Below are 57,671 nucleotides of genomic sequence, written 5' to 3' on the forward strand. Positions count from 1 at the left end.
GCACCAGCCTCTGCAGCGACTCCCGGTCGCCCTCGCGTAACAGCAGCGGGGCCGCAGGATGATTTGCCATCATCCATGATCCCACCGCGCCAACTGATGAGGAACCTGCCCCCCTCGGCACTAGGACCTTCCCTTTTGGTGCTTGGCGGCAATCAGCCAGAAGCTCCTCTTGGCCTTCCCAACTGCCCGCTTAGCATAAGATGGTTTGCTCCAGCGATCATAAGCCGCAATAAGGGGAATCATTCCCTTCAAGTAATGCTCCAAATTGCCCGCCTCTTTCGCAGTCTGGAACAGGCCAAAGCTCGCCGCCGAAAGCTGCCGACGCTGACGAATTACCCCCAGCCGCTGACGAGTGATGCCGGCATACCCTGGTATAACTCTTTTTCGAGGGACCCACCGACCAGACTTGATGTCGTCCATCAATCGCGCACGGAGTCCAAGACGTCGGTGACGATAATTGCCTGCCTGTGCCTTCGCAACTGCGTCAACCTCGAGCGGTTCAACCTCCAATAACCCCGAAGTAAAACCGTTCGAAATTATTTCGTCAATGACTTCGTTGCGCGTCACTACGATGTTATGACCGCGCCAGTCTGCCTCATACTTAGGCAACCAAGCATCCGCGAAAACCACGTCCGCCGTCTCTGCATAGATGTCGTCACAGAAGTTACAGGCATTAGGCTGAAACACCGAATGGCCCCAGCTACCGCCGACCAGTTCCATGGGGGACGAAGTCTTGTAGTTGTCTTCTCCAATGGCTCGAACACCGAACTGGTAGCCTCTCGAACCGGCTTTCGGATTCTTGATCCGGAAGTCGACCTGACCAATGGCATCCGGCTCAACACCCAATTGCCAAGCCATGGATTCAGCATATGCGGAGGACTTCAAGTGCCCGCAGACCAGGCCTAGGTAGTAGATGATCTGCTCTTGCAAAGTGGCATCTATTTCGGCCAGCGAACGAACGGCCTTGACGAAACACGGAATGCCGACGAAAGCGTAGCGGCGCCCGTCCCCACGTATACTTTCCAGAACCTCCGCAAAAGAGACAGAATAGTACATGGACTTCCGGTGGGTGATAATTTCATCGACCGTGGTAGAGACGCGGTACTCGAAAAGCTTGTCGCCCGCGGCGCCACCCACGTGGATGACACCGTCCACGAGGCCTTCTTCGAGAAGTCGTTGCGCAACCCAACTCGTCATGCCGCCGGAGCTGCTTCCCTCAACTCTCTCCTGTTCGACGACCCTCGCTGCCATAGTGCTCCTGTACATACCGATTCGCTCGTCCTTAGCCAGCGCAGGGTCGAAAAGTCGTGCCGCCATGGCCGTCTCGTCTTCCGATTCATCAGCCCAAGGGCAAACTTGACTGGCGATGGCCAAGGAGTCAGGTTCCATGCCGTGGACGTCGGCCTGAAACAGACCAATCTCATTGAAAAATACCTTCGCGCCTCCACCTGTGGAAACGCCGCAACCGCCGCATCCGATGCAGCAGTCATTCGCAACGACCTTTGATATCGACTCAGTCATCGTCAAAACCTCTCTATTCTTTTTCGTTTTTCCGTGACGGTATGCGTACCCAAAACACCGTCAGCACCGTCAATTGAAAAATGATGCCGATAACGTATCCCGCGGCACCCGACTCCAGCCCACCGTACGCGCTCCCAAACCATAGGCCGGCCAGCGAGATTAAGGAGCCGGTCATCGAAATACGAGAAACAAGGGCGTGCCGGCGCAGTCCCTGCATCGCGGCGTTTACCATATAAATCATAGACAGCCCCACAAAACCGAAAAAGTAAATGAGGGTGACCGGGACAGCTGAGCTGAACTCCTCGCCGAGAACCAAGGCGATAAGCGGTTCGATAAATATTGCTATTACAAGCAAAATGGTAGCGATAAAAGCCGTTACAAAACCGGCACCCAGTATAAACTTGCGCTTAGGAAACGTTCGGGCCGCCGACGTCTTCGGGAGCACCAACGTTGCCAATGACGTCGGAATCATCATGATCGGTGACCCGATTTTTGACGGCACGGCCAGGAGACCGGAGGCGGTCGGCCCGAGTACGAAGCCCACTACCACAACGTCCAATAGGCGCACCTGGCCACTTATCGTGTCCCACCAATAGTGCTTCGACTCCCGGAGGATCTTCCGCACGTCAACAGATGGCTTGCTTGCCGGTGCGAAATCAATCCTGCGCCGCAACCGCCAGTTGCATACGGCTTCGGAAACCGCGATCGATAATGAAAAAGCAAATGCAACCGGCAGGGAGAACAATACTCCGGCAACAAATATTGCCAACGCAAGGATGCGCCGAAGTGCCAGATTGCTCGAGAACAGTCCGGTTTGACCATCGGCAACGGCAATGCTGTTCAGAACGGCGGCGTCTCGCTGAAATCCGAGGGCGAGGACAAAAGGAAGGAACCACCAGGCGCGACTGTCCCAGAGCATCGTCATCAGGACGATCACGCACAGCAGAGCCACGAGGGCAGAATTGACAAATCTGTTGAGTCGGTAAATCCCCTGGACGTCCCTGTGGTTTTTGTCCCTCGCTCGTACCACGCTCATATATGGCCCAAGACCCAGCCCAAGCATCCAGGCCATGGCCGTGACGCCTGCTTGGACAGCGATGACAAGTCCGAAGTCGCCCGTACTCGACCAACGAGCTAGTAGCACTAATGAACAAGTTTGGGCGACTGCAGCCACGACCCTGCCTGATAGGAGACCGGCGACCTGCCGACCGAGGTTCCTACCTTTGAACAAAGTTTGGGTCTTTCCGGGCTGCTTGAGAAGGCACGGCGATGATCTGAGATTCGATGGTCTTGAGTTGCTCGTGAGCAGCCGTAACTCCGGCCCGAATTTCTTCACGACGATTGAGCACGGAATGGAGGAATTTGAGCATTTCGGTACTCGATGCATTCTCAGCGTCCTGGGTGATACCCAAGATTCCCGCAGCCTGGAAATGAGTCCTGACTTTACTGCTGGGCGTCGGGACAACTTCACAGGGAAGGCACCCTCCGAGAGCTGCCAGGATCAGCACGTGCAGCCGATCGCTGATGACCATAGTCGCCTCGGCGTACATCCCGCGGAGCAATTGCTCCTGCTCAATGTCATCTCTATTGCCGAAATCAACGCACTCACCACCCAAGGCGGTAGCGAGTTCCGCGGTCCGGATTTCGTCCTGACGAACCTGAGCGACACAGGTAATCGACAGTCCTTGCTCGTGTGCGAGTCGTCGTACGGCTTCTTCCCAAGCAGCCGACGGCCGAGGACGTAACCCGCGCAGGCTAATCAGCAGCCGGTGACGGGAGGGAGACTTGTCTCCGTAGGGTGACTCACTGAAAGCAATGTCGGGCACCACACGTCCCATGCCCACCAGTCTCCGGCTATCGGACTCCCGCCAGAGGTTCACAGTAGACAGCTGTAATCCCAACTTATGCAAGAAGGTCAGAGCCCGGGAGGGGTGACTTAACGAACGAGGCGGTCGGATTACTCGTCCGCCTTTGAAGCGGGTCATGATGACGAACAAGAGCACCATGACTTCCCACTTGTACTGGTTCAGCCTCAAGTCCACCTCACCCGGCTCAAGGACAAGGGTGTACCCGCGCGGCGCCCGTAGCATCGCTACAAGCCACGCTCTGATGTTGGCCTGCTGATAGACGTCATCTCGGGATGTCAGACCAATTTGTCGACACCACATGTCCGGCGCCCGGCCGATGAAGGCAGCCACCGGCTGTCCGCACAAGCGGGCCCAGGCAAGCGATCGGCGGCGGATCAAGGCGTCACCGATATTTGGGTAGTCGCCGGTGAGGGTGACAAACACCCGATTTTCGGACTGGTTGCCAGTCATTGCATTAGTCATGTCAGTTCGTTCCTCCTGGTCGCACGGAACCCCATTTCTTGGCGTGATGACGTCGGTAGATCGTGCCGTAAATTTGCGGCGACCACCTAAGCGCCGCCGCTTTGAGTGTTATGGCCAGATGACCCCGACGCCAGGAAGAGTAGATCATTGGCGGGGTGATGTTGGCGCGGTAAGGAATTTTGGACACGTCGCGATTGGCCCCGGACAGCACACTATTCGCAGCGGGGATCATAACGTGAGACCAGGTGAAAAGCCGTAGGTCGTCGTTGAGTCGTGACCCGAGGTCGTTTTTTTCCACAACCTCCTCGGCCGTTTCTGCGCACTGGATGAGGTTTTCCCACTTGTAATCGGCGGACTGCAATATGGAACCGTCGTGGACGTCGTAGAAGTACTTTTCCCCCGGAACAGCGGCGACCCTGCGTGACGCCACGACCAGGCGTATGATTCCGGCGAGATCTGAGTGGGCTCTCATCGCCGGAAAAGGGTACTTCTCCAGCCTTGCTCTCCGAATTAACTTGTTCCACAAGTGGCCCTGGAGCTCGCCGCGCAGGATGCGCTGCAACGCGTCTTCACCGGCGATGATCTCGCGCACCGGTGCGTCTTGGATCGAGGAGGTGTGGCCAGTCTTGGCCACTACTCGCCGGGCGTCGCAAACTACCATGTCCACCTCCGAGCACGACACTCCGCTCCATAGGTGAAAAAGGATGTCGGAAGACCACGAGTCGTCACCATCGACGAACCAGACAAACTCGCCCGACGCCTCGGCGACCGCCGCATTCCGCGCTATAGCCACCCCGCACGTTGCGGCATTTTCAATGATCAGATGCGGGATCGAAGCAGATCGGCTCCAGTCCCGCAGAACGTCCGCTGTTCCATCGGTGGACCCATCATCGACGATAATCAGTTCCCACGAGTCAAATTCCAAGCTCTCGATGCCAGTTAGGGCGTTTTCCAGGTATTTGAGCCCATTTCGGACAGGCATAATCACGGATATTTTGGGACCCGTCATCGGACTGGCTCCAACTGGGCTCCGGCTTCCTGACCCTCTCGAAGAACGTCCCGGTACAGGGTGTCAAGATCGGCACCTATGCGGCGAAGGTCGAATTGCCGCTCCACCAGCCCTCTGGCGGCAGCCCCCATCTTCGAGCGTAAAGGCCCGTTATTGACAAGCTCACGAATCGACTCAGCGAGAGCCGATCCGCTGCCATCAACCACAAACCCCGCGTCAGCGGCAACGATCTGCTCGCTCAAGCCGCAAGTGTCGGTGATAACAACCGGCTTGCCTGCCGCCATCGCCTCTATGACCGACATCGGAAATGGCTCATCGACGGAGGGCAACACGTAGATGTCGCACTCTTTCAACCGAGCCTGGGTTTCACCCGGGCCCAGAAAGCCCTCATAAGTGATGTGGTCCGAAAATCCGGACTCCTCGATCGTGTGCTGCACCTCGGAAGCTTCCCCTTCGTCCGGGCCCACGAGTTTGAACGACGCCGAGATCCCACTGTTCAACAGCACCTTGGCCGCTTCGACGAAAGCCTTTGGCCGCTTGCGACTGTGCAACCGTGCGAGGTATAGGACCTCGGCGACTGTTCCCGTATCGACCGCCCGCTCGGCCACGTCGTCAGCCGAGAGGTCCACTCCGTTAGGAAGATGCCTCAACACAAGATGCTGCCCAGCGACATCCCTGAGATCCTGCCGCTCTCGTTCCGTCAGGTACAGGACCGTCCGTGCGGTTCCTAGGACACGGCGTGTGAGAAACCAATCCAGTGGCACGGCCAGCGGGTTGTCGGTCCGGTCGATCATGCCGTGCGTCTGGACGACGAGCGGTTTGTTCGCCAGCAGCGTGAGGAGGGCCGAGGGCAGCGTGACCAAGTCCCGTGCCAGGTGGACGTGGACCACGTCCGCGCCGCGCATGGCCCGCGAGAGCCAATGGAGCAGGCCAGGCGATGTAAGACCGGCAAATCCGGAATTCGGGATCACCTTACGGGCGGGGAAGAGTCGAACCGGGAAGCCGTCGAATTCGGTCGGCAGCGGACCCTTGAAGCCGCCTGATGCGGCCGCGACCAACACGTCGTGGCCGAGTTCAGTGAGCGCCTTCGCCTGATTGATGGCCACCCTCACAGGACCGCCATAGGCGCCATCCGGGCTGATGTAGGTGACGACCTGCAGTATCTTCACGGCTGTTCCGCCCTCGCCCCGACCGCAAAGCGCCGGCCCTTGGTATCCGCCTTCGGAGGCCCAAGAACCACGTTCGGCCCGACGTCCCGGTTCACCAATGTCAGCGGCTGCACGAGCGCCGAGCGCCCCACCGTCACTCCCCCGGTGACTACGCAGCGGGAGGTGACCCATGCCCCGTCTTCAATGGTCACCGGGCGGGTGATGAGGCCCATGTCCTTACGGTGCGCATGGCTACCGGTGGTGATGAAGGTTTCCTGCGACACGACCGCATCGTGGCCGATCGTGACCTGGTCCTGGTTGTGGATCCACACGCCCTCGCCGATCCACGAGCGGTCGCCGACTTCCAGGTTCCATGGGAACTTGATGCGCGTGCGGGGCCGGATGATGACACCGTCGCCGATCTTGGCACCGAAGGCGCGGAGTGCCTTTGTCCGCAGGCCGGAGCTGATCTGCCACGGGTTGGTGACGAGGACGAGCTCGGTGGCTGACCACAGGTAGATCATCCACTTAGGCCTGTTCCAGGCCTCGCCCTCACCGGGCGCCTGGGAGAGGTCAATGACAGGAACGTCGGAGTCGGCAGGGTTGCGCTCAGCGGCGGTGGCCATGAATACCTCTGCTTGTGGGGGGCGGGGAGGTTATGTGAGCTGAACCACGGGCCGACGTGGGGCGTCGTCCCAGAGCTGAATGCGCTCACATGTATCGTCTGATTTATACCCCATCCCCTCCGGTGGGCCGCTGATCCCCGTCGGCGTTGCTCCCAGTGTGACGAAAGCATCTCCATGCCCCCTCGTTTGACGATCATCGGCATCAACTACGCTCCAGAGTCCAGCGGCAATGCTCCCTACACCACGGCCCTGGCCGAAGGAATGGCTGAGCTCGGGTGGGACGTCCGGGTCATCACCGGGTTCCCGCACTACCCGCAGTGGCAGGTTTATGACGGCTACGACGGCCGGACGCTGGAAGAGGCTCACGGCGGGGTCCACATCCTGCGCCTGCGCCACTACGTACCCGCGGAACCGAAGCTGCTCAATCGGCTGCTGATGGAAGTCCACTTCGGCGTCCGCGCCGCAGCGGCGAACTGGGGCCGCCCGGATGTGGTGCTCTTCGTGAACCCCGGGCTTTTCTCCTCGGGCGTTGCAGCTCTCCGCGCCAAGCTCGGCCGGCGCCGTCCCGGGACAGCGATCTGGATTCAAGACCTGTACTCCCGCGGACTCGAGGAGGTGCACACCTCGGCTGTCGCGCTGGCCCCCGTCATGCGGCAGGTCGAGGGCCTGGTGCTGCGCGCCATGGACCGCGTGATCGTGATCCACGACCGGTTCCGCCGCCACGCGGTCAACGAACTCGGTGTGGCGCCGGAGCGGGCACTCATCCACCGGAACTGGTCCCACATCACTCCTCAGCACGAGATTGACACCGCGGCGGTCCGCGCTCGTCGGGGCTGGTCCGAGGAAGAGGTGGTCGTTCTGCACGCCGGCAACATGGGCGTGAAGCAGTACCTCGAGAACGTGGTGGAGGCCGCCCGGCTCGCCGATGAGCGGAACTCCCGTGTCCGGTTCGTCCTGCTCGGTGCGGGCAGCCAGTTGCCGCGACTCAAAGAGCTGGCGGCGGGTGTGGAGAGTCTGGAGTTCGTCGACCCCCTGCCCGACGAGGAGTACACCGCGGCTCTTGCGGCCGCAGACGTCCTGCTCGTCAACGAGAAGCCCGAGCTCCGGGAGATGTGCGTGCCGAGCAAGCTCACGTCCTACTTCGCCACCGGGCGCCCTGTCCTGGCTGCGGTGGACGACGAGAGTTCGTCCGCCGGCGAGATCGAGTCCTCCGGGGCTGGGCGCGTTGTCCCCTCCGGCGATCCCGCAGGCTTGCTGCGGGCCGCTGAGGAGCTCGGCGGCGACCGGGCTCTGGCCTCGGAGATCGGCAGGCGCGGTCCCGGATACGTCGCCGAGCACCTCGCCGCGGACGCCGCGATGCGCCGGTGGGACGAGGTGCTCCGATCTTTGACGCAACATGTCCGGCTCTGATCACCGGCTTCGTCCATTCATTCACTAGCATAAAGCTGTCCCCTCAACGGCCCACGCCTCATCCCCCCGAAGGACGATCATGCACGCCACCCCCAAGAAGGCTTTCATCACCGGGATCACCGGTCAGGACGGCTCCTACCTGGCGGAGCTGCTGCTCGCCAAGGGCTACGAGGTGCACGGGCTGATCCGTCGCGCCTCGACCTTCAACACCCACCGGATCGACCACCTCTACACGGACCCGCACGAGGCCGACGCGAAGCTGTTCCTGCACTACGGCGACCTCAGTGATGGCAGCCGTTTGGTGACGTTGATGGCGCAGATCCGCCCGGACGAGGTCTACAACCTCGCCGCCCAGTCCCATGTGAAGGTCTCCTTCGAAGAGCCCGAGCACACCGGGGACACCACCGGCCTCGGCACCGTCCGCCTGCTCGAGGCCATGCGCCTGGCCAACGTGGACGCCCGCTACTACCAGGCCTCCACGTCCGAGCTGTACGGCGCCACCCCGCCGCCGCAGCACGAGGACACCCCGTTCTACCCCCGCTCCCCCTACGGGGCGGCGAAGATCTACTCCTACTGGATCACCAAGAACTACCGCGAGGCCTACGACATGTACGCGGTCAACGGGATCCTCTTCAACCACGAGTCCCCCCGCCGAGGGGAGACCTTCGTGACGAGGAAGATCACCCGCGCGGTGGCCGCGATCAAGGCCGGCACCCAGGAGAAGCTCTACATGGGCAACCTCCAGGCCATCCGCGACTGGGGCTACGCCGCGGAGTACGTCGAGGGCATGTGGCGGATGCTCCAAGCCGACGAGCCCGAGGACTTCGTGCTCGCCACCGGCCACCCGTGCACGGTGCGGGAGTTCCTGGAGATCTCTTTCGACCACGCCGGGCTGGACTGGCGCGAGCACGTCGAGTTCGACGAGCGCTACCTGCGTCCCACCGAGGTCGACGCCCTCATCGGTGACCCCGCCAAGGCCAAGGACAAGCTCGGCTGGGAAGCCACCGTCAAGGCCCCCGAACTGGCCCGCCTCATGGTCGACGCCGACATCGCCCTGCTCGAGAACGACGCCTGGATCGACACCGTCGACCTCGCCTCCTGGGCCAAGTGAGACAGGGCGCAACGATGACAGCAGAGACCACCGAGAAGACCGCTGACGCGACGACGTCGTTCACGCCCGGCCCGCTGGATCGCACCGCCCCGTTCTACGTGGCCGGTCACCGGGGCCTGGTCGGCTCCGCCATCTGGCGCAGACTCCAGGCCGAGGGCTTCACCGACCTCATCGGCCGCACCTCGGCCGAGCTGGACCTCAAGGACCGCGACGCGGTCTTCGCCTTCTTCGCCCGCACCAAGCCGCGCTACGTGGTACTGGCCGCGGCAAAGGTCGGCGGCATCCTCGCCAACAATACCTACCCGGTCGACTTTCTGAGCGAGAACCTGCGGATCCAGGTCAACGTCCTCGACGCCGCCCTGGAGCACGGCGTGGAGCGGGTCCTGTTCCTGGGGTCCTCCTGCATCTACCCGAAGCTGGCGCCTCAGCCGCTGAAGGAGGAGTACCTGCTCACCGGGCACCTGGAGCCCACCAACGACGCCTACGCGATCGCCAAGATCGCCGGGATCCTCCAGATCCAGGCCGTCCGCCGCCAGTACGGGCTGCCCTGGATCTCGGCGATGCCCACCAACCTCTACGGGCCCGGGGACAACTTCTCCCCCACCGGCTCCCACGTGCTCCCGGCGATGATCCGCCGCTACGAAGAAGCCCGCATCAGTGGCGCCGAGTCGGTGACCAACTGGGGCACCGGCTCCCCACTGCGGGAGTTCCTGCACGTCGACGACATGGCCGAGGCCTGCCTGCACCTGCTCGAGCACTACGACGGCCCCGAGCACGTCAACGTGGGCACCGGCACCGACGTCACCATCAAGGACCTCGCCGGTCTCGTGGCCGAGGCCGTGGGCTACGAGGGCCGCATCGAGTGGGACACATCGAAGCCCGACGGCACCCCCCGCAAGCTCATGGACGTCACCAAGCTGGCCGAGGCCGGCTGGACCGCCCGCATCCCCCTGCACGAGGGCCTGCGGTCCACCGTCGAGTGGTTCCGCGAGCACCAGGACGGCATCCGCGAGTGACTTCTACCCCTCCCCCCACCCCCGAGCCGATCCCGAGGAGAACCATGGAGCACCTTGACGCAGAGCGGGAAGCCCCCGCTCTCGATGCACGGGACCTCCTCCGGCTCGTGCGCACGCACTGGCGGGCCATCACGCTGATCACGCTGCTGTGCACCCTCCTGGCGCTCGGCTGGACGCTGATCCAGCCGAAGATCTACTCGGCCACGGCGTCCGGCCTGGTCGTCGCCACCGGTGAGCAGGACCTGGCCAGCGCGCTGGCGGGCAACAACCTGGCGCAGTCCAAGGCGGTCTCCTACGAGTCGCTGGCGACATCGAAGCCAGTGGCCGAAGGCGTGATCGACGAGCTCGACCTCGACGCCACGCCGGAGGAGCTGCTGCAGCGCATTGCCACGGACGTTCCCGTGGACACCCCGGAGCTGCGCATCACCGCCGACGCCGAGGACCCGACCGAGGCAGCCGATCTGGCCAACGCCTGGGTCGTGGCGCTGGCCGGTCAGGTGCAGGAGCTCGAGAGCCAGGGCGACGAGGACGCCATCAATCGCGTGGCCGTCCAGCCGCTGAGCAACGCCTCGCTGCCGCTGGCGCCGTCCTCGCCGAACCTCAAGCTGAACCTGGCCCTCGGCTTCGTGGGCGGTCTCGGTCTGGGCATGCTCTACGCCTTCGCCCGGTACAAGATGGACCGCCGCATCAAGTCCGTCGAGGAGATCCGCGACGGCTTCGGTGTTGCGGTCCTCGGTGTCATCCCCACGGACGACCGGCTGGCCGACCACCGCGAAATCGTCGAGACCGGCTTCTCCTCCGGGCGCGGGCATCACGAGTTCTCCGAGGCTCTGCGCGAGCTGCGCACCAACCTCAGCTTCGTCTCCGTGGACAACCCCCCGAAGATGATCGTGGTCACCTCCGCCCTGCCGGGTGAGGGCAAGTCCTCGATCACGGCGAACCTGGCGGTGGCCATCGCCTCGACCGGGCGCAACGTCGTCGTCGTGGACGGGGACCTCCGCCGGCCGGTGATCACCGACCTGTTCGGGCTCGTGCCCGGCGTGGGTGTCACCGACGTGCTGACCGGGCAGGTGCAGGTGGACGAGGTCCTCCAGACCTACGACAAGTTCCCGAACCTGCAGGTGCTCGGCGCCGGCCGCACGGCGCCGAACCCCACGGAGCTGCTGTCCTCGAAGGCCATGCACGCCATGCTCGAGACCCTCGCCGAGGACGCCCTGGTCCTGGTGGACGCTCCCCCGCTGCTGCCGGTCACCGACGCCGCGCTGCTCACGGCCTCCGCCGACGGCGCGATCATCGTGGCCACCGCGCAGCGGACCACCACGGACGAGCTGTCCAAGGCCCTGGAGAACCTGCACCAGGTCCACGGCAACGTGCTCGGCGTGGTGCTCAACCGCGTGCCCACCACCGGTGCGGACGCCGGGTACTACGGATACTATGGCAAATCCTATTACGCGAACTCGGACGAGCAGGCGGCGCCGAAGACCGGCGCTCAGCCGGTGGTCGCTGCACCGGCTGCCCAGCAGCCGTGGGGCACGGCACCGCGCGCGGAGGGCTCCGAGGCCCAGCATGCGGGTTCACCCCGTACTCGGCAGGAGCCCACGGCTCCCGCGGCCGAGGACGCGGCACCCGCTTCGCGGCCTCAGCAGTCCAACGGTCAGGGTTCTCCCGAGCACGAGACCTTCGGCCTCGAGGCCTGGGGCCAGTCGGGCTCGCACAGCGGGTCCACCGCCACGGGGCACTGATCCCGGCCGGTGTCCGGCTCAACCGTTCACGGGGCGTCTTCCTGCGGGAAGGCGCCCCGAACGCGTTGCAGGACCTCCGCAGGGCTCACTGCCCGGCGGCCTCCGGATCGGTCATTCCGACGATCATGACCAGGTGGCCGCACGTGTCGTCGAGCACCGCGGTGATGACCGGACCCGTCGGGACACCAGCGGCCGCCTCAGCAGGGGGTCTGCTGGTGCACGACCAGCTTCCAGCCCCGCTCCCGGCGGGCGTAGGTGCTGCTGACGAGCGCCTCGTACGGAGCGGATTCTCCCCGGCGGGCCTGCACGCGGTAGAAGACCACCGCGGTGTCGGACGTCGGATACAGCACCCGGAGGTCGGACAGCTCGTAGGAGGACCACGGGATGCCGGACAGGGAGGCCACGATCGCCGCGCGGTCGTCCAGGAGCAGGCCGCCGGGCAGCAGCATCAGCGGCTCCTGGTCCAGGACGTCGTCGTAGAAGGCCGCGGCCTGCTCGCCGGTCGAGGACAGGGCCTGCCAGCCCTGCTGCTCCAGACTGCTCGGATCGGTGCTCTCCATGGGCCCATGATGGCACCGGCCGGCCGCGTTCGACACGGATGACGACGACGCCTCCCCGTCCCGAGGGGCGTCCACCTGCCCACGGCGCAGGGCCGGACGTATGCTCAAAATCGGTCGGATCGATCCGGGCAGCGCAGTCGGGAACCCGACGGCAACGACGCCCGCGGAGGAGACACGATGAGCACACCCCCCAGCCAGGACCCGCACTCCCCCGCCCGGCACGTGGCCGACAGCCACGACCTGATCCGCGTCCAGGGCGCGCGGGAGAACAATCTCCAGGACATCAGCGTGGAGCTCCCCAAGCGCCGGCTGACGGTGTTCACCGGCATCTCCGGCTCCGGCAAGAGCTCCCTGGTGTTCGGCACGATCGCCGCGGAGTCCCAGCGGCTGATCAACGAGACCTACAGCACCTTCGTGCAGGGCTTCATGCCCGTGCAGGCCCGGCCCGACGTCGACGTCCTGGACGGCCTCACCACCGCGATCATCGTGGACCAGGAGCGGATGGGCGCCAACGCCCGCTCCACCGTGGGCACCGCCACCGACGCGGACGCGATGCTGCGGATCCTCTTCAGCCGCCTGGGGACGCCGCACATCGGCACGGCCAAGGCGTTCTCCTTCAACGTCGCCTCGATCAGCGGCGCGGGCGCGGTCACCATGGAGCGCGGCGGCAAGACCGTCAAGGAGCGGCGCAGCTTTTCCATCACCGGCGGGATGTGCCCCCGGTGCGAGGGCATGGGCTCCGTCAACGACTTCGACCTGACCCAGCTCTACGACGCCTCCAAGTCCCTCAACGAGGGAGCGCTGACGATCCCCGGTTACAGCGCGGACGGCTGGTACGGCCGGATCTTCAGTGGTTGCGGCTTCTTCGACCCGGACAAGCCGATCCGCGACTTCACCGAGAAGGAACTGGAGGACCTGCTCCACAAGGAGCCGACCAAGATCAAGGTCGACAACATCAACCTCACCTACGAGGGGCTCATCCCCCGGATCCAGAAGTCGTTCCTGTCCAAGGACGTGAGCGCGCTGCAGCCGCACATCCGGGCTTTCGTGGAGCGGGCGGTGACGTTCACCGCCTGCCCCGAGTGCGGCGGCACCCGGCTCAGCGAGGCCGCCCGGTCCTCGAAGATCCGGGGCATCAACATCGCCGAGGCCTGCGCGATGCAGATCAGCGACCTCGCCGCCTGGGTGCGCGAGCTGGATGAACCGTCCGTGGCGCCGCTGCTCACCGCGCTGGGCGAGACCCTCGACTCCTTCGTGGAGATCGGCCTGGGCTACCTCTCGCTCAGCCGGTCCTCGGGCACGCTCTCGGGCGGCGAGGCCCAGCGCACCAAGATGATCCGCCACCTGGGCTCCTCGCTCACCGACGTCACCTACGTCTTCGACGAGCCGACCATCGGTCTGCACCCGCACGACATCGAGCGGATGAACAACCTCCTGCTCCTGCTGCGGGACAAGGGCAACACCGTGCTGGTCGTGGAGCACAAGCCGGAGACCATCGCGATCGCCGACCACGTGGTCGACCTCGGCCCCGGCGCCGGCACCGCCGGCGGCACCGTCTGCTACGAGGGCACCGTTGACGGTCTGCGCACCGCGGGCACCCTCACCGGGCGGCACCTGGACGACCGTGCCGCCCTGAAGCCGTCGGTCCGCGAGCCCTCCGGTGTCCTGGAGGTGCGCGGCGCCGACACCCACAACCTGCGCTCCGTGGACGTCGACATCCCCCTCGGCGTGCTGACGGTGGTGACCGGTGTGGCCGGCTCGGGCAAGAGCTCGCTGATCACCGGCTCGGTGGTGGGCCGGGAGGACGTGGTCTCGATCGACCAGGGCGCCATCCGCGGCTCCCGCCGCAGCAACCCGGCCACGTACACGGGTTTGCTGGACCCGATCCGCAAGGCCTTCGCCAAGGCCAACGGCGTGAAGCCGGCGCTGTTCAGCGCCAACTCGGAAGGCGCCTGTCCCGTCTGCAACGGCAACGGCGTCATCTACACCGACCTGGCGATGATGGCCGGCGTGGCCACCACGTGCGAGGAGTGCGGCGGCCGGCGGTTCCAGGCCTCAGTGCTCGAGTACACCCTGGGCGGCCGCAACATCGCCGAGGTGCTCGCCATGCCGGTCGAGGAGGCCGAGGAGTTCTTCGGCAACGGCGACGCCCGCACCCCTGCCGCGCACGCCATCCTGGACCGGCTCGCCGACGTGGGGCTGGGCTACCTCAGCCTCGGCCAGCCGCTCACCACGCTCTCCGGCGGCGAGCGGCAGCGGCTCAAGCTGGCCACCCACCTGGGCAAGAAGGGCGGCGTCTACGTCCTCGACGAGCCGACCACCGGCCTGCACCTCGCCGACGTGCAGCAGCTGCTGGGCCTGCTCGACCGGCTGGTGGACTCCGGGAAGTCGGTCATCGTCATCGAGCACCACCAGGCGGTCATGGCCCACGCGGACCGGATCATCGACCTCGGCCCGGGCGCCGGGCACGACGGCGGCCGGATCGTCTTCGAGGGCACTCCCGCCGAACTCGTCGCCGCCCGCTCGACCCTCACCGGCGAGCACCTCGCGGCGTACGTGGGCGCCTGAGCGCACCACCCGTCCTCAGCACCGCCCCGGAAGAGCCGGGTCGCAGCGAGATCAGCCCGCCGGCCCCCGCTCCGCGTAGCGGCGCTCGAAGGCGAGGATCGCGTCCGTGGCCTCGAACAGCTCGTCCGCCATCTGCTGGAGCACCGCGTCCTCCTGGCGGTAGGGGTCGACCACGTCGTTGCGCTCCGGGTGGCGCACCGGCACCCGCTGACGCAGCCGCGGCGCCTGCTGCACCAGCCACGCCCAGCGCTCGGCGCGGTCCGCCGGCACCGCGTGGTCGAGCTCCGGGTCGGTGGAGAGGTACTGCAGGATCCGGGCGAACTCCCGCAGGGTGAAGACCTTCTTCAGCAGCCGCGGGGACTGCTGGAGCACCGGCTGGGTGTGCTCCCGGGCCATCACGAGCACCAGGTCCACGTCCCGCAGCACGTCCGGGGTGACCTGCCGGGCCCGGTGCGCGGCGGCGGCCTCCAGGCCGCGGTCCCGGGCCAGCTTGCCCACCCGCTGCTCGAAGCCCTCGTCCACCAGCGCGTGCATCCCGGCGCTCGTCACCTCGAAGCCGCCGGGCGAGATCTCGTTGAGGCCGTGGTCGAGCTCGACCGCCGCCATGGGCGAACGGCAGATGTTGCCCGTGCAGACCGTCAGGATGCGCGTGGGGGCCATGGTTCTCCTCTGGGGGTCGAGTCCGGTTCATCGTATCCGGGCGACAGCCCTGAGCAGGGCGTTCACCGGCTCACCGGGAGCGCGCCGCGGACGGGAGCGGGAAGGCGGCAGGTCCGTCGTCGTCGTTCCCCGAGCCGGATCACCGGACCCAATCACTACGCGCAGAGATGTACGGGTGCGTAACACGGCCCATCGTTATTGATTATTTATGCAAACGCGCCTTTATACTCGTCGTGGCTCCTGAGGATCTTCCCCCCATCCCGATGGCCTTGCACGAGTCGTTCCCCCAACGATCCATGCGAGATAGGCGTTCCAGCGTGAAAGCACCCCCCCGACTGACGCTGCCCGCTGCCCTCACGGCGGCGGTGCTGGCCATCACCACACTGACCCCGGTCGCGGCCCTGGAAGAGGCCGCCACCACCCGATCGACCACCCTCTCCGAGGAGCGCCAGGGCAACCTGGTCTCCAAGGTCGTGGAGTCCGGAGGCGAGGTCGTCTCCACCCTCGTGGACGGGACCACCGGCGAGGCCGTCCTCCCCGACCCGGACCGCGCCGGCACGCAGCCGACCCCCGGCGACCCCCACGGCGGCGCCGTGATGGGCCAGTGGGCCAAGTCCGAGAACCACTTCGAGCGGCTCGCCGCGTCCTCCGCCCGCACCGCCGAGGAGCTCACCGGGACCGACGACGGCGCTGCTGCCGGCGCCGGCGACACCGCGGAGGAGGCGGGCGCGGGGGTCGCGTCCGCCGAGTCCCTCGGTGCCGCCGCCTCCTGGGCCCCCAGCGGCATCAAGGGCACGGACGTCTCCAACTGGCAGCCGTCCCTGAACTGGACCAGCCTGTGGAACCAGGGCTCGCGCTTCGCCTACGTGAAGTCCTCCGAGGGCGACAGCATCCGCAACAGCCTCTTTCCCCAGCAGTACGCCGGCGCGGGGGCCGTGGGCATGTACCGCGGCGGCTACCACTTCGCGATCCCCACCCGGGACTCCTCCGGCGCCAAGCAGGCCGACTACTTCCTCGCCAACGGCGGCGGCTGGTCCGCGGACGGCAGGACCCTGCCCGGTCTGCTGGACATCGAGAACAACCCGTACCCCTCCCTGTACGGCAACGCCTGCTACGGCTTCTCGCCGTCCGAGATGGTCGGCTGGATCCGCGACTTCTCCAACCGGTACAAGTCCCGCACCGGGCGGCTGCCGGCCATCTACACGAACTACTACTGGTGGCGGGACTGCACCGGCAACTCCAGTGCGTTCAACGACCACCCCATGCACATCGCCGCGTACGAGACCGCGGCCCCCATCGTCCCCAGCGCGTGGTCCACCTACGACTTCTGGCAGTACACCGACGAGGGCTTCACCGAGCAGATCGACGCCAACGTCTACCGCGGCAGCTCCACGCAGCTGCGGGACATGGCGCGCAACGCCTACTACAAGCCCCTCGGCGGGCGGGCCCCCTCCGGGACCCCCACCCAGGTGGCCCCCGCCGGATACGTGGTCAAGGGCGCCATCGGCAACCAGTACCGCGCCCTCGGCGGGTCCTCGGTCTTCGGCACCCCCACCGGCAACGAGCGCGGCGGGCTCCTCCACGGCGGCGCCCTCCAGGGCTTCGCCAAGAAGCAGACCTTCTACTGGACGCCCTCCACCGGGGCGTGGCCGGTGAACTTCAACGGGGCCATCGGCCGCAAGTTCGCCGCCAACCGCTGGGAGAACGGCTACGGCTACCCCACCACCCGCGAGGCCGGCGGGCTCGTCAACGGCGGCGCCTACCAGGTCTTCCGCAAGGGCAGCGCCGTGACCAAGGTGCTGTGGAGCCCGACCACCGGCGCCGTGCCGGTCCGGGAGACCACCGGCATCGGCGCGGCGTGGAAGCGCGGCGGCCACGAGCGCGGCTACGGCTACCCCGTCATCACCGAGCGCGGCGGGCTGCTCCACGGCGGCGCCTACCAGGTGTTCCGCAACGGCAGCAAGGTCCACCGGATCCTCTGGAGCTCCGGCTCCGGCGCCCACGCGGTGCAGGAGAACGGCGCGATCGGCCGCGAGTGGATCGCCGCCGGCTCCGAGCGCGGCTACGGCTACCCCACCACCAACGAGTACCGGTACGGCACCGAGATCCGCCAGCGGTTCTCCAAGAACTTCACCGTGCACTACTCGACCACCACGAAAAGGACCTGGGTGACCCGATGAGCCACGCCAAGCACCGCGCCACGGCGCGCACCCGCACCCCCGGCCCGCTGACGCTGACCGCCGCCGCCCTCGCCCTGGCGGTCCCCGCCACCGGGATGCTCACCGCGGCCCCCGCCGCCGCGGCGAGCTCGGACATCGTCACGGTCTCCTCGAGCACCCGCTCGGCCGACGCCCAGCAGCTGCTGGAGCTGATCAACGCCCACCGCAAGGCCAAGGGCCTCGCCCCCGTGAAGTACTCCGCGAGCGTGTCCGGCATCGCCCAGGGCGAGTCCGACCGCCTGGTCCGCCAGGAGGTCATCAACCACACGAACACCTTCATGACGGACCCCCGGGCCGCCGGCTGGCACCACGTCGGCGAGATCCACGCGGTCTCCTACCAGGGCCGGGTGGCGGACCTGATGACCTGGTGGAAGGGCTCGAAGGACCACAACAAGGTGCTCACCGAACCGGACATGACCGTCATCGGCATCGGCCTGACCTACGCGGACGGCTCGCTGGCCGAAACCAAGCAGGGCTGGCGGCTGGTCGGCACGGTCACGTCCTACGGCTACCCGGACGGCAAGGGGCCCACGGACGTCCGCACCACGGTGGGCACGGCCCCGGCGCCGGCGCCGGCGCCGAAGCCCACTCCCCCGCCCACCACCGCGCCGATCACCTCCGCCGGCTACGAGGTGCGCGGCGGGATCGGCCGCCAGTACCACGCCCTGGGCGGGGCGTCCGTGTTCGGGGCCCCCACCGGCAACGAGCGCGGAGGGCTCCTCTACGGCGGCGTGCTCCAGGGCTTCGCGAAGAAGCACACCTTCTACTGGAGCGCCGGCACCGGGGCGTGGCCCGTGAACTTCAACGGCGCCATCGGCCGCAAGTTCGCCGCCCACCGCTGGGAGAACGGCTTCGGCTACCCCACCACCCGCGAGATCACCGGGCTGACCGGCGGCGGCGCCTACCAGGTCTTCCGCAAGGGCAACGCCGTGCACAAGGTCCTGTGGAGCCCCCGGACCGGGGCGAAGGTCGTGAAGGAGTCCGGCGCGATCGGCCAGCGCTGGAAGTCCGCCGGGGCCGAGCGCGGCTACGGCTACCCGGTCACGGACGAGTACCGGTACGGCTCGGAGGTCCGCCAGCGGTTCTCCAACGGCTACACCGTCCACTGGTCCTCGATCACGAAGCGCAACTGGGTCACCCGCTGACCCTTTCCCACCAGCAGAACGCCCAGCCGGGCTTCCCGGCCGGGCGTTCTGCTGTCCGCAGGTGCATTGCTGTCCGCGGGTCCTTCCCCGTCCCCCGGCACGTCGCTGTCCGGGGGCACCTTGCTGTCCGCGAGGCCCGCCCGGCCCCGGTCCTGCCCTCGCTGTCCCCCGACCGGCGGAACCGCCCGGCGGCTCGCGCCGCGTGTCCCCCGCACGGGGTGACGGCCCGAAACAGCACGTCAGAATGTGGTCCAGTTCACGTCCATGACGGACTTTGACGGTCTTTTCTGTCGCGAATCTGTGAGTGCGTGGAGTGGTGTGTCGCCACATCGGGGGACGGATCCGGCCACTGCCGTCCCCAGGTCCGGTGACCTTCCCGAAGATTAAGTACCACGCCGTAACTGCACGTCCCGCCGTGGCAAGGGTTTGCATCCGCACTTCCATGCGCGGCGATGCAATAGCGAACCTGTGCGCGGCGTTTGCGCTTGTGACAACCGGGGTGCCGGCTTGGCAGGCTGACCCGGTCGGCTCATCCGGGGGGATGCGCCGGCCGGTCCGCCGAGGGGGCGGACCGCCGACCGGGGGAACGAGCGTGCCGTGGCCAGACACTCTGACGACCGACCAGCACCGCTCCGCGGGGGCGCCGATCGGACCGGCAGCACGGCCGTGCCGCCGGTGTTCTTCGACCCCAGCGGCAAGCGCTGGTATCGCATCCTCGCGACGCTCGTCGTGCTGCTGGCCATCGCGGCCGGGGCCGCGTCCTGGATCGTCCCGCAAGCCCTCGCCCAGCCCTGGGAGCGGCCTCTGAACCAGGACCGCGACTATCCGCGGGAGCTGATCAGCACCGGGGACCAGGAGAACATCCCGCTGCTCGGGGACTCGGCCAACCCCTTCAGCCGGATCGGGCTCGTCGAGGAGACGGACGACGGGACGGTCCTGCGCAGCCCGTTCAGCGAGGAGGTTCTCCGGGTGCTCACCGAGGAGGAGCGGGAGCTCGTCGGGGACAGCCCCTATGCCATGGAGCGCTTCGGGGAGCTGCCGGAGAAGCAGCTCATGCTGACCTTCGACGACGGCCCCGACGCCACCTACACCGGGGAGATCCTCGACGTGCTCTCGGCCGAGGGCGTGCCCGCCACGTTCTTCGGGGTCGGCACCAACGTCGTCGAGCACCCGGATCTCTTCCGCCGGATCATCCGGGAGGGGCACATGGTGGGCAACCACACCATGAGCCACACCACGGCCTGGGACGACGACCTGCGAAACCGGGAGGAGATGATCGGCACCGACCGGGTCATGCGCTCGGTCGGCGGCTACGCGACCCACCTGTTCCGCCTGCCCACCGGCGACCCCGACAACAAGGCGCTTCCCATCCTCGAGGCCCAGCAGCTGGGCTACTTGCACGTGGACTTCGACTACGACACCCTCGACTGGCAGGCCGCGCCCGGGGAGCGCGTGGACCTGCCCGCGCTCGACGGCGAGGGCCGTATCGTGCTCATGCACGACGGCGGCGGGAACCGCACCGCCACCGTGGCCGCGCTCAAGGAGCTGATCACCGAGGCCAAGGCCCAGGGGTACACGTTCTCCACGCTCGCACCGATCGTTCCCGAGGACTACCGGCCGGTGGCGAACACCGAACCGGTGCTGGCGGACGACGCCACCGCCCTGGCCGTGGCCGGGCTGACCGTGGCCCCGGACGTGGTGATGAACTGGCTGTTCTGGTTCGGCATCGGCTCCCTGACCCTGATGTCCGCCCTGTACGTGGTGCTGGCGCTGATCGGCCACCGCCGCCAGGCCCGCCGGAAGTGGCCCGAGCTGTCCGAGGAGGACTGGCCCCTGGTCTCCGTGATTCTGCCGGTGTTCAACGAGGAGCCCGTCGTCGCCCGCACCCTCGCCGCCCTGCGGGCCAGCGACTACCCGAACCTGGAGGTCGTCGCGGTCGACGACGGCTCCACCGACGACACCCTGGCCATCATGCGCCGGGTCGCCCAGCAGTGGCCCGCCCTGCGGGTGCTCACCCAGCCCAACGCCGGGAAGTCCATCGCCTCCAACCACGGGATCATGGCCGCCCGCGGGGAGATCGTGGTGACCCTCGACGGGGACACGCTTTTCGAGCCGCAGACCGTGCGGATGTTCGCGCGCCACTTCATCGCTCCCCCGGGCCGGCGTCCCGTGGGGGCCGTGGCCGGGCACGTGAAGGTCGGCAACCGCCGCGGGCTGCTCACCATGTGGCAGTCCCTGGAGTACATCTCCGGGATCTGCGTGACCCGCATGGCCGAGGGCGTGGCCGGGGCCATCTCCATCGTTCCCGGCGCGTGCGCGGCCTGGCGCAGAGAGGCCCTGCAGGCCGCCGGCGGCTACTCCCACGACACGCTCGCCGAGGACGCCGACCTCACCATGACCCTGCAGAAGCTGGGCTGGGCCGTGGTCCAGGAGAACCGCGCCGTGGCCTGGACCGAGGCCCCCATGACCGTGCGCGGGCTGGCCAAGCAACGGCTGCGCTGGACCTACGGCAACCTCCAGGCCCTGTGGAAGCACGCCGGGATGCTCTTCCGTCCCCGCTACGGCGCCCTGGGCCTGATCGCCCTGCCCTACACCCTGCTCGCCACGCTGATCCCGCTGGTCTTCCTGCCCCTGACCGTGCTCATGGCCGTGCTCAACCTCGCCGCCGGCAACTGGCAGCCCATCGCCGCCTTCGCCGCCTTGGTGCTGGCCATCCACGCCGTGATCTGCGTGATCGCCATCCGCATGGTCGGCGAGTCCTGGACCCACCTGCTGGTCGTGCCCGTCTACCGGATCGTCTACGAGCCCCTGCGCGCCTATCTTCTCTACGCCTCGCTGCTCCAAGCGCTCAAGGGCCGGATGATCGGCTGGTACAAGCCCGAGCGCACCAACAGCGTGCTCGACCTGCCCGCCGCGGCAGCACCGGACACCCGCACCGCGCCCTGGGAGCAGGCGGACCGCGCCGGATGGGCCTGAGCCGGCCGTCTCGGCGCGTCAGGACCGGCGCGTGCGGGTCCCGGTGCGTCCAGGCCCGCACGCGCACACCCGGTGTCTCGGCGGCCAGGACACCCGCGGAACAGCCCGGGGACAGCCCCGGGGTCAGCGCGCCCGGGCCCGGCGCTTCAGGCGCCGAAGCCCTCGCCGAGGACCCGGGTGAACTCCCCGGCCTTCTCCTCGAGGCCGCTGCAGAAGTCGTTGGCCTCGGCCGGGTCCCCGTCAGCCGGGGTGCACGGCCGGTCCCGGTTCAGCGACCAGTAGGAGAGCCGCCCCACGCCCTGCTGCCGAGCGAACCCGGCGAGCTCGGCGGCCGCGTCCAGGTCCAGGACCTCCCCGGGGACATCGTTGACCCCGATCATCGGGGTGAGCCCGATCCGGTTCCACACCTCCTCGGCGGAGAGGTCCTGGCCCGCCGCCTCCCACAGCGCGGTGAGCTGGCCGTGCGCCGAGCGGGCCGCCTCCTCCGAGGCCGCCACCACGGACTGCTCGGCGGGCTTGCTCTCGCTGTAGTTCATGGTCATGAGGTTCACCCCCGCCACGTCCACCCCGGCGGACAGCATCCGGGCCACCGCGTCCACCGAGTCCTCGTCCAGCCCCTGCGGGGCCACCGGCAGCGTGACCCACACGTCCAGCGGCTCGTCCCGCTCCCCCTGCAGCCGTGCCAGGGCCTCGGCGCGCCGTTCGTGGGCCTGCCGGTCGCCGAGGTCGTCGTTCTCGATGTCGAAGTCCGCCGTGGTCACCCCGTAGCGGTCGAGCACCGTGGCGTAGGCCTCCCGCAGCCGCTCCGGATCGGTGCACACGGTGGCGAGCTCGTCCCGGGCGGCGCCGCCGAAGGAGATCACCGCCTCCCCGCCCTGCTCCCGCAGGGCCGCGATCTGCTCCTCCATCCGCAGCGTGGTCTCCGCCTCCTCGAGCCCGTAGTAGCCGCCCCACGAGGGCGTGCAGGGATCTTCGGGATCGGCCACCACGAAGCCGAGCACCGTGTGCGACTGCCCCGCGGCCTCCGTGCCGAAGTCGAAGTACGGGTAGGACGTGGCGTTGACGTAGCCGCCGAACCACGGGGTGCGCAGGTCGGGGCCGCAGCCCGTGAGCAGCAGCCCGGCGGCGCAGCCCAGCAGCAGCGGCGGCAGGAGGCGGTGTCGTCGTCCGGTCATGGTGTGCGGGCTGTCCCCTTCGGCACGGAGTTCCCCGGGACGGTGGGTCCCGGGGCGGCTGTTCCTGCGGCGGCGGGCCCCGCGGTGGCGGGTCCCAACATGGAGGGCGTTGCGGCGGAGCAGCCCCCCGCCGGGTGGCGAGGGGCTGCGTCGTCGTCGGCCGTGGCTCGGGTCCGGGTCAGGACCTGCCGTCGAAGAGGCTGGTCACGGAGCCGTCCTCGAAGACCTCCTGGATGGCGCGGGCGATGAGCGGGGCGATCGAGAGAACCGTGAGGTTCTCGAACTGGTGCTCCGGCGGCACGGGCAGGGTGTCCGTGACGACCACCTCGAGGGCGCCGCACGTGGACAGCCGCTCCACGGCCGGATCCGAGAACACCGCGTGGGTCGCGGCGATGATGACGTCCTTGGCGCCCTTCTCGCGCAGCACCTTCACAGCGCCGGAGATGGTCCCGCCGGTGTCGATCATGTCGTCGATCAGCACGCAGGTGCGGCCCTCGATCTGGCCCACGACCTCCTTCGAGGTGGCCTGGTTGGGCCGGGTGATGTCCCGGGTCTTGTGCACGAACGCGAGCGGGCACCCGCCCAGCAGCTCGGTCCACTGCTCGGCGACGCGCACGCGTCCGGTGTCCGGGGAGACCACGGTGACGTTGTCGACGTCGACGACGGAGCGCACGTGGTCGGCCAGCAGCGGGATGGCCATGAGGTGGTCGACGGGACCGTCGAAGAAGCCCTGGATCTGCGCGGTGTGCAGGTCCACGGACATCAGCCGGTCCGCGCCGGCGGTCTTGTAGAGGTCGGCGATGAGCCGGGCCGAGATGGGCTCGCGGCCGCGGTGCTTCTTGTCCTGGCGGGCGTAGGGGTAGAACGGGGACACCACGGTGATCGACTTCGCGGAGGCCCGCTTCAGGGAGTCGATCATGAGCAGCTGCTCCATGATCCACTGGTTGATCGGGGCCGGGTGGGACTGGATGAGGAAGGCGTCCGTGCCGCGCACCGACTCCCCGAACCGCACGTAGGTCTCGCCGTTGGCGAAGTCGTAGGCGTCCGTGGGGATCAGCTCCGTGCCCAGCTCCGAGGCGATGCGCTCGGCGAGCTGCGGGTGGGCCCGTCCCGAGACCAGGACCAGCTGTTTGGCACCTGCGTTGGTGATTGCGGTCATTGTTACTCGCTTTCCTCAGTGGTGTCCCCGGCCGTGGCGTGCGCCGTGGTGTCCGCGCCGGTTCCTGCGCTGGAGTGCTCGGGAGTCCCGGGGGCGGCCGTGGCCGCGCCGTTGCCCAGGGCGCGCTGAGCTGCCTCGGCCGCGGCGGTGCCGGCACGGTGCTCCACGACCCAGTTCTCGACGACCCGCTGCGCGCCCTCGGTCAGGGCCAGTGCCCCGGGCGGCACGTCCTTGCGGATCGTGGTGCCCGCCCCGGAGTACGCGCCGTCGCCGACGTGCACGGGCGCCACGTACATGTTGTCGGAGCCCATCCGGACGTGGTCGCCGATCACGGTGCGCTGCTTGCGCACGCCGTCGTAGTTGACGAAGACCGATGCCGCCCCGATGTTGGAGTGCTCGCCGATCGTGGCGTCCCCCACGTAGGACAGGTGCGGGACCTTCGAGCCGGTGCCGATCCGGGAGTTCTTGGTCTCCACGAACGTGCCGATCTTGCCCTCGTCCCCGAGCACCGTGCCCGGGCGCACGTAGGCGAAGGGACCCACGCTCGCGCGCGGCCCGATCACGGAGCCGGAGCCGTGCGTGCGCACCACGTGGGCGCCGGGGCCGACCTCCACGTCCGTGAGGGTGGTGTCCGGGCCGACGACGGCGTCCTCGGCCACCCGGGTGCCCCCGTGCAGCTGCGTCCCGGGCAGGATCGTGGCGTCCGCGGCGATGCGCACCTGCACGTCGATCCAGGTGGTGGCCGGGTCCACGACCGTCACGCCGTTGCGCATGTGCGCCTCGAGGATCCGGCGGTTGAGGTGGGCGCCGAGCTGGGCGAGCTGCACGCGGTCGTTGGCGCCCTCGATCTCCCAGCGGTCCTCGATCTTCAGCGCGTCCACGGCGTGGCCGGCCTCGCGGGCCAGCAGCGGGACGTCGGTCAGGTACATCTCGCCCTGGGCGTTGTCCGAGGTGACCTTCGCGAGGCTGTCGCGCAGGACGTCGGCGTCGAAGGCGAAGATGCCGGAGTTGATCTCGGCGACGGCGAGCTCGGCCTCGGTGGCGTCCTTGGCCTCCTTGATCTCACGGAACGAGCCGTCGGCGTCCCGCAGGATCCGGCCGTAGCCGCCGGGCTGCTCGTGGTCCGCGGTCAGCACGGTCACGGCGTTGGCCCGCTCCTCGTGGTGGGCGACCAGCTTCTGCAGCACCTCCGGGGTCAGCAGGGGGACGTCCCCGTAGGTGACCACCACGGTGCCGGCCAGCCGCTCCTGGGCGTCGAGGGCCTCCACGGCCGCCTGGACCGCGCGGCCCGTGCCGGGGACCTCGTCCTGGTCCACGATCAGCGCCTCGGGGTCCTGCTCGAGGACGTGCGGGGCCACCAGGTCCCGCTCGAAGCGCACCACGGCGGCCAGCCGCCGGGGCTGCAGGCTGCGCGCGGCCACCAGGCAGTGCCCGACCATGGAACGACCCCCGATCCGGTGCAGGATCTTGGGGGTCTTGGACTTCATGCGCGTGCCCTTGCCGGCGGCCAGGACGATGACGGCAGCGGGCCCGACGGCCGCCCCCGGAGGATTCGCAGGGGTCTGGGGGGTGCTCACGGCGGGATGCAGCTCCTCGGTCGTCGATCGTCAGAGAGGAGCCGGTGGGCTCACCGGCTCCGAACTCTGTTCCGTCTCACTAGCTTGTGGGCTCGTCAGCTCCGTGGCGTTCGGGCTTCCGGGCCTCCTGGCGGGATGCGGACGTTCCGCCTCTAGGACTCGAACCTAGACTCCACGGCTCCAAAGGCCGGGGTGCTGCCGATTACACCAAGGCGGAGCACCGCCGTGGAACGGCAGTGGTGCACGCAGTGCACAGGCAGTCACCCTACCACTCGGGCGTCAGGCCCCGGCCGCTCCCGGGCGCCCCAGGATCACGATGATCCGGGCCGTGGCGGCGGCCTCCCGCAGCTCCGGGACGGCGGCGAACAGCTCCTCGACCGTGTCCTCGTCCACCCCGGAGACGATCAGCGGAGCGAGGTCGAGCAGGGGCCGCATCCGCTCGAACGCGGCCGCCGGCCCCTCCCCCGCCTCGGAGGACGCGGCCACGTTCCAGGCCACGGACGCCAGGTAGTGCGGGTCCACGTCCAGGGCCCCCGCCTCCCGGGCGCGCTCCAGGTACTGGACCAGCTCCACCTCGTCCGCGGTGGCGCCCTCCGTCTCGAGCAACAGGTGCACCTGGTGGGCCGAGGCGGCCTCCGCGAGCGCAGCGAGCATCGAGTAGATCCGGTCCTCGCTGCGCCCGCGCCCGCTGACACCGGCCCGCGGCACCACGAGGTACTCGGCGCCCACGCCCGAGGCCAGCGAGAGGTGGTCGTCGAGGACCGCGATGACGCCCTCGTCCGGGATGTCCTCGTCGAGGGAGATGTCCGCCCGGATCATCAGGGGGTCGGCGCCCGCTCCGCGCAGCGCCTCCCCGACCTGGCGCTGCGGCACCGAGCCGAGGTGGCGTCCGACCAGCCGGCCGGGTCCCGCTGGGATCTCCACCGGACCGGGGTGCTCCGTCACGGCGCGGACGGCGGTCTCCAGGTCCGGAATGCCGTCCAGCCTGGTGCCCAGGGGACGCGTGCTCGGGGTCGAGGAGGATCGCTCCGTCGGGTTGTGCTCCATGCCCCCATGCTCTCACCCGCGCATGAGTCGACGCTGAGAAATTTCTGTTCGCACACCAACCCGCCCCGCCGCCGAGCCCCCACCTTCTGCGTCCCCCGCGCGCCGAGCCCCCACCTTCCAATGCCCCCGCTCCGCCGAACCCCCACCATCTGTGTCCCCCGTGCGTCGAGCCCCCAGGTTCCTGGTTCTGCGCCGCTGAGTCCCCAGCTCTCCGGGGCCCGACGCGCCGAGTTCCCAGTCCTGTCGCGTTTCCCCAGGAATGCTCATGGGGAAACGCGACAGGACTGGGGACTCAACGGGCTACGAACCCCAGAGGTGGGAAGTCGGCGGACGCGCTCCCGGTGGAGGCGGTGTCCCGCCAGTGCGCGAGCACCACCGCCACCGCTGCGCCGCAGCCGTCACGCCGCTGACCCGAGAACCGCGCTCCTCCTGACCGACTCGCAGTTGAGCACGGTGTCACCGCCGTCGGCCTGGCACTTGTCCACGCCCTTCTCACCGTTCAGGTAGTCGTTGAAGGCCACTCCGTCCACACCGTCCAGGTAGTCGTTGCCGGTGCCGCCGAAGTGCTTGTCCTCCCCCGCCTGCCCGTAGAGCTTGTCGCTCCCGGCCTCGCCGTACAGGGTGTCGTTCCCGGTGCCGCCGTAGAGGGTGTCGTCGCCGTCCTGACCGCGCAGGATGTCGTTGCCGTCCTGGCCCAGCAGGCGGTCGTTGCCCAGACCGCCCAGCAGGTAGTCGTTGCCCGATCCGCCGTACAGGGAGTCATTGCCGGCCTGACCGGCGAGGACGTCGTTCCCGGGACCACCGAGCAGGTAGTCGTTGCCCGTTCCGCCGTCCAGGTGGTCGTTGCCCGCCTGGCCGAACAAGTAGTCGTTGCCGCTCTGCCCGTAGACGATGTCCCTGGCGGTCCCGCCGTAGACCACGTCGTTGCCCGCCCCGGTGTCGACACGCGACGGCCTGGTCACGGACGTCAGGTTCACCCGGTCGTTGCCGCTCCCGGAGTCCACCCGGACGGACGAGACGCCCGCCGCGGCACACCGGATGGTGGAGGTGTTCAACCTGACGCACTGGTTGCCGGCGACCACGGAGTCCCCGCTGTCCGTGACCCTGTAGTAGGCCTTGCCGCCCTGGACATAGGGGGTCACGGTGATGTTGTTGTTCTTCCCCGGGCTGGCTGCGATCTTCAGGATGCCGTTGTCCACCGCCACGCCTGTGCTCACGGCCTGGGCCGGTGTGAATCCCACGAAGAGCGTGGATCCGGCCAGGACCCCGGCGGCCAGGACTCCGGCGAGCCGCTTGCGCGGTGCTGTCCGTCCTCCCGTGCCGTCGGGACACGAACGGGATGCATCGGAATTCTGTGTTGTTTCCATGGTGGTGCCTCCGCAATTGCTGGATTTCCCCGCGGCGCCTCGTGACGCCACCTACAGCATGCGGAGTCATGCATTCACAACGCGTCCACCCCCGGCATGAGGAATCGACTACACCCGGGGATGCCTCGCCGGATAGTGACTGGCCTCGGCTCTCCCGCCCGGCCCACTCCGCCGAGCTCCCAGTCGTGTCGCATTTCCCCACGAACATTCCTGGGGAAATGCGACTGGATTGGGGGCTCGGCGCGAGGGAGATCGAGATGCTGGGGGCTCGGCGCACCCAGGGGCCCCAAAGGGGCGGCGTCGGGGCAGCGGGTGAGCGGGGGCGGGCACGCGAGTACCCTTGACGGGTGGCACATCTACTCGGCGGCGAGAACCTGCACCTGGAATTCCCCACCAAGACGGTCTTCGACGCCGTCAGTCTCGGCATCGACGAGGGCGACCGGATCGGCATCGTGGGCCGCAACGGCGACGGCAAGTCCACGCTCATGAAGCTCCTCGCCGGACGGCTGAAGCCGGATGGGGGCCGCGTGACCGTGCGCTCGGGGGTGCAGGTCGGCATGCTCGACCAGGCCGACGTGCTGGACCCGGAGCTGACCGTGGGGCACGCCGTCGTCGGCGACCGCGAGGAGCACGAGTGGGCCGGGGACGCGAAGGTGCGGGACGTGATCTCGGGGCTGGTGAAGGATCTCGACTGGGACGCGAAGCTCGGCGAGCTCTCCGGCGGGCAGAAGCGCCGTGTGGCGCTCGCCGCCCTGCTGGCCGGGGACTGGGACGTGATCTTCCTCGACGAGCCCACCAACCACCTGGACGTGGACGGCATCACCTGGCTGGCCCGCCACCTCAACAACCGCTGGCCCAGGAACCAGGGCGGCCTGGCCGTGGTCACCCACGACCGGTGGTTCCTGGACGCGGTGTGCACCGACACCTGGGAGGTGCACGACCGGATGGTGGAGCCCTTCGAGGGCGGCTACGCGGCGTACGTCCTGCAGCGCGTGGAGCGGGACCGGCAGGCCTCCACCATCGAGTCGAAGCGGCAGAACCTCATGAAGAAGGAGCTGGCGTGGCTGCGCCGCGGCGCGCCCGCCCGCACGGCCAAGCCCAAGTTCCGGATCGAGGCCGCCAACCAGCTGATCAACGACGTCCCGCCGCCGCGCGACACCGTGGCCCTGTCCCAGCTGGCGGTCTCCCGGCTGGGCAAGGACGTGGTGGACCTCGAGAAGGTCTCCGTCTCCTACCCCACCGAGGACAACGGGCCCCGGGAGGTGCTCCGGGACGTCACGTGGCTGATCGCCCCCGGCGAGCGCACCGGCATCCTGGGCGTCAACGGTGCGGGCAAGTCCACGCTGCTGGGCCTGGTCACCGGCGAGGTGCAGCCCACGAGCGGGCGGGTCAAGCGCGGGAAGACCGTGAAGATCGCGACCCTGACCCAGCAGCTGTCCGAGCTGGAGGACGTGGCCGAGGACCGGGTCTCGGACGTGGTCGCCTCGAAGCGGAGCACCTATCTGGCGGACGGCAAGGAGATGACGCCGGGCCAGCTGCTGGAGCGGCTCGGCTTCACCAACGAGCAGCTCGCCACCCCGGTCAAGGACCTCTCCGGCGGGCAGAAGCGCCGCCTGCAGCTGCTGATGATCCTGCTCGACGAGCCGAACGTGCTGATCCTCGACGAGCCCTCCAACGACCTCGACACCGACATGCTCACCGCCATGGAGGACCTGCTGGACACCTGGCCGGGCACCCTGCTGGTGGTCTCCCACGACCGCTACCTCCTGGAGCGGGTCACCGACCAGCAGTACGCCGTGATCGACGGCCGCTTCCGGCACCTGCCCCGGGGCGTGGAGCAGTACCTGGAGCTGGCCTCCCAGTCCCGCACCGGCACCGCCGCCGGCTCCGCGAACGCCTCGAACCCGCTGGCGGCCACGGGGGCGGCGTCCCCGAACGGGACGACGACGGCGGACGGCGGGCCCCGGCTCTCCGGCGCCCAGGCCCGTGTCGCGCAGAAGGAGGTGGGCGCGATCGAGCGGAAGCTGGAGAAGCTCTCCACCCAGGTCGACACCCTGCACGCGGAGATGGCGGCGCACGACCAGTCCGACTACACCGGTCTGGGCGAGATCACGGCCCGGCTGACCGCGGTCCAGGACGAGATCGAGGAGCTCGAGCTGCGCTGGCTCGAGCTGTCCGAGGACCTGGTCTAGCCCCGTGGCCGGCCCGGAGCAGGCGGTCGCCCTGCTCTCGGGCTCCCGCGTGGGCCCGGTGCTGGAGGCTGCGCTGGCCCCGGCCGGGCTGTCCGTGCAGCGCTGGACCCGGCGGCGCGTCCACCACCGCCCGGGCGCGGGAGTCACCGGGATCTACGACGTCGTGGCCCTGGACGGCGTGCGGCGGACCGCCGAGGTGGTGTGCGTGAGCACCGCGTCCCCGCCCGCCGGCACGTCACCGGGCTCGGTGCGGAGCCGGTACGCGGGCACGGAGCTCGTCGCGTGGCGGCACCCGCACGACCCGTGGCTGCCCGGCCTGCCCTGGGCGTCCTCGCCCGCGGACGTGGGGCGGGAGGTCTTCTCCTCCGCCGTGCCCGCCGAGCTCACGGAGGTCTCCTACCGGCCCACCCGGCGGGCGGTGCTGCGGGCGAGCCACGGCGCGCAGGTGCGCTATCTCAAGGTGCTGCGGGAGGGGAGGGCAGCGGCCCTGCACGCCCGGCACCGGATGCTCCTCGAGGCGGGGCTGCCCGTGCCGGCGCCGGACGGCGACCCGGTCCAGGACGTCGTGGTGCTCCGGCAGCTGCCCGGCGCGCCGCTGGCCGCGTCCGTGCGGGACGACGGCGCCGCCGCGCTGCACCCCGAGCACGTGCTCGCCCTGCTCGACGCCCTGCCCGCCGCCGCGCTCGAGCTGCCCGCCCGCCCGTCCTGGACGGACCGGGTCCTGGCCTACGGGCACGCGGCCGCGGTGGCCCTGCCCGAGGAGCGCGCGCGGATCGAACGGCTCGCCGTAGCGATCGACCGCGCCCGCCGGGACACGGACCCCGGCCCCACGGTGCCCGCGCACGGGGACCTCTACGAGGCCAACCTGCTCGTGGGCCCGGACGGCTGCGGGGAGTTCGGGCCGGTGACGGGACTGCTGGACGTCGACGCCGTGGGCCCGGGCCACCGCGTGGACGACCTCGCGTGCCTGGTCGCCCACCTCGCGGTGCTGCCCACGGTCCACGACCGCTACGCACACGCGCCGGCGGCCGTGGAGCGCCTGCTCGCCGGCTTCGACGACGTCGTGGATCCCGCCGCACTGCGGGTGCGCTGCGCCGGGGTGGCCCTGTCCCTGGTGGCGGGCGCCCGCCGCTCCGGCGGCCCGCCGCACCGGGCCCGGCGGCGCCTGGCGGTCGCGGAGCGGTTCCGCACGGACATCCGCTGATCTTCCGGCATCTCCCCGCCGCGGACGGACCGGCGTGCTCGTAAGCTGGGTCACATGCACCCGACCCCGCCCCGACGTGCTCCTTTGCTCCTGGGATCAGCCGCTGTGACCCTTCTGGTCCTGAGCGGATGCTCCGCCCCCGGCGGCTCCACCGGTGGAACAGCCGACAGCCCCTCGGCCTCGCCGACCGACGAGCCCGTCGCGCAGTCCCCCGTCTTCGACGGGGCCTACGACGACTACCGGACCAGGCCGGACCTGGAGGAGTTCGGGGCCGAGATCAGCCCGGGGCCGGCCGCTGAGGAAGCCTACGACGGCGTCGTCGTGCTCTCACCGAGGAACACGGAGGCCGATGAGCAGTCCATCGCCAATGCCGTCCTGGACGAGAACGGCGATCCGCTGTGGTTGCAGGGCTTCGACGACATCGACGACGCCCACGACACCGTCCACAACGCCCTGGTGCAGACCTACGAGGACGAGCCGGTGCTGACCTGGTGGGAGGGCAGCAGCGAGGGGGGCTACGGGTACGGCGAGGTCGTGCTGGTCGACTCGTCCTACCAGGAGATCCGCCGGGTGTCGGCCGCCGGTGGCCTCGCCGCGGACGGGCCCGACTTCCACGAGTTCCGCATCACCGATGAGGACACCATGCTGTGGGTGGCCTACGTTCCCACCCGGACCGATCTCCGGGAGATCGGGGGGCCGCAGGACGGATGGGTCATGGACGGGGTGGTGCAGGAGGTCGACATCGCGAGCGGGGACGTGCTGTTCGAGTGGAGCGCCCTGGACCATGTCCCGGTCTCGGCCACGCGCGAGGTTTCCGTCGTGAACCAGGAGTGGGACGACGCCCTGGGCACCGAGGAGAACCCGCTCGACTACTTCCACATCAACTCGGTGTCGGTCGACGACGTCGGCTCTCTGCTGGTCTCGGCGCGCAACACTCACGCCGTCTACAACATCGACGTGGAGACCGGCGACGTGAACTGGACGCTCGGCGGCGCGGACAGCGATTTCGAGCTGTCCGAGGACGCCGTCTTCGCCTGGCAGCACGACGCCCAGCGGGACCAGGACGGCACCATCCGGCTCTTCGACAACGCCGCCACGCCGGCCTCCCGCGAGAACTCGCGGGTGCTGTGGCTCGACCTCGACGAGGACGCCGGGACCGCCGGCATCGCGCGGCAGCTCGACCCGCCCGAGCCACGGCTGTCCGACTACATGGCCAACGCGTCCCGGCTCGACAACGGGAACCTGCTCGTCGGCTGGGGCTGGGAGCACTTCTACACCGAGTACACCCCGGACGGCGAGGTCGTCTACGACGCAGCCACCGCCCCCTTCGACAGCTACCGGGCCTACGCCGCGCCGTGGACCGGGACCCCGGCCGAACCGCCGGCTCTCGTCGTCGACGGCGACGGCGCCTACGTCAGCTGGAACGGCGCGACGGAGGTCGCGCAGTGGCGGCTCCTGGCCGGTGCCGACGAGGCCGGCGCCACCGAGCACGCGGTCGTGGACAAGGACGGCTTCGAGACCCGGATCCCGGCACCGCCCGCAGCGCCGTACTTCGCCGTGGAGGCCCTCGACGCCTCCGGCGAGGTGCTCGGCGCGAGCTTCGTGCGCACCGACTAGCTCAGTCGTCCGGCGCCGTCATCGGGCAGGGAACCGATCGTGCGGCACGTGCGCGTGGAGTCGCATCAGACGCCGGCGGGCGGTGGCTGGACCCGCCACCGCCCGCCGTCGTCGTTCCCTCCTGTCCTACTCCTCGGTGCCCTCCAGACGGTAGGCGTCGGAGAAGTCCAGCTCCCACACCGCTCCGCCGCCGACGGCGCCGAACGGGTTCTGCGGGCCCGCCGCGATGCCCTCGGCGGTGGCCACGCTGTTCACCGAGGCGTAGACCTCGCCGTGCCGGCCGGTCGCCAGGCCCGCCGGGAGCGGGACGTCGATCGCGTACCGCGCGGCGTCCTCGTGGTGCCGGTGCAGCACCACCACCTGGCCGGGCACCTTCCCCGGGGTGGACGGCGCCTCGGCCGCCGGGGTCTCCCCCGGAGGCATCGGCGGGGTCGGCCCGAACAGCTGCGAGACGTAAAGGTGGCCGCGGTCCACGGCCACGCCGGTCACCGCGGTGAAGCCGTCCCAGCGCCGCAGCTCGGTGCCGTCCGCGGAGAACTGCACGACCGAGGCCTCCCCCGGACGGACCGAGCCCAGCCCGCCCACGTAGACGTTGCCGTGCCGGTCGGCGGTCAGCGACGTCGGCACGAACTCGGCCGGCCCCTCGGGATCGTCCGTGCCGTCGGGCAGGGCGGTGGTCGGCCAGCTGGCCCACGCGGTGATCTCGTACTCCGGCGCGGTGTCCTCCGTGGCGGTGGAGAAGTCCGGCTCGACCTTCCACACGGTGTTCGCCCCGGCGTCGGCCACGAGCGCGTAGCCGTCCGGGGACACCTCGTCGTCCTCGTCCACGAACAGGATCGCGTACGGGTTCGAGTCGATCTGCGCGCCGTCCGGGTTGAGCTCCTCCTCGGCCGCCTGCAGGTCGGCGTAGGAGACCAGGTACGTCTCCCCGTTCTCCTCGGTGTTCTCCTCGGTGCCCGCCACGAACATCGCCGCGCCCCGGGCCTCGAACACCGAGAGGTCGAGCCGCTCGGGGTCGTAGCCCGTCATGATGTACTGCCCCGCCACGTCCGTGGCGTCCGCACCGGCGGGCGCCTCCGCGAAGGTCCCGTCCGGCGCCGCCACGGACAGCAGCCCCTCGACGGCGGTCGACACCGTGGGCGCGGCCCGCCCCGGGTCCTCGATCAGGGTGACGGCGCCGCTCGGTCCCGCGCACCGGTCGCCGACGCACTCCGTGCCGCCGCGGCCCGCCTCGGCCACCACCAGGGCTCCGTCCTGGTCCCAGTTGAGCTGGCGCGGATTGTCGAGGCCGTCCGCGACCACGCGCGGTCCCGGCGCCCGGTCGTCCCCGTGCGCGAACGCCGCCGGCAACGGCCCCGCCAGCACCACGACGGCCGTGACCACGCCTGCTCCGAGTCTTCTTGTCATGACCCACCCCCGGTCGGATCCCTCCGCGCGCCCGCCGCGCGACGCCCTCAGGCTAGGACCGCGGTCCCACCCCCACCAGGAACGATCCGCAACCGTGACCGCCTCTTCACCTACGCGTGGGTACATGGCGGAGCGCCGTCACACTGGGCCGTTCCTTGACTCGGTCCCGGCCCGGGCGTGGACTCGAGAGCATGGAGACCCAGCCGGTGCCCCGCACCTCGCCCGTCCCGTTCCTCCTCCGCCTACCGACCCTGCTGACCCTTCTGGCCCTGCTCGCCACCGCGCTCGCGGGCGTCCTGCTCACCGCCCCCGCCGCCGGGGCCGCCGAGATCCGCGGGGAGGAGAACGTGGTGGTGGCGGCCGACGAGGTCGTGGACGACGACCTCTACGTGACCGGCGGGGACGTGGTGGTCGACGGCACCGTGCGCGGTGACCTCCTGGTCGCCGGCGGCACCGTGACGGTCAACGGCACGGTCGAGGGCGACCTCATGGCCGCGGCCCAGACCGTGGTGATCGAGGGGACCGTGGGCGACGACGCCCGCGTGGCGAGCCAGGTGCTCCTCCTCGGCGAGCAGGCCCGGGTGGCCGACGACCTGGTCACGGCCGGCTACAGCTTGGAGACCCGCCCCGGGGCCGAGATCGGCGGGGACGTCCTCCTCGGCGCCTACCAGGCCCTGCTGGCCGGCACGATCGACGGCGACGTGACCGCCGGGGCCGCCGCCCTCGCCCTGGCCGGCGCGATCGGCGGGGACGTGCAGGCGGACGTGGGCTCCGCCGACGAGGTCGGTGCCGCGTGGGCGCCCACGACCGGCGTCACCGTGCCCCAGGTGGACCCCGGGCTGACCGTGACCGACGCGGCGCGCCTCGACGGGGACCTGTCCTACCGCTCCGGGACAGAGGCCGCGATCGCCCCGGGCGCCGAGATCGCCGGCGAGGTCGTCTACGATCCGGTGGTGGTCGAGGAGGACCCGGCCGCCCCCGCCGGCCCGCTCGCGCTGCTGATCGCCGGTCTGCGCCTGTTCGTGACCCTGTTCGTGGTGGGGCTGCTCGCGCTGTGGCTGCTGCCCCGGACCCTGAACGGGGCGGCCGGAACGCTCCGGTCCCGGCCCTGGCTCAGCCTCGGATGGGGCGCGCTGGCCGTCGCGGGAACGGCGGTCGCCCTCCTCGCCGTCCTCGTCGTGTCGATCCTGCTGGCCATCGCCCTGGGCTGGCTGACCCTCGCCGGGCTGGCCGCCGCGGTCGTGGCCACGGGCGTGGTCCTCGACCTCGTGCTGGTCCTGGGCCTGGTGCTCGCCGTGGCGCTGCTGGCACCGGTCGTGGTCGGGTACACCACGGGCGGTCTTCTGCTGCGGGACCCCGCCCCGGCGGGCTTCGGCAAGCGGGTGCTGGCCTTGGCCCTCGGCCTGCTGATCTACGTGCTGCTGCGGGCCGTGCCCTTCCTCGGTCCCGTCGTCGCCCTGCTCGTGGCGCTGTTCGGCGTGGGGGCCCTGGTGGTGTGGGCCTGGGACGCCGCGCGCCGCGGCCGGGCGCGACGGCGCGCGGACCGGGACGGCTACCCCGGCACCGCCCCCGGCGACCACGAGCACGCCGGTGCGCAGCGCACCGGTTCCTGGCCGGCCGGCGCGCAGCAGCCCGGTCCGGGACAGCCCGGATCGTGGCAGACCGGTCCGGGGCAGCCCGGATCGTGGCAGACCGGTCCGGGGCACACCCCGCCGACGGGGCAGCCGCTCCAGGGGCGCCCTCCGCAGGGATCCCGTGCGCAGGAGTCGCCGCAGCAGACGCGGCCGCCGTGGTCCGGCGACGGCGCCGGGCACCGGCCCCCGCCGGAGCCGCCGCGCTGAGCCTCAGCCCACCGGGAGCGAGAGCACCTCGAGGGCGGCCCGCAGCTTCGTGGAGGACGTGTGCACCGTGTACGGGAAGTACACGACCTCCACGCCCACCGCCGCGAACTCCCGCTCGAGCCGCTCCCCCTTCGGGGTGCCGCGCCAGTCGTCGCCCTTGAAGAACACGTCGAAGCGCAGCTGCTCCCAGGTGTCCAGCTTGTCCAGCAGCACCTCGGCGTGGACCTGGTCCACGTAGCGGATGTGCTCGACGATCTCCATCCGCTCGCGCAGGGAGACCACCGGCCGGTGCCCCTTGGTGACCTCGATCAGGTCGTCCGAGACGACCCCGGCGATCAGGTGGTCGCAGTGCTGCTTCGCCTGGCGCAGGATGTTCAGGTGCCCCACGTGGAACAGGTCGAACGCTCCGGCCGCGTATCCCACGCGCAGTGCGTGCTTGTCGGTGCTCATGTCAGTCATTCCCCCCTCGGGATCCTGCCGGGGCCTCCTGTGCCCCGGCCCGGTGGACCGCCCGGACGACGCCGGTAGTCCCTCTCGGTCTGCTCACCGCGAGCCCCGGTGGGCGCGCGGCGGAAATCTGTGGGCCCGTCCGCCCGGAACGGACGGGCAGGTGCGGACGAGCCGGTGCGGGCTCAGCCGGACGGCTGCCCGGCCGGGACCGGGGCGGCGGCTGCCGCGGGTCGCCGGCCGGCGCGGCGGCGGTGGTGCCAGCGGGCCACGGGCTCCTCGACGAACCACCAGCAGGCGATGCCGGCGGCGGTGCCCACCAGCACGCGCAGCGCCACCCCGGCCGGGCCCGGCATCTCCCCGAACACTGCGGTGAGCGCGTGCCCGGCGCCCAGGTGGAGCAGGTAGATGCTGTAGCTGGCCAGCCCCAGCAGCTGGATGGGCTTCCACCGCATCCCCGCCAGCGCCCGGGAGCCGAGCCGGCCGGTGGGCCCGTGCAGGCCCCAGAGCACCACCAGGCAGGCCGCGACCGCCTGCGCCGTGTAGCGGACGGTCTCGCGGAAGAGCTCGTCCCGGATCAGCAGCGACCCCAGGTAGAGCAGCACGGCCAGCACCAGGACCCGGTCCCGGCCCCACCACGCCGGGGCGCCGGCCGCGCCCTCCCGGGTGGCGCGGGCGTACCAGATCGCGGCGAGCACCCCGATCGCGATGGCCTCGAGCCGGGTGTCCGTGCCGAAGTAGATGCGGTCCGAGCTCGCCCCGCCCAGGTGCAGGGCCACCCGCGCGCCCGCCGAGGCGAGCGCGGCGATCCCCGCCAGCACGGCCAGCGCGGTGGCCGGCCGGCGCCGGCCCACCAGCAGCAGCCAGATCAGCGCGAACGCCACGTAGAACTGCTCCTCGATGGACAGGCTCCACACCACGATCGAGCCGGGCAGGACGTCCACCTGGGAGTCCGTGTAGCGCCAGTTGAAGAAGAAGAAGACCTGCCCCAGGACGTCCCCGAGGTTCACCGGCCGGACCAGCCAGGCGTACAGGGCGGTGGGCAGCACCAGGGCCACGAGCAGCGGCGGGGCCAGCTTCAGGGCCCGCCGTCGGTAGAACCCCGCGATGTCGAAGCCCCCGGTGCGCCGGTGCTCCTTGAGCACCAGGTGGGTGATGATGAACCCGGAGATGACGAAGAAGATCGTCACCCCGCTGCCGCCCGGCACCAGCTCGAGCCCGGCGTGCGCGAGCACCACGAGCATCACCGCGGCGGCCCGCATCGCGTCGAGGTGCGCGAACTGCCGCACGGGCAGCTGCGCCCTCCGACGCCGGCGCGCCCCTGCTGGTACCGGTACTGGTGTCTCCCCCGCCACAACGTCCCCCTGCGTTCGCCGGACGCCGCGCTCCCCCGAGCCGCGGCCGTCCCGTGCTGCGTCCGGACTCCCCATTTGCTCCAGGGAATCCCGGTGATCGCCTCACCCTACTGCGGAGAAACCTGCGTTTGCATCTGAAAAAGCGGGTCACAAAAGGGGACATCGAAACTCGTTCCCGATCGTTAACACCGGGGTTAGACTCCATGCGATCCAATGAATCCGGACGGGGGGTCGTCCGGGAGGCCGCGGGGGTCCCTCGACCCACAACCTGCGGCGGATCACCGCGGCGCCGGCCATCGGCGCCGGTAGTTCAGATCTGGGGGGAGCTGACATGATCCTTGACCTGTCGTGCGCATCGAGCACTCGAGGTCCCACTGTCCGTACCACGCACCGGCTGCTGGGCGGGCTCCTGCTCGCCGGGCTCCTGGCCGGCTGCGGCGCCACCGGCGCCACCGACGACCCGGCGGCGGAGGCCCTCGAGGCCAACACCGTGGTGGAGCTCGAGACGCCGCAGGAGGTCCGCGCCAAGGACCTGCCCTCGGCCGAACCCGTGGCCGCCGACGCGCCGGAGGTCGAGCAGATCCAGGCGGCGCTCGAGGCCCACGAGGCCTTCGTCCCGTCGGACGAGCCGGCCCCGGCGGACCCGGGCAATCCGCAGTCCTCCGCCGAGCTGGACGCCGGGGAGGAGCCCGCCGAGCTGGATCCGGCCGCCGTCGCGGTGGCCGAGGAGTCCGCCGCCGGCGCCGCGCTCCAGGAGATCCTCGCGTCCCTGGCCGAGTTCGAGCACCAGGGCTGGGAGCAGCGCGGGGCGCCCGTCGTCGTCGGCGAGCCCGTCTCCGCCCCGCTGCCCACGGACGAGGGCGAGGCCGTGCGCGTGACGGTCTGCCTGGACTCCTCCGAGGTCACCGTCGTGGACCGTGACGGCGTGGTCGTCAGCGGCAAGCAGAAGGGCCGGAAGGCCCTGCACAACTACGACCTCTTCCGCCAACCGGGCGAGTCCTGGCAAGTCGTCCAGCACGGCTTCCCCGACGACCCGACCTGCTGATCCGTCCGCACGAACCTGTTGAGGAACCACACCATGGGAAACACGAACACCCCGCCCCGGGCGGACCGGGTCCGGCGCCGGGCGCGTACGGCCCGCACCAAGGCGACCCTGAGCATCGGCACCGTGATGGCCGTCGCCGCGACGCTGCTGACCTTCGCCCCGGTGGGCGCCGCCGAGGCGCCGCCGGTGGACGGCAAGTCCGCGGCCTCGGCCGCGGCGTCCTGCTGGGAGATCAAGCAGAAGGACCCGACGTCGGCCTCCGGCGTCTACTGGCTGGTGACCCCGGCCATGACCGCGCCCGAGCAGTTCTACTGCGACCAGGTGACCGACGGCGGCGGCTGGGTCCTCGTGGGCCGCGGCCGCAGCGACTGGAAGGAGTACTACCAGGGCGTCGGCACGCCCAAGGACGTCTCCTCCACGGTCACGGGCACCGCGGCCTTCGCGCCCAAGCAGCTGTCCTCGGAAACGGTCGACGACCTCCTGAACGGGCAGCGGCCCGACTCCCTCGACGACGGCATCCGGCTGCGCCGAGCCCGTGACGCCGCGGGCACCACCTGGCAGGAGGGCCGCATGAAGGTCACCGCCAAGCCGTACTGGAACTGGACGTTCGGCTCCCGCACCCCGGTGACCTCCTGGTCCTTCCGCTACGGCGCGGGCGTGGCCTCCGGGACCGGCGGCACCACGAACGACATCGGCTCCACCGGCACCGCCCGGATGCGCTTCGCCGACACCGCCGAGACCGACTGGCAGCGCGGCTTCCGCTACGGCGACGAGGTGGCCGGCAGCAACACGGCGACCACCTACCTCTGGTCGCCGGCCACGGGCGGCAAGGGCGCCATGCCCTTCACGCAGGTGTACCTGCGGCCCAAGGTCGACCAGAAGGCCTTCGAGGGCAAGACGATCCCCGATTCGGGCACCGCCGCGATCGCCCAGCGGGCCCTGCCCAACAGCGGCGCCGAGCCGACCAAGTGGGGCGCCGTGGAGCGCGCCGACGGTCTGGGCGAGGAGATGAACACGGAGGTGCAGGCCCTCGAGCAGATCGGGAACTCGGTCTTCACCGGCGGCAACTTCAAGGCCATGCAGCGCAACGCGGCCGGGACGGGGCGCGTGGCCCAGTCCTACCTCGCGGCCTTCGACGTCAACACCGGGGAGCTGCGCACCGACTTCCGCCCGGTCTTCAACGGCCAGGTCAAGGCGCTCGCGGAGCTGCCGGACAACCGGCTGGCCGTGGGCGGACGCTTCACCACGGTCAACGGCGTGAGCGCACCCGGCGTCGTGGTGCTGGACGCCACGACCGGCAAGGTGGACACCGCCTGGAACCTCAAGGTGGAGAACCTGCTGACCAACGGCGTGCTGCAGGTCCGTGCGCTGGACGTGCAGGGCGACTGGCTCTACCTGGGCGGCGCCTTCACCCACCTGAGCGGCGGACAGGAGACGGGCCGGGTCTACGCCCGCGCCGGCGCCCGCGTGAAGATCTCCACGCGCACCCCCGACGCCTCCTGGAACCCCGAGTTCAACGGCACCGTGACCAGCGTGGACGCCTCCCCGAAGGGCGACCGGCTCTACGCGGCCGGCTACTTCAACCAGTCCCAGGGCGCCTCGGCGTTCCGGCTCGCGGCCGTGCGCTCCACCGCCGGCGCGGCGCTGGACACCTGGACCTGGGAGCCCTCCATCCCGGTGGACTACGCCAACCCGGGCCAGGACGGCTTCCAGCTCGCCGTGCGCGAGCAGGGCAACACCGTGTGGGCCGGCGGCGCCGAGCACTCGATGTTCGGCTACGACCGCTCCACCTTCCAGCGCACCTCCGAGGGCATCACCTCCCAGGGCGGCGACATCCAGGCGATCACCTCGACCGACAGCACGGTCTTCGGCGCGTGCCACTGCTTCAACTGGTACAACGCCGGCGCCACCAAGTGGATCAAGGCCAACGTGGCCACCCAGCCGAAGATCGTCGCGGACCGGATCAACGCCATCGGCGCCTGGGACGCCCAGAGCGGGCGCTACCAGCCCGGCTTCAACCCCGAGATCAAGGGCTTCGGCGGCTGGGGCATCTGGGCCGCGCTGATGGACAGCAACGGGGTCCTGTGGACCGGCGGCGACATCAACCGCAGCGTCTCCTCCACCGGAGCGGCGCAGTGGTCCGGCGGCTTCCTCCGCTTCGCCCCGCGGGACGCCAAGGCCCCGGCCGCGCCCACGGGCCTGAAGGTCGGCCGGGACGGTGACTCCGACGCCCTCTCCTGGACGGCGGCCCCCGAGTCCGGCGTCACCTACCAGGTGCTGCGCAACGACCGGCCGGTCGGCACCGCCACGGGCACTTCCCTGAAGGTCCCGCACCTGGACGGCGCCCGGTACGCGGTGCGCGCGGCGGACGCCGCGGGCAACGTCTCGGCCTCCACCCCGGTGGTCGTGGCCGGCTCGGAGCCGGCCCCCGAGCCGCAGCCGGAGCCGCAGCCCGAGCCCGGCACCAGCACCCTGATCGCCGAGGGCGCCACGTGGAAGTACCACCACGACCGCAACGTCTCGCCAGGTACGGACTGGACGTCCGCCGACTACGACGACGCTTCCTGGAAGCAGGGCTCGGCCGTGCTCGGCTGGGGCGACGCCTCGGTGAAGACCACGCTGGTGGCCGACGGCAACCGCCCGATCGTCACCCAGTTCCGCCGCTCGGTGGACGTGGCCGACGCCACGAAGGTCGAGAAGCTGACCATCACGACCCGCGCCGACGACGGGGTGGTCGTCTTCGTCAACGGCAAGGAAGTGGTCCGCTCCAACGTCACCGACGGCTCCCTCACCGAGGACCCGTACGCCACGGCCCCGCGCCGGACCGCCACCGCGGTGGCCGAGCCCGTCACGGTGGAGGTCCCCGGATCGGCGCTGAAGACCGGCAAGAACGTGATCTCCGCCCAGATGCACTCCAACTGGACGAACACCACCGACGCCAGCTTCGACCTCACCGCCGTGGCCACCGCCGGCACGCAGCCGGCGCCGCCCGCCGAGGAGGAGCCGCCCGCGGAGGAGCCCCCCGCCGAGGAGCCCCCGGCCGAGGAGCCGCCCGCCGAGGAGCCGCCCGCCGAGGAGCCGGCCGATCCGGACGCGATCGTGGCCGAGGGCGCCGCGTGGCGCTACCACCACGACCGCGAGAACCCGCCGGCCCGCGACTGGGCGTCGACGGACTTCGACGACGCCTCCTGGAAGCAGGGCTCGGCCGTGCTGGGCTGGGGCAGTGACCAGGTGAAGACCACGCTGGTGGCCGACGGCACCCGCCCGCTGACCACCTACTTCCGCCGGTCGGTGCAGGTGGCCGACGCCTCCACGGTCGAGAAGCTGACCCTCACTACCCGGGCCGACGACGGCATCGCCGTCTACGTCAACGGGGAAGAGGTGACCCGCAGCAACCTGCCGGACGGGCTGCTGTCCTCCGGGACGTACGCGACCGCTCCGCGCCGGACCGCCACCGCGGTGGCCGAGCCCGTCAAGGTGGAGGTCCCGGGCTGGATGCTGCGCGACGGCAAGAACGTCATCGCCGCCGAGATGCACTCCAACTGGACCAACACCACCGACGCCAGCTTCGACCTGAGCGCCGTGGTCACCGAGGGCGAGCAGCCCGAGGCGCCCGCCGTGGCGCCCGACGTCATCGCCCGCGGGGCCGAGTGGTCCTACCGGCACGAGGACTCGGCGCCCGAGGACGACTGGCAGGAGGCCGGCGCGGTCACGGGCTGGCTGAAGGGGAAGGCACCGTTCGGCTGGGGCACCCCGGTGGCCACCGAGCTGACCACCGACGGGCGCCGGCCGGTGGCCACCCAGTTCCGCAAGGAGTTCACGGTGACGGACCCGGCGGCGCTCGGGGACCTGCTCCTCACCACCCGGGCCGACGACGGGATCGTGGTGCGGGTCAACGGCAAGGAGGTCGTCCGATCCAACATGCCGGAGGGCTCCCTCGACTGGACCAGCTACACGCTGGGCGCCCGGAGCACCACCGCGGCCCTCGCCGATCCGGTCACCGCCGTGGTGCCGGCCTCGGCCCTGAAGGCCGGGGTCAACGTGATCAGCGTCAGCATGCACCTCGACTACCGGGCGACCCCGGACGCCAGCTTCGACCTCGAGCTGGCGCCCCGCCCGGAGGACGCGGCATGAGCACCACCACCGGCAGCGCCGGCGCCCCGCGGCGCCGGCCCACCTTCCCGGAGGCCCTGGCCGGGCTGCGCGCCGCGCAGAAGCCCGGCCAGGGGGTCCCGGCGTACACCCGGTGGGTCAACCGCCCGCTGGCCCGCTACGCCGCGGCCGAGGCGGCCGCGGCGGGGCTGACCCCCAACGGGGTGACCGCCCTCAGCGCGGTTCTCTCCGCGGCGGGGCTGGCCGTGCTCGTGGCGGCCCCGCCGGCCCCGGCCACGGGCGTCGTCGTCGCCGTGCTCCTCGCGGCCGGCTACGTCCTGGACTCCGCCGACGGGCAGGTGGCCCGGCTCACCGGCACCGGCTCGCCGGCCGGGGAGTGGCTCGACCACGTGGTCGACTCGATCCGGACCCCGGCGATCCACCTGGCCGTGGCGGCCGCCGCCCTGCTGCACCCGCGGCCCGAGGCGTTCCCGGCCGCGGCCCTGGCGGTGCTCGCCGCGCTGTTCGTGCTCGTGGAGGTCGGGCAGTTCATGAGCCAGATCCTCGCCGAGCAGCTGCGGCGCACGGGCGGGATCGCCGGGCCGCCCTCGGGCGGGACGCTGCGCTCCTTCCTCAACCTGCCCACCGACGCGGGGGTCACCTGCTGGATCTTCCTCCTCTGGGGGATCCCCGCGCTCTTCCTGCCCGCCTACGCGATCCTGCTGGCCGCCCTCGCGGCGATCAGCGCGGTCTCCATGCGGCGCAAGTACCGGGGCCTGACCGTCCGGCCCGCCGACACCGACCCGGACGCCGACGCCGTCGGCGCCCTCCCGACCGACAGGAGCACCCGCCATGTCCGCTGACGTCCTCGCCCCGGCCCCGGCCACCGCCGCCGGCTTCCGCACCGACCACCCGTCCGTGTCCGTCCTGATCGCCACCGCCGGGCGGCCGCAGATGCTGCGCGAGGCGGTCCGCGCGATCGTCGAGCAGGACTACGCCGGCCCCGTCCAGGTCGTCGTCGTCTTCGACCGCATCGAGGTGGACCCGCTCGCGGACGTCGACGTCCCGGCCGGGGTAGAGCTGCGCACCGTGCCCAACACCCGCTCCCCGGGCCTGGTGGGCGCCCGCAACACCGGCATCCACGCCGCCACCGGGGAGATCATCGCCTTCTGCGACGACGACGACGTGTGGGCCCCGCACAAGCTCGCCCGACAGGTGGCGCACTGGCACCGGCACCCCGAGGCCTCGGCGATCACCGGCGCGATCGAGATCGTCTCCCACGAGCGCACCATCCTGCGCGTCCCGCAGGCCGTGGCCACGTTCCCGGAGCTGCTGGCCGACCGGATGATGGAGATCCACCCCTCTGCGCTCATCTGCCGCCGCGCCGACCTGTACGGGCCCGTGGGCCTCCCCGACGAGGACCTGCCCTCCTCCTACGGCGAGGACTACGACCTCCTGCTGCGCCTGGCCCGGCACGCCCCGGTGCACTCCGTGCCGGAGACCGTGCTGACCGTGCGCTGGGACCGGCCCTCCTTCTTCCGCCAGCAGTGGGGGGACATGGCCGGCGCCCTGACCTACATGCTGCGCAAGTTCCCCGAGTTCGAGACCTCCGACCGGGGCACGGCCCTGATGGCGGGCCAGGTGGCCTTCGCCCACGCCGCGCGCGGTGACCGCCGGGAGGCCGTGCGGTGGGCACGGTCCGCGCTGCGCCGGGACCGCGGGCAGCTGCGGGCCTGGGGGGCCCTGGCCGTGGCGACGGGTGCGGTCAGCGCCGAGCGGCTGCAGAACGCCGTGTCCTTCTTCGGCCGAGGAGTGTGAGGCGGCAGTGGCGCTCCTGAGCCCCTCGGTGGCGCGGCCGGCCCCGGTCCGCCGCACCACCGCCGCCCTGCCCGCCTGGCCGCTGCTGGTCCTGTTCTGGGGGCTGCCGCTGATCTGGGCCTTCGGGGCCCTGCAGTTCGCCCCGGCGCTGCTCGCCGTGGCCATGCTCTTCCTGCTCATGCTCCGCCGCGGCACCACGGTCCCGTGGCCGGCGTGGGTGCTCGCCGTGTTCCTGCTCTGGATGGCGGCGAGCTCGGTGCAGATCGAGGGCTTCGGCTCCTGGATGGGCTTCGCGCTGCGCTGGGTGAACATCTTCGCCGCGCTGATCTACGTCGTCTACTACTGGAACGCCCGGGAGACCCTGGACCACCGCCGGTTCCTGCGGGCCGCAGTGGTCGCATGGGCCACGCTCGTGGGACTCGGCCTGCTGACGTTCGTGATCCCCGAGGCGAGGCTGACCACCCCGATCGGCCTGCTGCTGCCGGAGGGCATCACCTCCAACGCGCTGGTGCAGAACTACTTCTTCCCGCCCCTCGCGGAGGTCCAGATGCCCTGGGGGGCGCCCGAGCCCTACAACCGGCCGGCCGCCCCGTTCCCGTACACCAACGGGTGGGGCTCCGGGTTCGTGCTCCTCACGCCCCTGGTGCTCGCCTACCTCACCACGGTCCGCTTCCGCGCCCGGCACCTGCTCATCGTGGCCGGGCTCCTGGCCTCGCTCGCCCCGGCCGTGGCCACGACCAACCGGGGCATGTTCCTCGGCATCACCGTGGCGCTCGGGTACGTGATGGTCCGGATGGCCCTGCGGGGCCGGATCGGGGTCGCCCTGGCCGGGATCACGGGCGTGGCCGCCGTCGGCGGCTGGCTCGTGGCCAGCGGCGCCGTCGATCGGATCACGGGCCGGCAGGAGTACAGCGACAGCACGGGCACCCGCTCCGACCTGTACCGGGACACCTTCCTGGCCACCCTGGACTCGCCCCTGCTGGGCTACGGAGCGCCCCTCTACGACGAGACCGTCGGCATCGAGATGGGCACCCAGGGCTACATCTGGACCCTGATGTTCTGCTACGGCCTCGTGGGCCTGGGCCTGTTCATGGCCTACCTGCACGGGACCACGCTGATGACCCTGAAGGTCCGCACCACCACCGGGCTGCTCGTGCACTCCGCGCCCATGGCCGCGTGCCTGTTCTTCACCTACTACGGCCTCGACGCGGTGCAGTTCATCCTGATCAGCCTGAGCCTGGCCGTGCTGCTGCGCTCCCGGCGCTACGGGGAGGGGCTGTGAGCCCGCAGCCGCTGGCGCGCTCGGGCTCGCTCACCTTCGCCTTCGTGGTCACCGGCGCGGGCCTCGCCTTCGCCGCCACGCTGGTGGTCTCCAACGCCTCGGGCGCGGCGGCGGCGGGACAGTTCTTCCAGGTGGTGGCCGTGCTGGCGATCGCCACGACCCTGTCCACCTTCGGCGCCGACACCGGGCTGGTGCGGGCGGTCCCCGCCCTCACCGCCCGGGGCCAGGGCTCGGCGGTGACCGGGGTGCTGCGGATCGCGGGGCGCCCGGTGCTCCTGCTCGCCGCGGGCGTGGCCGCTGTGGCGGCCGTGCTCACGGCCCTGCCGGGGGTGCTGCCCGAGGGCGTCGGCCCCGCCGTCCTGCTCGCCGCGCCCTTCCTGGTGCTCGGCGCCGTGCTCAACCTCGCCTTCGGCGCCCTGCGCGGGCTGCACCGGGTGCCGACCTTCTCCTTCCTGCAGAACGTGGTGCTGCCCTCGCTGCGGGTGCTCGGCGTCCTCGCCGTCGTCCTCGCCGGCGGAGGGCTGCTGGCCCTCACCGCCGCGTGGACGGTGCCGGTCGCCGTGGTCGCCGTGCTCGCCCTCGTGCTGCTGCGCCGGTACGTGAAGGGCCTGCGCGACGAGCCCGGGGCCGCGGCCCCGCCGGGAACGGCGGTCCAGCGGCGGGCGTTCTGGTCCTTCTCCTCCGCCCGCGGCGTGACCGCCTTCGTCGAGGCGCTGCTCGAGTGGCTCGACGTGCTGCTCGTGGCCGCGTTCCTGGGCCCCGCCGCGGCGGGCGTCTACGGCGTGGTCAACCGGTGCATCCGGGTGGGCGCCATGCTCGACCACACCGCGCGCATCGTCACCGGCCCGTCCATCAGCGCCGCACTCGCGGTCGACGACCTCGCCACCGCCCGCTCCGTGTTCACCCGCACCACCGCGGTGCTCGTGGCCGGCGCCTGGCCCTTCTACCTCACCCTGCTGCTGTTCGGGCCGGTGATCCTGTCCTTCTTCGGCGAGGGCTTCGAGTCCGGCTACCCCGCGATGGTGGTCATCGCCTCCGCCATGCTCCTGGCCGTCTCGGCCGGCGGCGTGCAGTCCCTGCTGCTGATGGCCGGGCGCAGCCGGTGGCAGCTGATGAACAAGTCCGCCGCCCTGGCCGTGGCGATGGCCCTGAACCTGTGGCTGATCCCGCAGTGGGGCCTCGTGGGGGCGGCCACGGCGTGGGCGGCGTCGGTGCTCACCGACACGGGGCTGGCCCTGTTCCAGTCCGTGCGGCTGCTCGGCATCTCGCCGCGCTGGTCCGTGGTGGGCGCCATCGCCGCGTCCGCGGCGGTGCTCACGGGCGGGGGCGGGCTGCTCGTCCGCGCGCTGCTCGGCTCCGGCACCACCGGCCTGCTCGTCCACCTGGCGCTGACCGGTCTGCTCGTGGCCGGCGCCGCGGCGGTGCTCGTGCTCCGGCACCGCGCCGCCGTCCGGGGGACGGACGCCGAGGCGTGTGGCCCGAAGAGGCCACGGAGTTCCAGGGTCCTGCTGTGGTCCCGCTGAGTTTGCATCTGTAACATTCAAATCGATCGACATCGGATCGGGACGCCGCCGGCCGGGCTGGACTCGGCAGCGCTTCCGACAGGCCGGGGTCGGTGATCCGCCGGGGGGCGGACGCCGGGCACGACCGCCACGTCCGAGACGACCCGCGATCCACCAGGGGGGAAATCCACATGAGCGAGACACTCAACACCATCGGCGCCGACCGGCGCCGCACCCGGGACGACACCGTCCCGACCCGACCGCGCCGCCCGGAGCCGGCGGACCCGACACCGCCGTGGCGCCGCGTCCTGCGCCGGTGGCCCACGATCCTCAGCACCTGGCTCGTCGTGCTGGCCGCCGCGCTCGTGGCGGGCCTGCTGTGGCCGCCGACCTACCAGGCGACCGCCTCGATGACCGTCACGCCGAGCGCGGTGAACCCGCTCACGGGTGACTCCGGCGTCGAGGACGTCGAGATGCAGACGGAGATGGCCACGATGGCCTCGCGGCGCATCACGCTGCGGGCCGCCGCCCTGCTGCAGGACGTCCCCGTCGCGGAGGCCGACCCCGCGCTCGCCGAGGAGCTGCTCGAGCGGATGTCGACCACCGCCCCGGACGACACCCAGGTGCTCCGCGTGACGGTGACCGCCGACGACCCGGCCCGGGCCGCCGAGCGGGCCAACGCCCTGGCCACCGCCTACCTGGCCGACCGCGGCGAGGACGTGCAGACCACCGCTGACGACACCCTGCAGCGCATCGACGAGTCCATCGCCGGCCTCGAGCGCAGCGACGACGAATCCTCCAGCCTGCGGCAGCTGCGCGAGCAGCGCACCGCCCTGGCCCTCATCGCCCCGACCCCGGGCCGCGTGATCAGCGAGGCCACGCCGCCGCAGGAGCCCTCCTCCGCCGGCCTGCTCCTCTTCATCGCCGGCGGGCTGGTCGGCGGACTGGTCCTCGGCGCCCTCGCCGGCGCCTTCCGGGAGCGGGCCGACCGCGCCGTGCGCCGGCCCGACCGCCTGGCCGACGCGACCGGCTCGCCCGTGGTGGTGCTGAGCGCTGAGGACGACGAGGACGGCGCCCTCGAGCTGCTGCGCCGGCTCTCCCAGGACGAGGACCGCGCGGTGCCGCGGCCGGGCTCCCGGATCGCCGTGCACTCGACCCTGCCCGGTCAGGCCGCGGTCGTCGTCCAGGCCCTCGACAACGTGGTCTCCTCGTGGGGCGGCACCGTGGAGGTCGTGGGCGCGGACACGCTCACGGACTCCGTGGGTCCGCTGGGCGACACGAACTGGCTGGGCATGGACGACACCACGCCCGCACTCCTCGTGGCCACGGTCCCGCCCCGTGCCGGTGCGGCGGAGCTGGCCGCGCTGACCGACCGGGTCGACGGCGTGGTGCTGGCCGTGGAGCCCCGTGGCCGGCTGCGCCGGTTCCAGGAGCGCTTCGAGCGGCTCAGCGGCCGCGGCGCCGCGGTCGTCCCCGCGTTCGTCGTGCAGCGCCAGACCCGCCCTGCGGCGGACCCGGCGCCCGCCCAGGAGACCGGTCCGCAGCACCGCTGACCGTCCGCCGGCGCCGCCTGGACCCGGGAGGTCAGGTCAGATCCAGGCGCCGGCGGTCGAACGCCAGGGGCCAGGGAGCACGCACCGCGAGAGCGGGCGCTCCCTGGCCCCTGAGCACGTCCGCGAGGTCCTCGGCCGCGGCGGCGTCCGCGTCCCCGGGGTCAGGGAGCCCGCACCGCGAGAGCCGGCGTTCCCCGGCCCCTGAGCACGTCCGCGAGGTCCTCGGCCGCGGCGGCGTCCGCCACGAGGTGCGCCACGGTGGGCCCGGACCCGGACACGAAGCTCGCCAGGGCGCCGGCGGCCGCACCGGCGGCCAGCACGGGCGCCAGCTGCGGGGCGAGCGAGAGGGCCGCGGCCTGCAGGTCGTTGGCCAGCAGCGGGGCGAGCTCGGCGGCGCGCCCGGTGCTCAGGGCCTCCTCGAGGCCCGCCGGCAGCCGGGGCTGTGGGACGTTCTCGTGCGTGCGCAGGCGGTCCAGCTCGGCGTAGACCGCGGGCGTCGAGAGCCCGGCCTCGGCCGCCACCAGGACCAGGTGCAGCGGCGCCTCGGCCGTCACCGGCCGCAGGTGCGCCCCCGTCCCGGTGCCCACGGCCGCCCCGCCCGTCAGCGCGAACGGCACGTCGGCGCCGAGACCGGCCGCGAGCTCCAGCAGCGCGTCGTCGTCGAGCGCGGGCTCCCCGGAGACGCGGGCGGCGAGCCGGTTCACGGCGAGCAGTGCCGCCGCGGCGTCCGCGGAGCCCCCGCCCATGCCGCCGGCCACGGGCACGGCCTTGTCGATCTGCAGGTGCAGTCCGCCCGCGAGCGGCGGGAAGCGCGCGAGGACGGCCTCGGCGGCCCGGACCGCGAGGTTGGACCCGTCGGTGGGCACCGCGTCCAGCGAGAAGGTCCCGAGCTCGATCTGCTGGGCCACGAGCGAGCCCGGCACCGCCGCCACGCCCACGGTGGTCCCGGCGCCCCGGGTCGTCGTGGCCGTCACGGTCTCCCCCGTGCTCACCGCGCAGTACAGGCTCGCGACGTCGTGGTAGCCGTCCGGGCGCGGCGGGCCCGCGGCGAAGAACAGGTTGACCTTGCCGGGCGCGGCGGCGCGCTCCGTGGGCGGCGTCGTGGTCATGCGCCGCGCGCCCCGGCGGTCAGTCCCGCGGCGGCACCGGCCTGCGCGATCCGGGCGAACTCGTGGACGTCCAGCTTCTCGCCGCGCTCCCCCGGGTCGATCCCGGCCGCCTCGAGGATCTCCCCGGCCGCCGCGGCGGAGCCCGCCCACCCGGCGAGGGCGGCCCGCAGGGTCTTGCGCCGCTGGGCGAACGCCGCGTCCACCGCCGCGAAGACCAGCTCCCGGTCCACGTCCGCCACCGGCTGCTCGCGGCGCACGAAGCGCACCAGGCCGGAGGCGATCTTCGGGGCCGGCCAGAACACGTTCTTCCCGATGGTCCCGGCCTTGGTGACCTCGGCGTACCACGAGGCCTTCACCGACGGCACCCCGTAGACCTTGGAGCCCGGCGCCGCGGCCAGCCGGTCCGCGACCTCCTCCTGCACCATGACCAGCCCGCGGCTGATCGAGGGGAAGCGGGCCAGCAGGTGCAGCAGCACCGGGACGGCCACGTTGTAGGGCAGGTTCGCCACCAGGGCGGTGGGCTCGGCGGGGAGCTCCTCGACGCGCATGGCGTCCTGCTCGAGCACGCTCAGCCGGCCCGCCAGCTCAGGGCGCAGGCGCTCCACCGTGTGCGGCAGCTGCGCGGCCAGCGGCGGGTCGATCTCCACGGCCACGACCTGCTCGGCGGCGTCCAGCAGCCCGAGGGTCAGCGAGCCCAGCCCCGGGCCCACCTCGAGCACCGTCTCGTGCTCGCCCAGCCGCGCGGCGGCGATGATCCGCCGGATCGTGTTGGGGTCGATCACGAAGTTCTGCCCGAGCGTCTTGGTCGGCCGGATGCCGAGCTGCTCCGCGAGCGCGCGGATCTCCGCGGGCCCCAGCAGGGTGCGGGCGGCGGGCTCTGGCGCGCTGGATTCTGTCACCGCCCCATCGTATCGGCCCCTCGCCATCCCCCTCCCCGCCGAGCCCCCACGCCTCAACTCCCGCTGCCGCCGAGCCCCCACACCCCAGCTCCCGCTGCCGCCGAGCCCCCACCGCGGTCGCATGTCCCCACGAATCGGCGTGGGGATATGCGACATGGTTGGGAACTCGGCGGGGGCTCATCCCCGCTCCCCACTGACGTGCTGACCGTCCGATCCGCCTTCTTGTTCCTCGCTGCGGCGACGCCGGACCACCGGACCTCCGGCCGACCTATCAACGAGGCATGACCGAGCTCATGAACCTCACCCAGCTGCACCACACCGGCCTCAGCGGCCACGAGATCCGGCGCCGCCTCCGCGACGGAGAACTCCACCGGGTCCACCCCGGCTACTACATGACGTCGGACGCCTACCGGCAGCTCAAGCCCGAGGAGCAGTCGTTGCTCCGGCACCGGGCGCTCAGCCGCGCTGCTTCCGTGCCGCCGGTGTTCTGTCTCGCCTCGGCCGCCCTGGTGCACGGCCTTCACCTGCGGCGTGTGCCAGCCCGCCTGCACACGCTCAGCCGACCGGGACAGGGAACCCACAACGGGTACGCCGACGTCGTCAGGCATCAGGAACCGTTGCCCGAGACCGACATCGTCACGGTCGGTGAGCTGCGGGCCACATCGGGCGAGCGCACCCTGCTGGACTGCGCCCGGCTGCTGCCTTTCGCCGACGCCGTGGTCCTGGCGGACCAGGCGCACCGTTTCGGTCTCACCCGGGTCCGGCTGGAGAACCGCCTGCCGGAGTGGACCCGCCGGCGGGGCGTGCGCAGGGCGCGGCGCGTGCTGGACGCCATGGACACGCGCTCCGAATCGGTGGGTGAGACGCTCACCCGGCTCATGCTGGCGGAGTCCGCCCTGCCGGCACCGGAACTGCAGTGGGTGATCGTGGGCCGGACGGGAACCTACCGGGCCGACTTCGCGTGGCCCGAGCAACGCCTGGTGCTGGAGTTCGACGGCGAGATGAAGTACGCCGGCGCTGCCGCCACCGTGATCCGCAACGAGCGGCGGCGGGAGATCGAGATCCAGGAGGCGGGCTGGACCGTCATCCGCGTGGGGTGGCACGACGTCGTGCGCACTCCCGCCGCGACCGTCGCCCGGATCGAGGCCGCCCTGCACCGCTCGCCCGGCACCCGCTGACCTTCGCGGCCCCGCTGCCCTGCCCCGCCGACTCCCCACGCTGCTTCTGTTTCCCCATGAGGATCCATGGGGAAATGGAACCGCTTTGGGGGCTCGCCGCGTGGGGGCGCCACAGCCTGGGGACTCGGCGCCACGCGGCAACCCGGTTGTGGGGACTCGCCGCTTGGGGCGACCACTGTGTGGGGGCTCGCCATGTGGGGGCGCCGCAGGGTGGGGGGTCGGCGGACCTGGGGACGAAGCGGCCGGTCAGAATTGGCCGTAGACCTCTACCGTGTTCTGCCAGATGCGCTCGCACAGCGGCTCCAGCTCCTGCTCCAGGATCCCGGCCATGCCGCGCACCGTGTAGTTGACCACGTAGCTGGCGTTGGGCCGGCCCCGGTAGGGGTGCGGGGTGAGGAACGGCGCGTCGGTCTCGGTGAGCACGAGCTCGGGGCGGGCGGTGCGCAGCGCGGACTTGAGGTCATGGCTGTTCTTGAAGGTGACGGTCCCGGAGAAGGACATGTACCAGCCGTGCTGATTGCAGGTCCGGGCGAGTTCCTCGTCCCCGGAGAAGCAGTGGAAGACGGTGCGCTCGGGGGCGCCCTCCTCCAGCAGAACGGCGACGACGTCGGCGTGGGCGTCCCGGTCGTGGATCTGCAGCGCCTTGCCGGTCTCCTTCGCGAAGCGGATGTGCTCCCGGAAGGACGCCTTCTGGTGCTCCCGCCCCTCCCCCTCGGTGCGGTAGTAGTCGAGACCGGTCTCGCCGAAGACCCGGACCCGCTCGTGCTCCCCCAGCTCCCGGATCGCGGCGAGCGCCTCGTCGAGGGTGCCGGCGGCCGCGAGCTTCGGCGCCTCGTTGGGGTGCAGCGCCACCGCGGCGAGCACCCGCGGGTCGGCCCGGGCGGCGGCCACGGCGAAGCGGGAGGACGGGACGTCGCAGCCGACCTGGACGAGCCCTCCCACCCCGGCCAGGGCGGCGGCGTCCGCGGCGTCCCGGACGGAGACCTGGACCTGGCCGTCCTGCAGGTCCAGGTGGGTGTGGTTGTCGACCACCGGGTGCGGCAGCGGCTCCGGCGCGGGCGGGTAGGCGAGGTTGCGGCGGCGACCGTCGTCGGCCTGGGCGGAGCGGCGCCGGGTGCCCTCCCCCGCGGGGACGTCCTCGGGCACGGCGTAGTGCTCGGGCTCGTAGGCGGCGGGGGCCGCGCCCGGGGCGGGGTGGGGCCGGGCGGCGGGGTCCGGCCACAGGGAGGCGGCGAGGAGGGTGGCGTTGGGGTCGGTCACGGGCGGCACCTCACGGAGAGTACGGGACGGTCGGGAAGAGCAGGAAGGTCAGGGAGGTCGGGAAGAGCAGGCGAACAGGACGGGGAAGGGTTCGGGGCGGGGAACACGCGGGCTCGTTCCGCTCCGACCAATCTACGAGCTGCCCCGGGTGCGGACATACTGGGAGCAGCAGACGCGAGCAGGAAGCCGAGGAGCCCATGGAGTCCTTCCCCCAGTACACGCAGGCGATCCTGGACCGGATCAACACGGTGATCGACGGCAAGCCCGAGGCGGCGCGCACGGCCCTGAGCGTGCTGCTGGCCGGCGGGCACCTGCTGGTCGAGGACGTGCCGGGCGTGGGCAAGACGATGCTGGCGCGCACGCTGGCCACCGCGATCGGCGGGACGGTCTCGCGCGTGCAGTTCACCCCGGACCTGCTGCCCACGGACATCACGGGCGTCTCGGTCTACGACCAGGCCCGGCGCGAGTTCGAGTTCAAGCCCGGGCCGGTGTTCGCCAACGTGGTGATCGGCGACGAGATCAACCGAGCGTCGGCCAAGACCCAGTCGGCTCTGCTCGAGTGCATGGCGGAGGGACAGGTCACGGCGGACGGCACGACCTACCGGCTGTCGACCCCCTTCATGGTGGTGGCCACGCAGAACCCCGTGGAGATGGACGGCACGTTCCCGCTGCCGGAGGCGCAGCGGGACCGGTTCACGGCCCGGATCTCGATGGGCTACCCGGACACCGAGGCGGAGATGACGATGCTCACCGACCACGGCGGCGGCTCCCCGCTGGAGGGCCTGCAGCCGGTGGTCTCCCTCGAGGACGCGGCCCGCCTGGTCCAGCACGTGCGTGGCATCCACGTCTCGGACGCGGTGCGCGCCTACATCGTGGCCCTGGGCCAGGCCACGCGCTCGCACCCGCAGATCCGGCTGGGCGCCAGCCCCCGGGCGCTGCTCCAGCTGCAGGCCGCGGCCCGCGCGGAGGCGGCCCTGAGCGGGCGCGAGTACGTCCTGCCCGACGACGTGCGGGCGGTCGCGGTGCCGGTGCTCGCCCACCGCCTGATCCTGGACCGCCGCGCCGGCACGGACTCCGCGGAGGAGCTGGTGCGGGCGGTCCTGGACGAGGTGCGGGTTCCGGCCGAGCACACCCCCCGGACCCGATGAGGCGCCGGCCGGACCCGGGGCCGACGGCGGAGGGCGAGCGGGCGGAGCAGCCCGTGGACTCCCGCGCCCGGTTCACGGGGCGCGGCTGGGCCTTCCTGGGGGCGGGCGCCCTGTGCCTGCTGCTGGCCACCTGGCTGGGCCGCAAGGACGTGCTGGCGCTGGCCCTGTTCCTCGGCGGGGCCCCGCTGTTCGCGGCCCTGTCCCTGTACGTGGTGAAGCCGAGGGTGCTGCTCAAGCGCGGCGTGGACCCGGCGCTCGTGACGGCCGGGGACTCCGCCGTGGTCCGGCTGCGCGTGCGGCACCGGACCCGGCGCCGCGGGACGGTCACCGGGGCGGTCGCCGTGCACGAGACCGTGCCGGAGCCGCTGGGCGGGGACCGCGAGCTGAGCGTCGAGGCCGGCGGGGAGCCCGCCGCCTACACCGTCCGCCCCCGCCGCCGCGGCGTGTACGCCCTGGGCCCGGCCACCGTGCGGGTCGCGGACCCGTTCGGGCTCGCCGCCGAGCTGCTCGACGCCTCCGAGCGCACGTCCCTGCACGTGGCGCCGGACCCCGTGGAGCTGCCGGAGATCAGCGCCGACCGGCTGCGGGAGTCCGGCACCGACCCGTCCCGGACGGCGCAGCCGCAGCCGGGCCCCGACAACGTGACCACCCGGGAGTACCGGCACGGGGACCCCATGCGGCGGGTCCACTGGGCCGCCTCCGCGAAGCACGGCCGGCTGATGGTCCGCCAGGAGGACCCCCGCAGCACCCGCCGCCTCACCCTGGTCCTGGACCGCGACGAGACCTCGTGGCCCGGGGAGCGGCTGTGGGCCGGTGTGCTCCCCAGCACCGCCGAGTTCGAGTGGGCCGTGTCCTTCACCGCGGCCGTGATCGAGCACCTCACCCAGCGCGAGACCGCCGTGCACGCCCTCGACACCTTCGGCCGCCCCCTGCCCCGCGGCGGGGAGGACGACGACGCTCCCGCCCGCACCCGCGCCACGGCCGTCACCGACGACGGCGCCGAGGACGCCCGGCACGGGCTGGCCCGGGTGCGCCCCGAGCCCGCGCCCCGGGCGGGAGCGACCGGCGGGACGGACGGCGGTGTGCCGGCGGAGGACGCGCTGGCCGACCGGTTCGACCGCGACGGCCTGGTCCACCCCGTGCTGCTGGTCTCGGGGGACCTCGACGCGGCGGCCGCCGAGCGGGTCCTGCGCGGCACGCAGCGGGCGGCCGCCGGCAGCGCGGTGCTGGTGACCTCCTCCCCCGACCGGGTCCCTGACGGGGCGGGCGTGCTCGAGGCGGCGGGCTGGTCCGTCGTCGTCGTGCCCGCCTCCGCCGCGCCCGAGGACGCGTGGGCGCAGCTGGGGACCGCGGCCCGCACGGCCGGGGCCGGGCGATGAGCGCCGCCGTCCGCGCCCCGTCGGCCCCGGGATCCGCGGAGACCGCCGGGCCGCCAGAGGTCCCCGCGAGGGACCGCCGCCCGGTGCGCGCCGTCCTGGGCCTGGCCGGCACGGTCCTCGTGGCGGTCTGGCTGTCCCTGGTGGCCCTGGCCGGTGTCCTCGACGGCGCGGGCTGGGTGCCCGGGACGGTGCTCGCCGCGCTCGTCGTGGTCGCCGCGACCACGACGTCCCGGGCGCTCCGGCTGCCGGGCGTGCTGGCGCCCCTGTTCGGCGCCGGCGCCCTGGTGCTCGTGCTCACGGTGCTGTTCCTGCGCGAGCCCGCGCTGCTCGGCCTCGTCCCCACCCCCGGGAGCCTGGCCCTCGCCGCGGAGCTGTGGCGGGAGGCCGCCGGGGTCGCCGCGGAGCGGCCCGCCCCGTACCCGGAGGCCGTGGCGCTCGCGTTCGTCGCGGCCCTCGCAACGGGCCTCGTGGCCCTGTTCGTGGACACCGTGCTCGTGGCGCTGCGGCTGCCGGGAGTCAGCGCGCTCGGCGTGCTGGCGCTGCTGGCGGTGCCCGCCCTGGTGCTCCCGGAGAGCGTGGGTGCCGCCGGGACGGCCGCCGCCGTGCTCGCCGCCCTGGTCCTGCTCGGCGGCGGACGGCGCTTCGGCGCGGTGCGGGAGCCCCGCACCGCCGCGGCGCCGGGCAGCTGGCCGCGGGCCCTCGTGGTGGGCGCCGGCGTGCTCGCCGTGACCCTGCTGGTCCCGGGCCTGGTGCCCGGCTTCGTCAACGGGGCGTTCCCGCAGGGCAGCGGCCTGGCCGGCGAGCGCGCCTCCGGGGTGGGCCCCCTGCGGGCCGTGGGCCAGGACCTGCGCGCCGCGGAGCAGCTGCCGCGCCTCGAGTACACGACGAGCACGGGCGAGCCCGAGCTGCTGCGGGTGCTGACCCTGGCCGACTTCTCCGGCGCGGAGTGGTTCCCGGACGCCACCGGGCTGGACCCC

General features: G+C 71.2%; 42 protein-coding genes, 1 tRNA gene and 1 pseudogene (2 of these 44 cut by a window edge). 23 read left to right on the top strand and 21 right to left on the bottom strand.

What is annotated here, in order from left to right; genetic code table 11:
• From Q0817_RS00695 to Q0817_RS00725, 7 genes and pseudogenes are all read right to left on the bottom strand, one after another.
• A pseudogene (locus tag Q0817_RS00695) lies at positions 1-70 on the bottom strand (IS630 family transposase) (it extends 1,005 nt beyond the left edge of the window).
• A gap of 50 nt (positions 71-120) precedes the next feature.
• Positions 121-1,521, bottom strand: a complete 1,401-nt coding sequence (locus Q0817_RS00700; protein ID WP_298582726.1) for a Coenzyme F420 hydrogenase/dehydrogenase, beta subunit C-terminal domain — start codon at positions 1,519-1,521, stop codon at positions 121-123.
• A 13-nt stretch (positions 1,522-1,534) separates the two neighbouring features.
• Positions 1,535-2,857: a lipopolysaccharide biosynthesis protein gene (locus Q0817_RS00705; protein ID WP_366139844.1), complete on the bottom strand. Its 1,323-nt coding sequence runs from the start codon at positions 2,855-2,857 to the stop codon at positions 1,535-1,537.
• Positions 2,739-3,839 (bottom strand): hypothetical protein, encoded by a 1,101-nt coding sequence (locus tag Q0817_RS00710; RefSeq protein WP_298582732.1) that lies wholly within the window; start codon positions 3,837-3,839, stop codon positions 2,739-2,741. Before Q0817_RS00710 ends, Q0817_RS00705 begins: the two co-directional genes overlap by 119 nt.
• Before the next feature lie 13 nt (positions 3,840-3,852).
• Positions 3,853-4,860: a glycosyltransferase gene (locus Q0817_RS00715; RefSeq protein ID WP_298582734.1), complete on the bottom strand. Its 1,008-nt coding sequence runs from the start codon at positions 4,858-4,860 to the stop codon at positions 3,853-3,855.
• Positions 4,857-6,029: a glycosyltransferase gene (locus Q0817_RS00720; RefSeq protein WP_298582737.1), complete on the bottom strand. Its 1,173-nt coding sequence runs from the start codon at positions 6,027-6,029 to the stop codon at positions 4,857-4,859. Before Q0817_RS00720 ends, Q0817_RS00715 begins: the two co-directional genes overlap by 4 nt.
• Positions 6,026-6,634 (bottom strand): acetyltransferase, encoded by a 609-nt coding sequence (locus tag Q0817_RS00725; protein WP_298582740.1) that lies wholly within the window; start codon positions 6,632-6,634, stop codon positions 6,026-6,028. The genes Q0817_RS00720 and Q0817_RS00725 overlap by 4 nt, the downstream gene beginning before the upstream one ends.
• 174 nt (positions 6,635-6,808) lie before the next feature.
• On the opposite strand from Q0817_RS00725, the gene Q0817_RS00730 reads away from it, so the two are divergent.
• The 4 genes from Q0817_RS00730 to Q0817_RS00745 all read left to right on the top strand — a co-directional run bounded on the left by Q0817_RS00730 (position 6,809) and on the right by Q0817_RS00745 (position 11,913).
• On the top strand, positions 6,809-8,044 hold the full coding sequence (locus Q0817_RS00730) for a glycosyltransferase (protein ID WP_298582742.1): 1,236 nt from the start codon (positions 6,809-6,811) through the stop codon (positions 8,042-8,044).
• A gap of 79 nt (positions 8,045-8,123) precedes the next feature.
• The gene (gene gmd, locus Q0817_RS00735) at positions 8,124-9,155 is read left to right on the top strand and encodes a GDP-mannose 4,6-dehydratase (RefSeq protein ID WP_126349974.1); all 1,032 of its coding nucleotides are present in this window, start codon (positions 8,124-8,126) and stop codon (positions 9,153-9,155) included.
• A 14-nt stretch (positions 9,156-9,169) separates the two neighbouring features.
• A complete protein-coding gene (locus Q0817_RS00740) occupies positions 9,170-10,171 on the top strand; it encodes a GDP-L-fucose synthase (protein ID WP_298582749.1) in 1,002 nt (333 codons plus the stop codon).
• Positions 10,172-10,215: 44 nt separating this feature from the next.
• Entirely contained in the window at positions 10,216-11,913 is a 1,698-nt protein-coding gene (locus tag Q0817_RS00745) for a polysaccharide biosynthesis tyrosine autokinase (protein WP_298582752.1), read from the top strand.
• Positions 11,914-12,110: 197 nt separating this feature from the next.
• Here Q0817_RS00745 and Q0817_RS00750 read toward each other — a convergent pair whose 3' ends face one another.
• Positions 12,111-12,473, bottom strand: coding sequence for a nuclear transport factor 2 family protein (locus tag Q0817_RS00750; protein WP_298582755.1), 363 nt, complete (start codon positions 12,471-12,473; stop codon positions 12,111-12,113).
• A 177-nt stretch (positions 12,474-12,650) separates the two neighbouring features.
• Between Q0817_RS00750 and Q0817_RS00755 the strand changes: the two genes are divergently transcribed.
• A complete protein-coding gene (locus Q0817_RS00755) occupies positions 12,651-15,041 on the top strand; it encodes an excinuclease ABC subunit UvrA (protein WP_298582758.1) in 2,391 nt (796 codons plus the stop codon).
• Between the two features lie 51 nt (positions 15,042-15,092).
• Here the strand turns inward: Q0817_RS00755 and Q0817_RS00760 are convergent, their stop codons facing one another.
• On the bottom strand, positions 15,093-15,701 hold the full coding sequence (locus Q0817_RS00760) for a low molecular weight phosphatase family protein (protein ID WP_298582761.1): 609 nt from the start codon (positions 15,699-15,701) through the stop codon (positions 15,093-15,095).
• Positions 15,702-16,018: 317 nt separating this feature from the next.
• Here Q0817_RS00760 and Q0817_RS00765 point away from each other — a divergent pair, with 317 nt between their 5' ends.
• The 3 genes from Q0817_RS00765 to Q0817_RS00775 all read left to right on the top strand — a co-directional run bounded on the left by Q0817_RS00765 (position 16,019) and on the right by Q0817_RS00775 (position 22,041).
• The gene (locus Q0817_RS00765) at positions 16,019-17,881 is read left to right on the top strand and encodes a GH25 family lysozyme (protein WP_298582764.1); all 1,863 of its coding nucleotides are present in this window, start codon (positions 16,019-16,021) and stop codon (positions 17,879-17,881) included.
• Positions 17,878-19,065: a CAP domain-containing protein gene (locus Q0817_RS00770; protein WP_298582767.1), complete on the top strand. Its 1,188-nt coding sequence runs from the start codon at positions 17,878-17,880 to the stop codon at positions 19,063-19,065. Before Q0817_RS00765 ends, Q0817_RS00770 begins: the two co-directional genes overlap by 4 nt.
• A gap of 597 nt (positions 19,066-19,662) precedes the next feature.
• On the top strand, positions 19,663-22,041 hold the full coding sequence (locus Q0817_RS00775) for a bifunctional polysaccharide deacetylase/glycosyltransferase family 2 protein (protein ID WP_298582770.1): 2,379 nt from the start codon (positions 19,663-19,665) through the stop codon (positions 22,039-22,041).
• 146 nt (positions 22,042-22,187) lie between these two features.
• Here the strand turns inward: Q0817_RS00775 and Q0817_RS00780 are convergent, their stop codons facing one another.
• The 6 genes from Q0817_RS00780 to Q0817_RS00805 all read right to left on the bottom strand — a co-directional run bounded on the left by Q0817_RS00780 (position 22,188) and on the right by Q0817_RS00805 (position 28,216).
• Complete coding sequence (locus tag Q0817_RS00780; RefSeq protein WP_298582772.1) at positions 22,188-23,216, bottom strand: chitinase; 1,029 nt, start codon at positions 23,214-23,216, stop codon at positions 22,188-22,190.
• A 178-nt stretch (positions 23,217-23,394) separates the two neighbouring features.
• Positions 23,395-24,375, bottom strand: coding sequence for a ribose-phosphate diphosphokinase (locus tag Q0817_RS00785; protein ID WP_298582775.1), 981 nt, complete (start codon positions 24,373-24,375; stop codon positions 23,395-23,397).
• A 2-nt stretch (positions 24,376-24,377) separates the two neighbouring features.
• A complete protein-coding gene (gene glmU / locus Q0817_RS00790; protein WP_298582778.1) occupies positions 24,378-25,952 on the bottom strand; it encodes a bifunctional UDP-N-acetylglucosamine diphosphorylase/glucosamine-1-phosphate N-acetyltransferase GlmU in 1,575 nt (524 codons plus the stop codon).
• 144 nt (positions 25,953-26,096) lie between these two features.
• Positions 26,097-26,169, bottom strand: a tRNA-Gln gene (locus Q0817_RS00795).
• 62 nt (positions 26,170-26,231) lie between these two features.
• On the bottom strand, positions 26,232-26,999 hold the full coding sequence (locus tag Q0817_RS00800) for a hypothetical protein (protein ID WP_298582781.1): 768 nt from the start codon (positions 26,997-26,999) through the stop codon (positions 26,232-26,234).
• A 398-nt stretch (positions 27,000-27,397) separates the two neighbouring features.
• Positions 27,398-28,216, bottom strand: coding sequence for a calcium-binding protein (locus tag Q0817_RS00805; protein ID WP_298582784.1), 819 nt, complete (start codon positions 28,214-28,216; stop codon positions 27,398-27,400).
• 497 nt (positions 28,217-28,713) lie between these two features.
• On the opposite strand from Q0817_RS00805, the gene Q0817_RS00810 reads away from it, so the two are divergent.
• The 3 genes from Q0817_RS00810 (at position 28,714) to Q0817_RS00820 (ending at position 33,379) form a co-directional block, all read left to right on the top strand.
• Positions 28,714-30,558, top strand: coding sequence for an ABC-F family ATP-binding cassette domain-containing protein (locus tag Q0817_RS00810; RefSeq protein ID WP_298582787.1), 1,845 nt, complete (start codon positions 28,714-28,716; stop codon positions 30,556-30,558).
• A gap of 4 nt (positions 30,559-30,562) precedes the next feature.
• Entirely contained in the window at positions 30,563-31,762 is a 1,200-nt protein-coding gene (locus Q0817_RS00815) for a phosphotransferase (RefSeq protein WP_298582790.1), read from the top strand.
• Positions 31,763-31,867: 105 nt separating this feature from the next.
• Positions 31,868-33,379, top strand: coding sequence for an arylsulfotransferase family protein (locus Q0817_RS00820; RefSeq protein ID WP_298582792.1), 1,512 nt, complete (start codon positions 31,868-31,870; stop codon positions 33,377-33,379).
• A 126-nt stretch (positions 33,380-33,505) separates the two neighbouring features.
• Here Q0817_RS00820 and Q0817_RS00825 read toward each other — a convergent pair whose 3' ends face one another.
• On the bottom strand, positions 33,506-34,762 hold the full coding sequence (locus Q0817_RS00825) for a ScyD/ScyE family protein (protein ID WP_298582795.1): 1,257 nt from the start codon (positions 34,760-34,762) through the stop codon (positions 33,506-33,508).
• A 215-nt stretch (positions 34,763-34,977) separates the two neighbouring features.
• On the opposite strand from Q0817_RS00825, the gene Q0817_RS00830 reads away from it, so the two are divergent.
• Positions 34,978-36,627, top strand: coding sequence for a polymer-forming cytoskeletal protein (locus Q0817_RS00830; RefSeq protein WP_298582798.1), 1,650 nt, complete (start codon positions 34,978-34,980; stop codon positions 36,625-36,627).
• Positions 36,628-36,630: 3 nt separating this feature from the next.
• Here Q0817_RS00830 and Q0817_RS00835 read toward each other — a convergent pair whose 3' ends face one another.
• Complete coding sequence (locus Q0817_RS00835) at positions 36,631-37,077, bottom strand: adenylyltransferase/cytidyltransferase family protein (RefSeq protein ID WP_298582801.1); 447 nt, start codon at positions 37,075-37,077, stop codon at positions 36,631-36,633.
• 182 nt (positions 37,078-37,259) lie between these two features.
• On the bottom strand, positions 37,260-38,363 hold the full coding sequence (locus tag Q0817_RS00840; protein ID WP_298582804.1) for an acyltransferase: 1,104 nt from the start codon (positions 38,361-38,363) through the stop codon (positions 37,260-37,262).
• Between the two features lie 397 nt (positions 38,364-38,760).
• Between Q0817_RS00840 and Q0817_RS00845 the strand changes: the two genes are divergently transcribed.
• The 7 genes from Q0817_RS00845 (at position 38,761) to Q0817_RS00875 (ending at position 49,721) form a co-directional block, all read left to right on the top strand.
• Positions 38,761-39,474, top strand: coding sequence for a hypothetical protein (locus tag Q0817_RS00845; RefSeq protein WP_298582807.1), 714 nt, complete (start codon positions 38,761-38,763; stop codon positions 39,472-39,474).
• A gap of 33 nt (positions 39,475-39,507) precedes the next feature.
• Positions 39,508-43,608, top strand: a complete 4,101-nt coding sequence (locus Q0817_RS00850; RefSeq protein WP_298582839.1) for a fibrinogen-like YCDxxxxGGGW domain-containing protein — start codon at positions 39,508-39,510, stop codon at positions 43,606-43,608.
• A complete protein-coding gene (locus Q0817_RS00855; protein WP_298582842.1) occupies positions 43,605-44,429 on the top strand; it encodes a CDP-alcohol phosphatidyltransferase family protein in 825 nt (274 codons plus the stop codon). The genes Q0817_RS00850 and Q0817_RS00855 overlap by 4 nt, the downstream gene beginning before the upstream one ends.
• Positions 44,419-45,384: a glycosyltransferase family 2 protein gene (locus Q0817_RS00860; RefSeq protein ID WP_298582845.1), complete on the top strand. Its 966-nt coding sequence runs from the start codon at positions 44,419-44,421 to the stop codon at positions 45,382-45,384. The genes Q0817_RS00855 and Q0817_RS00860 overlap by 11 nt, the downstream gene beginning before the upstream one ends.
• A gap of 7 nt (positions 45,385-45,391) precedes the next feature.
• Positions 45,392-46,666, top strand: coding sequence for an O-antigen ligase family protein (locus Q0817_RS00865; protein WP_298582847.1), 1,275 nt, complete (start codon positions 45,392-45,394; stop codon positions 46,664-46,666).
• Positions 46,663-48,189 carry a polysaccharide biosynthesis C-terminal domain-containing protein gene (locus Q0817_RS00870; protein WP_298582850.1) on the top strand — a complete coding sequence of 509 codons (1,527 nt, stop codon included), beginning with the start codon at positions 46,663-46,665 and terminating at the stop codon, positions 48,187-48,189. The genes Q0817_RS00865 and Q0817_RS00870 overlap by 4 nt, the downstream gene beginning before the upstream one ends.
• A 170-nt stretch (positions 48,190-48,359) precedes the next feature.
• Entirely contained in the window at positions 48,360-49,721 is a 1,362-nt protein-coding gene (locus tag Q0817_RS00875) for a hypothetical protein (protein WP_298582852.1), read from the top strand.
• A 161-nt stretch (positions 49,722-49,882) separates the two neighbouring features.
• Here Q0817_RS00875 and Q0817_RS00880 read toward each other — a convergent pair whose 3' ends face one another.
• Together Q0817_RS00880 and rsmA are read right to left on the bottom strand one after the other, a co-directional pair.
• Complete coding sequence (locus Q0817_RS00880; RefSeq protein ID WP_298582855.1) at positions 49,883-50,830, bottom strand: 4-(cytidine 5'-diphospho)-2-C-methyl-D-erythritol kinase; 948 nt, start codon at positions 50,828-50,830, stop codon at positions 49,883-49,885.
• On the bottom strand, positions 50,827-51,729 hold the full coding sequence (gene rsmA, locus Q0817_RS00885) for a 16S rRNA (adenine(1518)-N(6)/adenine(1519)-N(6))-dimethyltransferase RsmA (protein ID WP_298582857.1): 903 nt from the start codon (positions 51,727-51,729) through the stop codon (positions 50,827-50,829). Before rsmA ends, Q0817_RS00880 begins: the two co-directional genes overlap by 4 nt.
• 281 nt (positions 51,730-52,010) lie before the next feature.
• On the opposite strand from rsmA, the gene Q0817_RS00890 reads away from it, so the two are divergent.
• Positions 52,011-52,907 (top strand): DUF559 domain-containing protein, encoded by an 897-nt coding sequence (locus Q0817_RS00890; protein WP_298582859.1) that lies wholly within the window; start codon positions 52,011-52,013, stop codon positions 52,905-52,907.
• 246 nt (positions 52,908-53,153) lie between these two features.
• On the opposite strand, the gene Q0817_RS00895 is transcribed toward Q0817_RS00890, so the two are convergent.
• Complete coding sequence (locus Q0817_RS00895; RefSeq protein ID WP_298582862.1) at positions 53,154-54,167, bottom strand: TatD family hydrolase; 1,014 nt, start codon at positions 54,165-54,167, stop codon at positions 53,154-53,156.
• Positions 54,168-54,364: 197 nt separating this feature from the next.
• Between Q0817_RS00895 and Q0817_RS00900 the strand changes: the two genes are divergently transcribed.
• The 3 genes in view from Q0817_RS00900 to Q0817_RS00910 are tightly spaced (at most 53 nt apart) and all read left to right on the top strand, a layout consistent with a single transcriptional unit that may run on beyond the window.
• The gene (locus tag Q0817_RS00900) at positions 54,365-55,315 is read left to right on the top strand and encodes a MoxR family ATPase (protein ID WP_298582865.1); all 951 of its coding nucleotides are present in this window, start codon (positions 54,365-54,367) and stop codon (positions 55,313-55,315) included.
• Positions 55,316-55,368: 53 nt separating this feature from the next.
• Positions 55,369-56,694 (top strand): DUF58 domain-containing protein, encoded by a 1,326-nt coding sequence (locus Q0817_RS00905; RefSeq protein ID WP_298582868.1) that lies wholly within the window; start codon positions 55,369-55,371, stop codon positions 56,692-56,694.
• A protein-coding gene (locus Q0817_RS00910) for a transglutaminaseTgpA domain-containing protein (protein WP_298582871.1) crosses the window boundary here: on the top strand, positions 56,646-57,671 show its start. It continues 1,428 nt past the right edge of the window; only the first 1,026 of its 2,454 coding nucleotides appear in the window; its start codon is at positions 56,646-56,648; the stop codon falls past the right edge of the window. The genes Q0817_RS00905 and Q0817_RS00910 overlap by 49 nt, the downstream gene beginning before the upstream one ends.

The organism is uncultured Kocuria sp., from assembly GCF_947500125.1.
Taxonomy (GTDB): Bacteria; Actinomycetota; Actinomycetes; order Actinomycetales; family Micrococcaceae; genus Kocuria.

Bases quoted from the DNA above. Each gene is read 5' to 3' on its own strand.
- Q0817_RS00700 (WP_298582726.1), bottom strand. From the start codon at position 1,521: ATGACTGAGTCGATATCAAAGGTCGTTGCGAATGACTGCTGCATCGGA.
- Q0817_RS00710 (WP_298582732.1), bottom strand. From the start codon at position 3,839: ATGACTGGCAACCAGTCCGAAAATCGGGTGTTTGTCACCCTCACCGGC.
- Q0817_RS00715 (WP_298582734.1), bottom strand. From the start codon at position 4,860: ATGACGGGTCCCAAAATATCCGTGATTATGCCTGTCCGAAATGGGCTC.
- Q0817_RS00725 (WP_298582740.1), bottom strand. From the start codon at position 6,634: ATGGCCACCGCCGCTGAGCGCAACCCTGCCGACTCCGACGTTCCTGTC.
- Q0817_RS00730 (WP_298582742.1), top strand. From the start codon at position 6,809: ATGCCCCCTCGTTTGACGATCATCGGCATCAACTACGCTCCAGAGTCC.
- gmd (WP_126349974.1), top strand. From the start codon at position 8,124: ATGCACGCCACCCCCAAGAAGGCTTTCATCACCGGGATCACCGGTCAG.
- Q0817_RS00740 (WP_298582749.1), top strand. From the start codon at position 9,170: ATGACAGCAGAGACCACCGAGAAGACCGCTGACGCGACGACGTCGTTC.
- Q0817_RS00745 (WP_298582752.1), top strand. From the start codon at position 10,216: ATGGAGCACCTTGACGCAGAGCGGGAAGCCCCCGCTCTCGATGCACGG.
- Q0817_RS00750 (WP_298582755.1), bottom strand. From the start codon at position 12,473: ATGGAGAGCACCGATCCGAGCAGTCTGGAGCAGCAGGGCTGGCAGGCC.
- Q0817_RS00755 (WP_298582758.1), top strand. From the start codon at position 12,651: ATGAGCACACCCCCCAGCCAGGACCCGCACTCCCCCGCCCGGCACGTG.
- Q0817_RS00760 (WP_298582761.1), bottom strand. From the start codon at position 15,701: ATGGCCCCCACGCGCATCCTGACGGTCTGCACGGGCAACATCTGCCGT.
- Q0817_RS00770 (WP_298582767.1), top strand. From the start codon at position 17,878: ATGAGCCACGCCAAGCACCGCGCCACGGCGCGCACCCGCACCCCCGGC.
- Q0817_RS00780 (WP_298582772.1), bottom strand. From the start codon at position 23,216: ATGACCGGACGACGACACCGCCTCCTGCCGCCGCTGCTGCTGGGCTGC.
- Q0817_RS00785 (WP_298582775.1), bottom strand. From the start codon at position 24,375: ATGACCGCAATCACCAACGCAGGTGCCAAACAGCTGGTCCTGGTCTCG.
- Q0817_RS00800 (WP_298582781.1), bottom strand. From the start codon at position 26,999: ATGGAGCACAACCCGACGGAGCGATCCTCCTCGACCCCGAGCACGCGT.
- Q0817_RS00830 (WP_298582798.1), top strand. From the start codon at position 34,978: ATGGAGACCCAGCCGGTGCCCCGCACCTCGCCCGTCCCGTTCCTCCTC.
- Q0817_RS00835 (WP_298582801.1), bottom strand. From the start codon at position 37,077: ATGAGCACCGACAAGCACGCACTGCGCGTGGGATACGCGGCCGGAGCG.
- Q0817_RS00845 (WP_298582807.1), top strand. From the start codon at position 38,761: ATGATCCTTGACCTGTCGTGCGCATCGAGCACTCGAGGTCCCACTGTC.
- Q0817_RS00850 (WP_298582839.1), top strand. From the start codon at position 39,508: ATGGGAAACACGAACACCCCGCCCCGGGCGGACCGGGTCCGGCGCCGG.
- Q0817_RS00855 (WP_298582842.1), top strand. From the start codon at position 43,605: ATGAGCACCACCACCGGCAGCGCCGGCGCCCCGCGGCGCCGGCCCACC.
- Q0817_RS00860 (WP_298582845.1), top strand. From the start codon at position 44,419: ATGTCCGCTGACGTCCTCGCCCCGGCCCCGGCCACCGCCGCCGGCTTC.
- Q0817_RS00875 (WP_298582852.1), top strand. From the start codon at position 48,360: ATGAGCGAGACACTCAACACCATCGGCGCCGACCGGCGCCGCACCCGG.
- Q0817_RS00880 (WP_298582855.1), bottom strand. From the start codon at position 50,830: ATGACCACGACGCCGCCCACGGAGCGCGCCGCCGCGCCCGGCAAGGTC.
- Q0817_RS00890 (WP_298582859.1), top strand. From the start codon at position 52,011: ATGACCGAGCTCATGAACCTCACCCAGCTGCACCACACCGGCCTCAGC.
- Q0817_RS00900 (WP_298582865.1), top strand. From the start codon at position 54,365: ATGGAGTCCTTCCCCCAGTACACGCAGGCGATCCTGGACCGGATCAAC.